This is a genomic window from Streptomyces sp. 4N124, from assembly GCF_052245395.1.
In the GTDB taxonomy this organism is placed as follows: Bacteria; Actinomycetota; Actinomycetes; order Streptomycetales; family Streptomycetaceae; genus Streptomyces.
In genome coordinates this window covers 1-55,280 of record NZ_JBQQBS010000059.1, presented here as the reverse complement: position 1 = coordinate 55,280, position 55,280 = coordinate 1, and the positions used below count along the sequence as shown (strand labels likewise).

Annotated in this window: 54 protein-coding genes and 6 pseudogenes (1 of these 60 running past the window's edge); 38 read left to right on the top strand and 22 right to left on the bottom strand. The window is 68.9% G+C overall.

From position 1 onward, the window contains the following. A pseudogene (locus ACTWQO_RS39435) lies at positions 1-26 on the top strand (transposase family protein); its annotated part reaches 471 nt to the left of the window's first position; the annotation flags it as partial. A gap of 159 nt (positions 27-185) precedes the next feature. Here the strand turns inward: ACTWQO_RS39435 and ACTWQO_RS39430 are convergent. Further along, positions 186-638 carry a hypothetical protein gene (locus ACTWQO_RS39430; protein WP_443242196.1) on the bottom strand — a complete coding sequence of 151 codons (453 nt, stop codon included), beginning with the start codon at positions 636-638 and terminating at the stop codon, positions 186-188. A 190-nt stretch (positions 639-828) separates the two neighbouring features. Here ACTWQO_RS39430 and lexA point away from each other — a divergent pair, with 190 nt between their 5' ends. Beyond that, on the top strand, positions 829-1,500 hold the full coding sequence (gene lexA, locus ACTWQO_RS39425; protein ID WP_443242195.1) for a transcriptional repressor LexA: 672 nt from the start codon (positions 829-831) through the stop codon (positions 1,498-1,500). Between the two features lie 258 nt (positions 1,501-1,758). Continuing rightward, on the top strand, positions 1,759-2,352 hold the full coding sequence (locus tag ACTWQO_RS39420) for a hypothetical protein (protein WP_443242194.1): 594 nt from the start codon (positions 1,759-1,761) through the stop codon (positions 2,350-2,352). On the opposite strand, the gene ACTWQO_RS39415 is transcribed toward ACTWQO_RS39420, so the two are convergent. Continuing rightward, complete coding sequence (locus ACTWQO_RS39415) at positions 2,280-2,699, bottom strand: DUF6207 family protein (RefSeq protein ID WP_443242193.1); 420 nt, start codon at positions 2,697-2,699, stop codon at positions 2,280-2,282. The genes ACTWQO_RS39420 and ACTWQO_RS39415 overlap by 73 nt on opposite strands. Positions 2,700-2,998: 299 nt before the next feature. Here ACTWQO_RS39415 and ACTWQO_RS39410 point away from each other — a divergent pair, with 299 nt between their 5' ends. Beyond that, positions 2,999-3,634 (top strand): DinB family protein, encoded by a 636-nt coding sequence (locus ACTWQO_RS39410; RefSeq protein WP_443242192.1) that lies wholly within the window; start codon positions 2,999-3,001, stop codon positions 3,632-3,634. A 296-nt stretch (positions 3,635-3,930) separates the two neighbouring features. Continuing rightward, on the top strand, positions 3,931-4,167 hold the full coding sequence (locus ACTWQO_RS39405; protein ID WP_443242191.1) for a hypothetical protein: 237 nt from the start codon (positions 3,931-3,933) through the stop codon (positions 4,165-4,167). A gap of 82 nt (positions 4,168-4,249) precedes the next feature. Here ACTWQO_RS39405 and ACTWQO_RS39400 read toward each other — a convergent pair whose 3' ends face one another. Next, complete coding sequence (locus ACTWQO_RS39400) at positions 4,250-5,005, bottom strand: class I SAM-dependent methyltransferase (RefSeq protein ID WP_443242209.1); 756 nt, start codon at positions 5,003-5,005, stop codon at positions 4,250-4,252. A gap of 232 nt (positions 5,006-5,237) precedes the next feature. Here ACTWQO_RS39400 and ACTWQO_RS39395 point away from each other — a divergent pair, with 232 nt between their 5' ends. Then, positions 5,238-5,414, top strand: coding sequence for a hypothetical protein (locus ACTWQO_RS39395; RefSeq protein WP_443242190.1), 177 nt, complete (start codon positions 5,238-5,240; stop codon positions 5,412-5,414). A 6-nt stretch (positions 5,415-5,420) separates the two neighbouring features. Here ACTWQO_RS39395 and ACTWQO_RS39390 read toward each other — a convergent pair whose 3' ends face one another. Beyond that, a complete protein-coding gene (locus ACTWQO_RS39390) occupies positions 5,421-5,939 on the bottom strand; it encodes a recombinase family protein (protein ID WP_443242189.1) in 519 nt (172 codons plus the stop codon). A 426-nt stretch (positions 5,940-6,365) separates the two neighbouring features. Between ACTWQO_RS39390 and ACTWQO_RS39385 the strand changes: the two genes are divergently transcribed. Then, positions 6,366-6,725: a peptidoglycan-binding domain-containing protein gene (locus tag ACTWQO_RS39385; RefSeq protein ID WP_443242188.1), complete on the top strand. Its 360-nt coding sequence runs from the start codon at positions 6,366-6,368 to the stop codon at positions 6,723-6,725. A 418-nt stretch (positions 6,726-7,143) separates the two neighbouring features. Beyond that, positions 7,144-8,400 (top strand): beta-ketoacyl-[acyl-carrier-protein] synthase family protein, encoded by a 1,257-nt coding sequence (locus tag ACTWQO_RS39380; protein ID WP_443242187.1) that lies wholly within the window; start codon positions 7,144-7,146, stop codon positions 8,398-8,400. Positions 8,401-9,066: 666 nt separating this feature from the next. Here ACTWQO_RS39380 and ACTWQO_RS39375 read toward each other — a convergent pair. Further along, positions 9,067-9,525 (bottom strand): annotated as a pseudogene (locus ACTWQO_RS39375) (Tn3 family transposase); the annotation flags it as partial. A gap of 66 nt (positions 9,526-9,591) precedes the next feature. Then, positions 9,592-10,272: a TetR/AcrR family transcriptional regulator gene (locus ACTWQO_RS39370; RefSeq protein ID WP_443242186.1), complete on the bottom strand. Its 681-nt coding sequence runs from the start codon at positions 10,270-10,272 to the stop codon at positions 9,592-9,594. A gap of 108 nt (positions 10,273-10,380) precedes the next feature. On the opposite strand from ACTWQO_RS39370, the gene ACTWQO_RS39365 reads away from it, so the two are divergent. Beyond that, on the top strand, positions 10,381-11,346 hold the full coding sequence (locus ACTWQO_RS39365; protein ID WP_443242185.1) for an NAD(P)-dependent alcohol dehydrogenase: 966 nt from the start codon (positions 10,381-10,383) through the stop codon (positions 11,344-11,346). A 21-nt stretch (positions 11,347-11,367) separates the two neighbouring features. Here the strand turns inward: ACTWQO_RS39365 and ACTWQO_RS39360 are convergent. Then, a protein-coding gene (locus ACTWQO_RS39360; protein WP_443242184.1) for an IS5 family transposase occupies positions 11,368-12,242 on the bottom strand; the annotation gives its coding sequence in 2 pieces (ribosomal slippage) (positions 11,368-11,876 and positions 11,876-12,242; 876 coding nt in all). 44 nt (positions 12,243-12,286) lie between these two features. Then, positions 12,287-13,174 (bottom strand): hypothetical protein, encoded by an 888-nt coding sequence (locus tag ACTWQO_RS39355; RefSeq protein WP_443242183.1) that lies wholly within the window; start codon positions 13,172-13,174, stop codon positions 12,287-12,289. A gap of 188 nt (positions 13,175-13,362) precedes the next feature. On the opposite strand from ACTWQO_RS39355, the gene ACTWQO_RS39350 reads away from it, so the two are divergent. Further along, positions 13,363-13,752: a VOC family protein gene (locus ACTWQO_RS39350; protein ID WP_443242182.1), complete on the top strand. Its 390-nt coding sequence runs from the start codon at positions 13,363-13,365 to the stop codon at positions 13,750-13,752. 57 nt (positions 13,753-13,809) lie between these two features. Next, a pseudogene (locus ACTWQO_RS39345) lies at positions 13,810-14,358 on the top strand (Ku protein); the annotation flags it as partial. Positions 14,359-14,455: 97 nt separating this feature from the next. Here ACTWQO_RS39345 and ACTWQO_RS39340 read toward each other — a convergent pair. After that, entirely contained in the window at positions 14,456-15,061 is a 606-nt protein-coding gene (locus tag ACTWQO_RS39340) for a dihydrofolate reductase family protein (RefSeq protein WP_443242181.1), read from the bottom strand. A gap of 577 nt (positions 15,062-15,638) precedes the next feature. Between ACTWQO_RS39340 and ACTWQO_RS39335 the strand changes: the two genes are divergently transcribed. Then, the gene (locus tag ACTWQO_RS39335; protein ID WP_443242180.1) at positions 15,639-16,799 is read left to right on the top strand and encodes a lipid II:glycine glycyltransferase FemX; all 1,161 of its coding nucleotides are present in this window, start codon (positions 15,639-15,641) and stop codon (positions 16,797-16,799) included. Beyond that, complete coding sequence (locus ACTWQO_RS39330; protein ID WP_443242179.1) at positions 16,796-17,251, top strand: GNAT family N-acetyltransferase; 456 nt, start codon at positions 16,796-16,798, stop codon at positions 17,249-17,251. Before ACTWQO_RS39335 ends, ACTWQO_RS39330 begins: the two co-directional genes overlap by 4 nt. Positions 17,252-17,286: 35 nt before the next feature. Here the strand turns inward: ACTWQO_RS39330 and ACTWQO_RS39325 are convergent, their stop codons facing one another. Beyond that, the gene (locus ACTWQO_RS39325) at positions 17,287-18,630 is read right to left on the bottom strand and encodes a UDP-N-acetylmuramoyl-tripeptide--D-alanyl-D-alanine ligase (RefSeq protein WP_443242178.1); all 1,344 of its coding nucleotides are present in this window, start codon (positions 18,628-18,630) and stop codon (positions 17,287-17,289) included. A 127-nt stretch (positions 18,631-18,757) separates the two neighbouring features. Here ACTWQO_RS39325 and ACTWQO_RS39320 point away from each other — a divergent pair, with 127 nt between their 5' ends. The 7 genes from ACTWQO_RS39320 (at position 18,758) to ACTWQO_RS39290 (ending at position 27,683) form a co-directional block, all read left to right on the top strand. Further along, the gene (locus ACTWQO_RS39320) at positions 18,758-19,747 is read left to right on the top strand and encodes a D-isomer specific 2-hydroxyacid dehydrogenase family protein (protein ID WP_443242177.1); all 990 of its coding nucleotides are present in this window, start codon (positions 18,758-18,760) and stop codon (positions 19,745-19,747) included. Further along, the gene (vanA-Sc, locus tag ACTWQO_RS39315; RefSeq protein ID WP_443242176.1) at positions 19,740-20,780 is read left to right on the top strand and encodes a D-alanine--(R)-lactate ligase VanA-Sc; all 1,041 of its coding nucleotides are present in this window, start codon (positions 19,740-19,742) and stop codon (positions 20,778-20,780) included. The genes ACTWQO_RS39320 and vanA-Sc overlap by 8 nt, the downstream gene beginning before the upstream one ends. Next, the gene (vanX, locus tag ACTWQO_RS39310) at positions 20,777-21,403 is read left to right on the top strand and encodes a D-Ala-D-Ala dipeptidase VanX (protein WP_443242175.1); all 627 of its coding nucleotides are present in this window, start codon (positions 20,777-20,779) and stop codon (positions 21,401-21,403) included. The genes vanA-Sc and vanX overlap by 4 nt, the downstream gene beginning before the upstream one ends. A gap of 699 nt (positions 21,404-22,102) precedes the next feature. Beyond that, positions 22,103-23,554 (top strand): amidase, encoded by a 1,452-nt coding sequence (locus tag ACTWQO_RS39305; RefSeq protein WP_443242174.1) that lies wholly within the window; start codon positions 22,103-22,105, stop codon positions 23,552-23,554. A gap of 102 nt (positions 23,555-23,656) precedes the next feature. Continuing rightward, positions 23,657-23,944 carry a hypothetical protein gene (locus ACTWQO_RS39300; protein ID WP_443242173.1) on the top strand — a complete coding sequence of 96 codons (288 nt, stop codon included), beginning with the start codon at positions 23,657-23,659 and terminating at the stop codon, positions 23,942-23,944. 703 nt (positions 23,945-24,647) lie between these two features. Next, positions 24,648-27,446 (top strand): AfsR/SARP family transcriptional regulator, encoded by a 2,799-nt coding sequence (locus ACTWQO_RS39295; RefSeq protein ID WP_443242172.1) that lies wholly within the window; start codon positions 24,648-24,650, stop codon positions 27,444-27,446. Between the two features lie 81 nt (positions 27,447-27,527). Continuing rightward, complete coding sequence (locus ACTWQO_RS39290; protein WP_443242171.1) at positions 27,528-27,683, top strand: hypothetical protein; 156 nt, start codon at positions 27,528-27,530, stop codon at positions 27,681-27,683. Positions 27,684-27,932: 249 nt separating this feature from the next. Here ACTWQO_RS39290 and ACTWQO_RS39285 read toward each other — a convergent pair whose 3' ends face one another. Then, the gene (locus tag ACTWQO_RS39285) at positions 27,933-28,142 is read right to left on the bottom strand and encodes a hypothetical protein (protein WP_443242170.1); all 210 of its coding nucleotides are present in this window, start codon (positions 28,140-28,142) and stop codon (positions 27,933-27,935) included. A gap of 240 nt (positions 28,143-28,382) precedes the next feature. Here ACTWQO_RS39285 and ACTWQO_RS39280 point away from each other — a divergent pair, with 240 nt between their 5' ends. The 4 genes and pseudogenes from ACTWQO_RS39280 to ACTWQO_RS39265 all read left to right on the top strand — a co-directional run bounded on the left by ACTWQO_RS39280 (position 28,383) and on the right by ACTWQO_RS39265 (position 31,378). After that, on the top strand, positions 28,383-29,198 hold the full coding sequence (locus tag ACTWQO_RS39280; protein WP_443242169.1) for a sulfite exporter TauE/SafE family protein: 816 nt from the start codon (positions 28,383-28,385) through the stop codon (positions 29,196-29,198). Between the two features lie 109 nt (positions 29,199-29,307). Next, the gene (locus ACTWQO_RS39275; RefSeq protein ID WP_443242168.1) at positions 29,308-30,090 is read left to right on the top strand and encodes a heavy metal-responsive transcriptional regulator; all 783 of its coding nucleotides are present in this window, start codon (positions 29,308-29,310) and stop codon (positions 30,088-30,090) included. Continuing rightward, positions 30,087-30,392, top strand: a complete 306-nt coding sequence (locus tag ACTWQO_RS39270; protein WP_443242167.1) for a hypothetical protein — start codon at positions 30,087-30,089, stop codon at positions 30,390-30,392. The genes ACTWQO_RS39275 and ACTWQO_RS39270 overlap by 4 nt, the downstream gene beginning before the upstream one ends. A gap of 128 nt (positions 30,393-30,520) precedes the next feature. Continuing rightward, a pseudogene (locus ACTWQO_RS39265) lies at positions 30,521-31,378 on the top strand (arsenic resistance protein). Positions 31,379-31,790: 412 nt separating this feature from the next. Here ACTWQO_RS39265 and ACTWQO_RS39260 read toward each other — a convergent pair. Next, the gene (locus tag ACTWQO_RS39260; protein ID WP_443242166.1) at positions 31,791-32,183 is read right to left on the bottom strand and encodes an ester cyclase; all 393 of its coding nucleotides are present in this window, start codon (positions 32,181-32,183) and stop codon (positions 31,791-31,793) included. 126 nt (positions 32,184-32,309) lie between these two features. Here ACTWQO_RS39260 and ACTWQO_RS39255 point away from each other — a divergent pair, with 126 nt between their 5' ends. The 3 genes from ACTWQO_RS39255 to ACTWQO_RS39245 all read left to right on the top strand — a co-directional run bounded on the left by ACTWQO_RS39255 (position 32,310) and on the right by ACTWQO_RS39245 (position 34,862). Then, positions 32,310-32,888, top strand: a complete 579-nt coding sequence (locus ACTWQO_RS39255; protein WP_443242165.1) for a PadR family transcriptional regulator — start codon at positions 32,310-32,312, stop codon at positions 32,886-32,888. Positions 32,889-32,908: 20 nt separating this feature from the next. Then, positions 32,909-33,892, top strand: coding sequence for an NADPH:quinone reductase (locus ACTWQO_RS39250; protein WP_443242164.1), 984 nt, complete (start codon positions 32,909-32,911; stop codon positions 33,890-33,892). A gap of 232 nt (positions 33,893-34,124) precedes the next feature. Next, positions 34,125-34,862 (top strand): dienelactone hydrolase family protein, encoded by a 738-nt coding sequence (locus ACTWQO_RS39245; RefSeq protein WP_443242163.1) that lies wholly within the window; start codon positions 34,125-34,127, stop codon positions 34,860-34,862. 198 nt (positions 34,863-35,060) lie between these two features. Here ACTWQO_RS39245 and ACTWQO_RS39240 read toward each other — a convergent pair whose 3' ends face one another. Both ACTWQO_RS39240 and ACTWQO_RS39235 read right to left on the bottom strand, forming a co-directional pair. Further along, a complete protein-coding gene (locus ACTWQO_RS39240) occupies positions 35,061-36,026 on the bottom strand; it encodes an ADP-ribosylglycohydrolase family protein (RefSeq protein WP_443242162.1) in 966 nt (321 codons plus the stop codon). Positions 36,027-36,479: 453 nt separating this feature from the next. Then, entirely contained in the window at positions 36,480-37,172 is a 693-nt protein-coding gene (locus ACTWQO_RS39235) for a DUF899 domain-containing protein (RefSeq protein ID WP_443242161.1), read from the bottom strand. A gap of 224 nt (positions 37,173-37,396) precedes the next feature. Here ACTWQO_RS39235 and ACTWQO_RS39230 point away from each other — a divergent pair. The 5 genes and pseudogenes from ACTWQO_RS39230 to ACTWQO_RS39210 all read left to right on the top strand — a co-directional run. Beyond that, positions 37,397-37,543: pseudogene (locus ACTWQO_RS39230) on the top strand (hypothetical protein); the annotation flags it as partial. A 45-nt stretch (positions 37,544-37,588) separates the two neighbouring features. Then, positions 37,589-37,807: pseudogene (locus tag ACTWQO_RS39225) on the top strand (Mu transposase domain-containing protein); the annotation flags it as partial. A 266-nt stretch (positions 37,808-38,073) separates the two neighbouring features. Beyond that, positions 38,074-38,538, top strand: coding sequence for an SRPBCC family protein (locus ACTWQO_RS39220; RefSeq protein ID WP_443242160.1), 465 nt, complete (start codon positions 38,074-38,076; stop codon positions 38,536-38,538). Next, positions 38,535-38,873 carry an ArsR/SmtB family transcription factor gene (locus ACTWQO_RS39215; RefSeq protein WP_210570713.1) on the top strand — a complete coding sequence of 113 codons (339 nt, stop codon included), beginning with the start codon at positions 38,535-38,537 and terminating at the stop codon, positions 38,871-38,873. The genes ACTWQO_RS39220 and ACTWQO_RS39215 overlap by 4 nt, the downstream gene beginning before the upstream one ends. An 89-nt stretch (positions 38,874-38,962) precedes the next feature. Continuing rightward, positions 38,963-39,403 carry an SRPBCC family protein gene (locus tag ACTWQO_RS39210; protein ID WP_443242159.1) on the top strand — a complete coding sequence of 147 codons (441 nt, stop codon included), beginning with the start codon at positions 38,963-38,965 and terminating at the stop codon, positions 39,401-39,403. 253 nt (positions 39,404-39,656) lie between these two features. Here the strand turns inward: ACTWQO_RS39210 and ACTWQO_RS39205 are convergent, their stop codons facing one another. The 4 genes from ACTWQO_RS39205 to ACTWQO_RS39190 all read right to left on the bottom strand — a co-directional run bounded on the left by ACTWQO_RS39205 (position 39,657) and on the right by ACTWQO_RS39190 (position 42,261). Beyond that, the gene (locus ACTWQO_RS39205) at positions 39,657-40,325 is read right to left on the bottom strand and encodes a dihydrofolate reductase family protein (protein ID WP_443242158.1); all 669 of its coding nucleotides are present in this window, start codon (positions 40,323-40,325) and stop codon (positions 39,657-39,659) included. Next, complete coding sequence (locus ACTWQO_RS39200) at positions 40,325-40,828, bottom strand: SRPBCC family protein (protein ID WP_443242157.1); 504 nt, start codon at positions 40,826-40,828, stop codon at positions 40,325-40,327. The genes ACTWQO_RS39205 and ACTWQO_RS39200 overlap by 1 nt, the downstream gene beginning before the upstream one ends. Positions 40,829-40,831: 3 nt before the next feature. Then, on the bottom strand, positions 40,832-41,173 hold the full coding sequence (locus tag ACTWQO_RS39195) for an ArsR/SmtB family transcription factor (protein WP_365973157.1): 342 nt from the start codon (positions 41,171-41,173) through the stop codon (positions 40,832-40,834). Between the two features lie 365 nt (positions 41,174-41,538). Further along, on the bottom strand, positions 41,539-42,261 hold the full coding sequence (locus ACTWQO_RS39190) for a TetR/AcrR family transcriptional regulator (protein ID WP_443242156.1): 723 nt from the start codon (positions 42,259-42,261) through the stop codon (positions 41,539-41,541). Positions 42,262-42,335: 74 nt separating this feature from the next. Here ACTWQO_RS39190 and ACTWQO_RS39185 point away from each other — a divergent pair, with 74 nt between their 5' ends. Beyond that, a complete protein-coding gene (locus tag ACTWQO_RS39185) occupies positions 42,336-43,898 on the top strand; it encodes an FAD-dependent monooxygenase (protein ID WP_443242208.1) in 1,563 nt (520 codons plus the stop codon). A gap of 441 nt (positions 43,899-44,339) precedes the next feature. On the opposite strand, the gene ACTWQO_RS39180 is transcribed toward ACTWQO_RS39185, so the two are convergent. Beyond that, on the bottom strand, positions 44,340-45,209 hold the full coding sequence (locus tag ACTWQO_RS39180; protein ID WP_443242155.1) for a LysR family transcriptional regulator: 870 nt from the start codon (positions 45,207-45,209) through the stop codon (positions 44,340-44,342). A gap of 83 nt (positions 45,210-45,292) precedes the next feature. Between ACTWQO_RS39180 and ACTWQO_RS39175 the strand changes: the two genes are divergently transcribed. Then, positions 45,293-46,018, top strand: a complete 726-nt coding sequence (locus ACTWQO_RS39175) for an SDR family oxidoreductase (protein WP_443242154.1) — start codon at positions 45,293-45,295, stop codon at positions 46,016-46,018. A gap of 300 nt (positions 46,019-46,318) precedes the next feature. On the opposite strand, the gene ACTWQO_RS39170 is transcribed toward ACTWQO_RS39175, so the two are convergent. Beyond that, positions 46,319-46,963: a MerR family transcriptional regulator gene (locus tag ACTWQO_RS39170; protein WP_443242153.1), complete on the bottom strand. Its 645-nt coding sequence runs from the start codon at positions 46,961-46,963 to the stop codon at positions 46,319-46,321. A 124-nt stretch (positions 46,964-47,087) separates the two neighbouring features. On the opposite strand from ACTWQO_RS39170, the gene ACTWQO_RS39165 reads away from it, so the two are divergent. Beyond that, a complete protein-coding gene (locus ACTWQO_RS39165) occupies positions 47,088-47,510 on the top strand; it encodes a DUF3291 domain-containing protein (RefSeq protein ID WP_443242152.1) in 423 nt (140 codons plus the stop codon). Positions 47,511-47,750: 240 nt separating this feature from the next. Here the strand turns inward: ACTWQO_RS39165 and ACTWQO_RS39160 are convergent, their stop codons facing one another. Further along, entirely contained in the window at positions 47,751-48,413 is a 663-nt protein-coding gene (locus ACTWQO_RS39160) for a class I SAM-dependent methyltransferase (protein ID WP_443242151.1), read from the bottom strand. Positions 48,414-48,794: 381 nt separating this feature from the next. Here ACTWQO_RS39160 and ACTWQO_RS39155 point away from each other — a divergent pair, with 381 nt between their 5' ends. Then, on the top strand, positions 48,795-49,790 hold the full coding sequence (locus ACTWQO_RS39155; protein ID WP_443242150.1) for a hypothetical protein: 996 nt from the start codon (positions 48,795-48,797) through the stop codon (positions 49,788-49,790). A gap of 333 nt (positions 49,791-50,123) precedes the next feature. Beyond that, positions 50,124-50,312, top strand: a complete 189-nt coding sequence (locus tag ACTWQO_RS39150; RefSeq protein WP_443242149.1) for a hypothetical protein — start codon at positions 50,124-50,126, stop codon at positions 50,310-50,312. A gap of 171 nt (positions 50,313-50,483) precedes the next feature. Here ACTWQO_RS39150 and ACTWQO_RS39145 read toward each other — a convergent pair whose 3' ends face one another. Then, positions 50,484-53,852 carry a S8 family peptidase gene (locus ACTWQO_RS39145; protein WP_443242148.1) on the bottom strand — a complete coding sequence of 1,123 codons (3,369 nt, stop codon included), beginning with the start codon at positions 53,850-53,852 and terminating at the stop codon, positions 50,484-50,486. Between the two features lie 970 nt (positions 53,853-54,822). Between ACTWQO_RS39145 and ACTWQO_RS39140 the strand changes: the two genes are divergently transcribed. Beyond that, entirely contained in the window at positions 54,823-55,020 is a 198-nt protein-coding gene (locus tag ACTWQO_RS39140; protein ID WP_443242147.1) for a hypothetical protein, read from the top strand. Positions 55,021-55,280: the final 260 nt, after the last annotated feature.

Sequence of the window (55,280 nt, the reverse complement as noted above, 5' to 3'; positions counted from 1 at the left end):
TGGAGCGGTGTGACTGGTCGAAATAGATGTCACCGATTCATCGGCCGACCTGGGCTTCAGTAGCTCGGTGGTCACGCTACTTGTCACCAGATGGTCGGCCTGGTTGTCACCTGCTCCGACATGGCAGCCCGGTTGTCACCCAAGCGGACGGCTGTTCCACTGCTCGAAGAGGTTCCACCGGACGGTCAGAAGCTCCAGCTGTGGAGGCCACCACCCGTGCTCACCGCCGACGCCGCGAGCCGGGCAACTCCCTGCAGGACCGCCAGTAGATCATCGTCGGTCATATCGTCCCCGTCGGCAGATCTGAGCCTGGTGGTCCAGCGACCTGCAAGCTCCTCCAACTCGGTGGAGCTGGCGTTGGCCAACGCCCGGGTCAACCGCTGCGGCAGAGCGAACACCTCAACGCCATCGTTCAAGGGGGCAGTGACCCACTCCGGCCACGACCACCCAAGGAGCTGCTCAAGCGGCGGGGCCTCTGCCGACGGCTCCTCGAAGTACATGTCCCACTCGGCGATGGCACTGTCTGGCTCAATGAAACGGCAAGTCACAGACTCAAAGGCCTCACCAGGTCCCCGCAGGCGCGTCGCAGCGGCAGTCTCGTCGTCGGGAGCGAGGAAGAACACTGTGTCGTGGGCCATCTCGGCATAATGGCAGCCCGCCTACTGGCGCCGGTGACAGGTATCGCGACCAGGTGACATCTATCTCGACCAGTCACAAGCGGCACCGCTGTCACTGACTCCCAGGCTTCACGTATTCGACAGGGTGTTCCATTTATGAAGGCTGGCGGGATAGGGTCGTTCCGAACGATCTTGTACGGAGGTGCCCCGGATGGAGAACGCCGCGCCCGCACGTCGGGGCCGCCCGCCGGGCCCCGGAACCGCCGAGGGAGAGCTGACGAGCCGCCAATCGGCCATCGTCCACTTCATCACGGATACGGTCCACCGGCAGGGCTACCCCCCGTCGATGCGGGAGATCGGCCAGGCCGTGGAGCTCGCCAGCACATCCTCGGTCGCCCACCAGCTGATGGCCCTCGAGCGCAAGGGCGTCCTCTACCGCGACCCTCACACCCCGCGGGCCTACCGGGTGCGCCCCTCGTGGTCGCCCGACCTTGTGGGAAGGAGCGAGGCGCCGGTCGAGGTGCCGCTCGTCGGCCGGATCGCCGCCGGCGCACCCCTGCTCGCCGACGAGATGGTCGAGGACGTCTACACCCTGCCCCGCCAAGTCGTGGGCGACGGCGACCTGTTCGCCCTCACGGTCTCCGGCGACTCCATGATCGACGCGGCGATCTGCGACGGCGACATCGTGACCGTCAAGCGGCAGGACAGCGCCGACCACGGCGACATCGTCGCGGCCCTCTTGGAGGACGAGGCCACCGTCAAGGTCCTGCGCAGGCAAGATGGCCGCGTATGGCTCATGCCCCGCAACCCGTCCTACCAGCCGATCCCGGGCGACGAGGCGCGGATCCTCGGCAAGGTCGTCGGTGTCCTGCGCTTGCTCTAGGTGCGCCGACGGAAGAGGTCGGATGCGTGGATGGTGGGCCGATAACCTGGGCCAGAGGCAGCCGAGTAGCAGCGGGAAGGGAGATCGTGCGTGGTGGGGGCCCGTGGCCCGACAGCCATCGAACGACTCGCGCGTCAGCTCGACCAAGCCCAGGCGGCCGACAGGCGCGTGGACGAGGCGAAGAGGGCTGAGAGCCCCACAAGGCCAAAGAGGGATGACCTCGAACCCGCCGAGTACCAGCGCCAGCTCCATGCCTACGTGCAGACACCCGAGTACGAGGCTTCGGACCGCGAGCTCCGAGTCGCCGCGGTCCTGAGCAAGGCACACGACGCCGCCCTGCTCCGCACGGCCCACAGACTGCTCGCCCGGCGCGGGGGCGGAAAGCGGTCGCCCCTTCACCTGCCACAGCCGCGCATCCTGCCCGGCGGTCACGTGCCCCAGTGGTGGATCAACGCCATCAACACCACCTACGCCGGCATCTGGCGAGCGATCCCGTCGCCCGGTCCCGAACTCAGGCTCGGCGCCCCGGACGACCCGCTGGCGCACGAAGTCGCCCAGCAAGCGCGACTCCTGCAGGCCAGCCGGGTGGGATACCGCAAACGCGACAGCCTCTACGAGGCCTACATCCCCGACGGCACACGCTTCGAGGGCCAATCGCTGCCACCGATCCGCGGCCTGAGCCCGCAGGCCAGCCGCCGCGCCAACCTGCTCCTCGGCCGCGGCGACGGCATGCGCGTCCAGCCCGGCCGGGACGAAGAGTTCGACCAGCCGCACACCGACTACTTCGCCGTCTGGGACCGATCCCGCGCGTACGGGGCCGCCGTCCTCGCGCTGCTGCGGGCCCGCGTGTAACTCGTCCGCCCGGACGAAGTCGCCTCGCTCAGCGGCGAGTTCACCCGGAGACCGCGGGCCTTGGGGATAGGTGTGGCCGCATGGCCTGGTCCGTTACTCCCCCGTGGTGGAGGGCCGGGCCTCCCGCTCGCGGCGTCGGGCTGGGGGAGGACCAGCCGCAGATCGGTGTTCAGACGCAGCCGTACTCCAGGTTCCCCCGGATCTCGGGTGGTCTTGACGGCGGTTGCCGTCTCCCAGACCTGGGCGATCGCGTCCTGAAAGGCGAACGCCCTGGCGTCGTCCGCGGCCGCTACTTCGACAACGAGCAGGCCGGGTTCGGCTACATGTGCTTCCCTGATGGGTTCCATGTGGCAGCAACGCGCCCGTGACCTCGCGGGGTTCTCAGGACGATCCGGGTTCACCCGACCGAGTCCGCCGCAGGCCTCGCAAAAGAATCTTGGTTCGGCAGGCAGCACTTCGGGGGTCTCGTTCGATCTGGTGGTGTGACGGTCGATTCGGGAAGTTGGACGGGATGGCTGGCTGTGTCACTTTCGCGGGGAGTCATTTGGATGGGCTTGGGAGTCGTTTCGCTGCGCCAGCCAAGATCAATGTCAGTGACTCTTGATGTCACTCCCGGTTGTCAGTGCGGCGTGGAAGACTGCCCGGCATGATCGAACCGAACCCGAAAGCGGACCTTCTCCGATATCTGCAAGAAGGGCGTGACGCCCTCTTATGGAAGCTAGATGGGCTCTCGGAATACGATATCCGCCGCCCGCTGACTCACACGGGCACGAACCTGCTGGGGCTGGTCAAACACATTGCCAGCGTGGAGCTGGGGTATCTCGGCGACACGTTCGGGCGGCCCTTCTTCAACGAGGAGGTGCCGTCCTGGTGGTATACGGAGGACGCAGAACCCAACTCGGACATGTGGGCCACTGCAGATCAGTCGCGCGAAGAGATCGTTGGGCTGTATCACCAGGCGTGGGAGCACTCCAACAGCACAATCGCGACGCTGCCGCTTGACGCGATGGGGCACGTCCCGTGGTGGCCGGAGGAACGCCGCGAGGTGACGCTGCACCACATCGTGGTGCGCGTGATTACCGATACCCAGCGCCATGCCGGCCACGCCGACATTGTGCGAGAGCTCATCGACGAGAGCGTCGGGTATTTGAAGGGCAATGACAACATGCCACCAGGCGATCACGCGTGGTGGGAGGAGCACCGGAGTCGGCTGGAGCGCGTGGCGCGGGAAGCCGGCACGGCTGATCTCGCCCTGCTCGCGCGCTCGCCGAACCGCTCGTAGGCTGGCAGAACAAGCTGTGGGATCTCACCGCCCGTTGCATGTGGCATGGCGGCCGACCAGGAGCGCTCCCGCTGTCTCAAGCCGAACCCGACGGCATGATCTTCGCCGGGGAGGACCCGGTGCGGGAAGTGCTGCGCCGCAGCAGAGGCCGGGATGGCTCTGTCGGTAGTTGGTGACGTCAGTTGTTCGTGAAAGCTGACGGCACCAGGTGATGACCCAGAAAGATGTTCGCGAACTCTGACGTCACCATCGGGGTCGCGGTGCCAAGCTGGATGTGCTCAGTAAAGGAGCCCCCGATGCCGCCTGGCCAGTCGAAGGTCGAGTTGTACGCCGCGCTGCGGCGCGACTCCCGCGATGGCATGTCGAACCGGGCGTTGCAGTGCAAGTACGGCGTCACCTGGAGCACGGTCAACAAGGCCCTGACCTCGGCTTGGCCGCAGCCACGCACGACAACCGCTTCGGCGCGGCCGTCGAAGCTGGATCCGTTCACGCTGCTGATCGACGAGCACTCCTCGTCCGAGGCGTTGCGTTGACCACTTGAACCCGCACCGATGAGAGGGCGCAAGCGTCCTGCGAGCAACCGCGCGGTCCGGCCAGGGACTGAGAGTCCGGTGTTTATACCTTGCTCGCGACCACCATGTAGTTCTCGGCCTCAAGATCGAACGTGCTCAGTTCCGTTTGGAGTCCGACCCGGTGCAGCTCGACTTCGAGTTCCTCGTACCGGTAGGGCCAGCAGGACAGCAGTTCCGAGCGGACAAGAACCAACCCGGTCGCATCAACTTGCGCGATCGCAATCTCGATGTGGTGCTCCTCCTCCCAATGCGGCGCAATCTCCCAGCGATAGACCACGACGGCATCGCGACCGTTCCGGCGGACGAGTCGGTCACTGATCTCCAGCCGGGAACCTCTGGCCCTCACGAGTTCCCAAGTGCGGGATGTGAGTACCAAGCGCCCGCCGGGGCGCAGAAGCCGTGACATCGACTCCAGAGCAGCACCCCTGCCTGTCGCGCCCGCGGCATGGTGAAGTGAGTTGCCAACGCAGAACACCATGTCGAACGTGTTGTTCTGGAAATGGTCGGGCAACTCTTCCCAGTTCGCCCGTACGGCCCGGACGGATGCCCCGAACTCCTCAGACAACTCTGCAGTCCGACGAACCATCGCCTCGCTGGCGTCAGTTGCGACAACCTGCATGCCACGACCGGCGAGGCCAACCGCCAACTGTCCGGTTCCGCACGAACAGTCGAGGACGTGAGCGTTCGACGGCAGGAGATGGAGGACGTCGTCGAACGACGCAGCGAACTCGGCTGGAGGCAACTTTGCATCCGAGATGAGCCATTCGTACACCTCGGCAAGCACGTCATAGCCTGTCACAACCACTGCCTCCGTCACGCGGCAGACTCACGGTAGGACGTCAGTCCATCAGCGGAGCAAGCCGGGCACCAATGGTTTTCGCAAGGATGGCTCTGACGGTGTTTGTGGGTTGTCAGTTGTCCGTCTGAGTGGATGTCACCGGCTGGTTAGCTGGGAAGTTGTTCGTGAGAAGTAGTGTCACTCGCGGGGTTGCGGTGGCAAGGCGAATGTGCTCAGTGAAGGAGCACCGCCGATGCCGCCTGGTCAGTCGAAGGTCGAGTTGTATGCCGCGCTGCGGCGTGACGCTCGCGAGGGCATGTCGAACCGGGCGCTGGAGCGCAAGTACCGGGTGGGCTGGGGGACTGTTCAGAAGGCGCTGAGTTCGGCGTGGCCCGGCCTTGGGGACCAGTGGAACAGCCAGTATCGGTGAGAACGATCATGGTCGTGTGCTGGGCGCCACGGCGTCCGCGCGTGGCCGGGGGACGTCCGCGTTCTGGAGTGTGTTGAAGTCGGCGCGGGCCTGCTCGATGGCCTCGGGGTACGCCTCGCGCTTGGCGTGCTCGGCGAGCGCTCGGTAGACGCTGGCTACCGAAGGGTTCTGCCCCTTGCGCTTGCCGGTGGGGATGATCAGGTCGGGCTGGATCTGCTCGACGGACTCGCCGCCCGCGCGGCGCCGCAGCACGGTGTGGAGCATGTCATCGGTGATGACGGGCGGCCGGCCGCCGTGCTTGCCCTTGCGGGCCGCGGTGTCGAGCCCTTCCAACGTCGACTCGCGGATGTTCTCCCGCTCTGTCTCCGCCATCGCGGCGAAGAAGCCGAACAAGAGCTTGCCCGACCCGGTGCGGTCGTAGATGCCGGGCAGGGGGCCTGCGAGCATCTCCAGCACCAGGCCGTGCTCGGTCAGGTGATCGGCGAGGGCCGTGAGCTCTGCGGCATCGCGTCCCAGCCTTTTCATCTCGTAGACCGTGAACAGGACCCGGCAGTGTGGCGAAGAGGCGGTCTAGTTCGCCGCCTTGCCCGTACTCCGGTGTTCGCGGCGGCCGTTCCCTTGTGGGTCAAACGACCGGCACACTCAGCGGCCGAGCCGGGCTACTGTGCCTGCCGTACGGGGCTGACAGCGGAACGCAGGTGTGGGCGGGTGTGTCGGTGCACTCGGCTTCGAATCTTCCACGTGAGGTCATGTATCACGACAAATGCACTCGCCTCTGTCAGTTACCTACGAACTGGAGAACCGTGAACAGAAACCGTTTCAAGGTCGGCGCCAGCCGCCACCCCCGAGTGCAACTGGGCCAGGATCACGACGGCCGCCCCGAACACCCCCAGCGGGCGGTATCTCTACCTGCCTACGTACAGCAGTAGCGGCTACAACTACCTCTGCTGGATGGCCTACGGAACCGCAAACGCCGGAGTCGCAGCGCTTCAAGGGGCGATCAACCTTTGCTACAACAGCATCCCTGATCTTGAGGTCGATCGCATCTACGGGAACGACACCCGGGCAGCGGTACGCGCTGTTCAGACGCAGCACCGAATCAAGGTAGACGGCGAGTACGGCCCCCGATACCTACTCCGCCATGAGGTTTCCGTTGTATCGGATCGTCGACAATGGGTTCTCCGGCGCCTGCATGTAGGAGCTGTACGGAATTCGTCAGCGTTGGGTGACGCAGGCCGGAACGTCGGTGGCGATCTGGCCTGGGTCACCCGATGTGGTCTTGGACTCCTCGCTGGTGGAGGGGTTGGCTAGGGCGACTTCTTCCGACCCCACCGAGGCGATTCCAGCAGGCCCCGAAATGTGAAGCCCGCTCCGAGGCGACCTGCACCGGCCCCGCCCGTGACCGGCTCGGAGGGCCAAGTAGGACTGTTTTCAAGCCGTCTTCGCTGGCGGCGATCTTCACAGATTGGGGCCGATTCGAGGCGCCTCGGTGGTCCCAAAACGCGTCGCCATAGCCAGCGCAAGGCGGGCGGTGACGGTTTTACCGCCCGGGAGCCATCGAACAACTGGAGCTGGAGGCCACGTTGCACACTCTGGCTACCCTGCTGGGCCCGCACCTCTACGACGCGGAAGACGACTGCGACCCAACTCCACCTGACAGCCCCCATTTTGCGACGTTCAGGTAGCTTTACACTCTTTTGGTCCAACAGATAACTGAATGAGGAAGATCGTGGTAGAGAAAGCTTCCGCCGGAGCGTCGGATGTCGTGGTCACCGGACTCGGAGCGGTCACGCCCCTGGGCGCCAACGTCCCCTCCAGCTGGCAGGGCATGCTGGAAGGCCGGTCAGGAGCCCGGGTTTTGAACGAACCGTGGGCCCATGAGTTGCCGGTGCGGATCGCCGCACCCGCGGCCGTGGACCCGGCGGCAGCCCTCCCGCCCGCGCAGGCGCGCCGGATGGACCGCGTCACGCAGCTGGCGCTGATGGCCGTACACGAAGCCTGGGCGGACGCCGGCCTCGATACCGCTACGGAGCTGGACACCGAGCGGCTCTCGGTCGCGGTCTCCTCCACCATCGGCGTAGAGACCATGCTCGCTGCGCATCAGACGCTCCAGACCAAGGGCTGGAAGCACATGTCGCCCTACGCGGTGCCCTCCCTGCTGCCCAACAGCTCGGCGGCGCAGATAGCCATCCAGTACGGCGCCCAGGGCAGTGCCCATGCGCCGGTGAGCGCCTGTGCCTCGGGGACCGAGGCCATCGGGCTGGCGGCGGACATGATTCGCTTGGGCCGGGCCGACGTCGTGATCGCCGGCGGCGCCGAGGCGCCGATCCACCCGTTCGGCCTGGGCGGGTTCGCCGCCATGCGTGCCCTTTCCCGACGTAACGACGACCCGCAGGGTGCCTCCCGCCCTTTCGCCAAGAGCCGGGACGGTTTCCTGCTAGGCGAGGGCGCGGGCATCGTGATCCTTGAGTCGCAGGCCCATGCCCGCGCCCGCGGTGCCCGGGTCTACGGCCGGATCCTCGGTATCGGAATGTCTGTCGACGGGCACCGCATCGCCCAGCCGCAGCCCGAGGGACTCGGTGCGGCCAAAGCCATCACCCGGGCGCTCGCCGACGCCGGCCTGTCGTTCACCGACATCGCCCATGTCAACGCCCACGCCACCTCCACACCGGCCGGAGACCTCGCCGAAGCCCGCGCCCTACATCGTGTGTGCGGCGCCCACACCGACCAGATCGCCGTCTCGGCTCCCAAGTCCATGATCGGACACCTGCAGAGCGGCTCCGGCCCCGTCGAGGCGATCACCACCCTGCTGGCCCTCTACCACCGCGTCGTGCCCCCGACCCTCAACGCAGAAGAGACCGACGACTCAATCGGCTTGGACATAGTGACCGGATCACCGCGCCAACTTCCTCAAGGACCACTGGCGGCCCTGAGCAACTCTTTCGGCTTCGGCGGCCATAACGCCACCTTGGTCCTCGCTTCCTGAACGGCCTCGCCCGCGGGTGATAGATCTGCCCATGACCAGCAGGTTCACTCCACTCCCACGCTGCCGCTTATGGTCAGGTCGGCTGGCAATCTCACCCACGGGAAGCCGACTGGCCCGCCCCGCCGCCCACACCCCCACCCTGAACCGCACCGGCGACGGCTGGGACCTGCGGCTCTCCCGGTAACGTTGTCGCTGCCGCTCACGCACATTGCCCGGAGCGCTTCAGCGTTCCCGGGCGATGTCGTCTCTGGGGCCGGATCAGCGCCTATCAACTTCTGTCAGCAACACCGGTTCCCTGATCCGTTCCTACCCTGACCCCCTACTCGGTGGCGCCGCTCAGTAGCGTCTGAAGGTCCTCGTCCGTCATTCCCAAGGCCACCAGGAGTGCGCGAATCTCGCTGACGTGTCCCTGGAGCAGGTCCCGCACATCTCGATCAGGGCGGGCGTCGAAGGGCAGGACTCTGCCCCATGCAGCTGCCTCCTCGCGGCGAGCAGGTGGAGCGTCGCCATCGCCAGCTCGTGGACCATCTCATGCGCCACGTTGCCGGTGGACTTCCTCGAACCGCACTTCGCCATGCTGTGCTCAACGGCCCGTCGCCGCCCAGGTGTCGGCCGCCCGCCGCGCCCGGCGCGGCGGCCTGTGGGTCATTCGTCGGTGCCGTCGTCGTCCTCGTCGCGGATCTCGTGGCCCTCGGTGTGGAGCTGGGCGACGGCGGCGTCGATGTACCTGGTTGTCCAGAGCACTACGGCGTTGAGGACCAGGCCGAGCGCGCCGAGCTGGTCCTCCATGCCGTCGCGGTATGCCTGGTGGATGGTGCCCTTCTTGCCGTGGCAGATGTCGCGGGCGAGTTTGTGGCGGGATTCCTGGACGGTGAGCTGCTTGTGCATCTGGCGCCGGTAGGTGTCGTCGACCGGGTCGACGACGGCGAGCAGGTGCAGGGTCTTGGTGATACGCCCGTACTCGGTGAACGCCTGCCCGAGCGGTGTGGGATGGCCCTCGCGGCCGAACATCCGCAGCAGGTCGTAGGCGCGGACCTGGTTGGTGACCAGGGAGCCGGCCACCCGCAGCATGTCCGGCCAGGCGGTGAGCACCTTCTTCACGTGGATCTTGTTGCGGGCCAGCGCTTAGGGCCTGTTGCGAAAGTGGCGTGGTCGCCCGAAGGGCGGCCACGCGGCAGGCGCCGCTTCGTATCAGGCTCCGGAGGACCGTTGTCCCTGGGAGCCGTGGGCCGCGAGCGGAAGACTGCGCAGCGACAGTGCGCTCGGCGCCGGCAGCGCTCCGTGGGCCGCCTCGGCGCGGAACGCCTGGAGCAAGTACGCCACCAGACGCCGGGACGCCGCACGGTCACCCGGCAACGCGGTGACCAGACCGCAGTGGGACAACAGGGCCACGGCAAAGTCGGAGGGGTGGAAGTCGGCCCGCAGCGCGCCCGCCGCCTGAGCCCTGCGGACCAGGGTCAGGAAGTCCCGCTCGGCCTGTTCCCGTACCCGCGCGTGTTCTCGCGTGCTGTCCGGAAAGGCCGCGACGAACGCGGCCGGGAAGCCCCGTTCCTCCCGTTGTAGTTCGCAGACCGTCTCGACCAGTCGCTGGAAGCCCTGCCACGGATCGGGGTCGGCCAGCGCCTCGGTGAGCGCCCGAGCACAGGTGTCCATCTGCTGCGCGAACGCGGCCCGCACCAGGGCGTCCCGCGTCGGGAAACGCCGGTACAGCGTCGCCACGCCGACCCCCGCCCGCCGGGCCACGGTCGCCATGGGCGCGTCGATGCCGTGCTCGGCGAAGACCACGCGGGCAGCCGAAAGGATGCGCCGCCGGTTGCGCCGGGCGTCCGCCCGCAGACTGTCCTGCCCCGCGATCCGAGAGGATTCCCCCACCGCTGTCTCTCACCTCCGGTCAAGTGGACGATCTCGTCCGCTTGCCAGCCTACGCTCGGCGCCACGATCCCCCGCAGGGCCACTGGTGGTGAAGGTGAGAACGCAACGATGGACGACCGCACGATGAAAGCCGTACTGTTCGACCGCTTCGGCGGCCCCGAGGTGCTGTATGTGGGTCGGGTGCCACGTCCCGGACCGGCACCCGGCGAGGTCCTCGTGCGCGTGCGCGCGTTCAGCGTGAACGGCGGCGAACTGGCGGCCCGTTCCGGTCGGGCCCGCCTCATCACCGGCCGGAAGTTCCCGCAGCGCATCGGGCTGGACTTCACTGGCGAGATCGCCGCAGTCGGCACCGGCTCGACCGGCGTAGCGGTCGGCGACAAGGTGTGGGGCGTCCTGGGCCGCAGCTCCGGATTCGGCAGCGCCGCCGAATACGTGACGGTACGGCCCGAGCGGCTCGGCCGGGTCCCGGACGGACTGGACCTCGTGGCCGCTCCCGCGCTGCCGGTGGCCACCACGGCCGTCACGGCCCTCCGCGACAAGGCCGCACTGCGCCCCGGCGAACGGCTGCTTGTACGGGGCGCGGCGGGCGGCGTCGGCAACGCCGCCGTCCAGCTGGGACAGGCGTACGGTGCCGAGGTCACGGCCCTGGCCCGCGCTGCCAACCTCGACTTCGTCCGTACGCTCGGTGCCCACCACGCCGTCGACCACCGGACCGTGTCCCCTGCGGAACTGGGACTGTTCGACGTGGTCCTCGACACGGCGGGCACCGACCTGCGTACCGTACGGCGGATGCTGAAGCCGGGCGGACGCATGGTCACCATCGCCTTCGACCTGACGCGGCCCGCCGCCTCGCTGGGCTACATCGCGGCCAGCGCCGTCCACGGACGCGGCCGGGTGCGCTTCTTCAGCGGCAACCCCGAACGTGCGCTCTTCGACGACCTCGCCCGCCAGGTGACAGAGGGGAAGCTGCGGCCGGCGGTGGACACGGTCTTCCCGCTGGAAGAGACAGCGGCCGCACACCGGGCGCTGGAGGCGGGCGGGGTGCGGGGCAAGTACGTGGTCAGGGTCGACTAGGGTTTGTTGGGAACGTGCTGGTCACAGCCACTCGTTGAGGACTGCGACCAACACGGTCGCCCCGTAGCGGACGGCGAGCTCGTCGTATCTCGTGGCCACGGCCCGGTGGCGCTTGAGGCGGTTGATCCCGCACTCGACGGCATGCCGCTCGCGGTAGTCGGTTTTGTCGAACTTCGGCGGCCGACCGCCTCGGGCACCGAGCTTCTGGCGGTTGCGGACGCGGTCGGCGGGGACCGGGATGGTCGCCTTGATCCCGCGTCTGCGCAGGTAGGCCCGGTTGCGGCGCGAGTCGTACGCTTTGTCGGCCCGCACCCGGTCCGGCCGCCTGCGGGGCCTGCCCGGACCAAGGCGAGGTACCCGGATGGCTTCCAGGACCGGCTCGAATTGCGGCGAGTCACCCCGCTGGCCGGCTGTGATCACGACGCTCAGCGGCTTCTGCCCCTGCTCGACGGCAAGGTGGATCTTGGTGGTCAGGCCGTCTCGGGAACGTCCGAGACCATGGTCGGCCGGCTCAACGGCAATGCCGCCGGGCGGTTCCTTTTGCAGATCCCCTTTTTCGAGGCCCCGGCGGCGTGCTGGTGGGCCCGGCAGATGGTGGAGTCGATATTCACGTCCCAGGTGATCAGGCCCTTCGCGTCCGCCTGAGCTTGGAGCTGAGTGACGAACCTGGCCCAGGTGCCATCGCGCTGCCAGCGCCGGAACAGGTCGTAGACCCGTTCCCAGGGCCCGTAGCGTTCCGGCACATCACGCCAGGGAGCACCGGTACGGGTCCGCCACCGGATGCCGTCTATCAGCTGCCGTCGCGTCCACACCGGCGGACGGCCCGGCTTTATGCCCTGCGGCAACAACGGCTCAAGCCGGGCCCACTGTCCATTCGTCAGATCACCACGCCCCACAGGGCGTGATCATCCACGACCAAGATCCACTTTCGCAACGGACCCTAGATGTGTGGGCCGAAGCCTCCTGGACTGAAATAGTTGCTGGAGGGCCCATAGAAGCGCTGAGATTCGCGCCGCTCCTCGGGTGGCCGGGGATCTGTGGCGACCAGTTCCCCGGTGAGCGCCTGCCAGGCCTTCTCCACTGTCCCGCTCCCGTGCCACTCCTCCAGCGCGCTCTTGGTGTCGGGCGCCCACTCGACGGTGGTAGAGCCGTGGCGTGAACGCTCCTCGGCGAGCGCGGACTGGACCTGCTCTGGAGTAAGTCCGGTCCTGGTGAGAATTGCCATTTGGAAGCCGTCGTGGGGGAGTATCTCCTGATCGACGGCTGGCAGCCGGATTCTGAAACAGCGATGTCCGGCGCGGGACGAGTACAGCATGTAACTCCACACAGGCTCGCCGGGGGCACTGGCCATCGCTGCACGCTTCTTTTGTTTGAGCTCCTCAGTCGCGCGATCCCAGCAGTCCCGGATCTCCCGGTCGCGCTGTTGATACTCGCGACTGGCGCGCATCTGAAGCATCCGGCTCTCTTGTGCGGCCTTAACAAGCCAGCTCAGGTCGTCGGCCTTCTCACGGTAGTCCCGGCAGGCGTTGTGGGCGTAGTCGCGCAGAGTGTCTTCGCTCGGGCGTAGCAGCCGGCGGCCTGACCGGCGCTGCACGGTCTTGATCGCGCGTATCAGGGCCTTGGTGGCGGCATGCCAGCGGCGGGAGTCGGCTGCGGGCGCGAGGACGAAGTTGGGGCGGTCCTTGTTGTACCGATCGGCCGTCTGGCGGTCAACGGCACAAGGGAGTCCGCGGACCCTGGCGACTTCGATGGCGAGGGATTCCATCTCCACCGGCACCAGGGCACCAACCCACGCGAAGTAAACCTTCACTTTCGCGTTCTTGCGCACGAGTGCACCTGCCCTCCGAGTTAGGCAACACCATCATTTCAAACCGCATGGTCGACTCCCGGCAAGGCCGCCGCAGGCTCCCGGTTACCTTCGAACCAGGGGTTTCGGAGGATGCCTGAGCCTGAGTTCTCGTCAGGTCCTGCAGAAAATGGATCGTCAAGGCGAGCCCAGCCTCCTACCGTTCCGCCATGCAGATCGTTGTGACGCTGGACTGTGTCGATATCGAACCCCAAGCGAACTTCTGGCTCGGCGCGCTCGCCCCGCTGGACTACTGCCGCGGTTTCCACGGACCTCCCTACCTGAGCCTGGTCGGGCCCGCTCCTGCACCAACCCTTCTCCTGCAGCACGTCCCCGAACCAAAGCAAGGCAAGAACCGCATGCATCTTGACCTCGACTTTGGCACCGCAGACCTGACGTCCGAGGTCAACCGCCTCGAACAGCTAGGCGCTGCGAGGCTCTCTGAAGAACTCAACGAACACGGCTTCCGCTGGATCGTCGTTGCCGACCCGGAGGGCAACGAGTTCTGCGTATTCAATCCCCCGAAATCGCTTCGTCACGGACGCCTACGCAACACATAACTCCAGGCCAGAACCAATACGGACACCTCGAGGCTCGGTAAACCGGACGGGCGGGTCGCGGCGAAGCCCTACAAACTGCTTCGGCAGGCCCTGGAGCGGTCGGCGAAGGTGGCCATCGCCAAGTACGCGTGGAGCGGCAGGGAGAGGCTGGGCCTGCTCCGGGTCCGCGAACAAGCGATCGTGCTCCACGCGATGCGCTGGCCAGACGAGATCCGCGACCCGTCCTCGCTCACGCCCGAGCCGGTGGAGCTGACCGAGGAGGAGATCGCCGAGGCCGAGCGGCTCATCGACAGCCTCACCCGAGACGCCCTCGAAGGTCCGGAGTTCCACGACGAGTACACAGACGCCCTCGCGCAGGTCATCGAGGCCAAGCGGGAGGACAGGGAGCCGCCCGCGATGCCCGAGCCGGAGGCCAAACCGGACAAGGTCGTCGACCTCATGGCCGCGTCGCAGGAGTCCGTGGCCAAGGCCTCCCGCGGTGAGGGCGAAGCCGACGTGCACGAGCTGCCGAAGAAGAAGGCCACCGCCAAGAAGACAGCGAAGAAGACGGCCGCGAAGAAGTCGACCAAGTCAGCGCCGCAGCGGAGGACGAAGCGGGGCGCTTGACAACCTCGTCATACGGCCCGAGCACTGTCCTTGATGACCGCGGTGAAAGCCGCCGGCGTCGGCCTGGCGGCCGTCCAGACCGGCGGACGGGGCGACGTCACGCAGGGACGCCGAGCGGCGGGTGCTTGAGCACGCGGGGCTTGTACTCGACCAGCTGGATGCGGCCGTCGAAAGTGCGGTGCTCGATCATCTCGAGGGCAACGTCCGGATAGCCGTCGTAGATGCGTTCTTCGCCCGTGGCCCCGGTGATCACCGGGAACATCACGACCCGGAAGCGGTCGACGAGTCCGGCTCGCAGCAGGGACCGGCTCAGGCTGAGGCTGCCGATCGTGCTGAGGAGCCCCGAGCCGCTCGACTTCATGGCGCGGACCGCCTCGACGGCGTCGTCGCGGACGAGCGTGGAGTTGGCCCACGTCAGTGGCTCCTTGAGTGAGGAGGAGAACACCACCTTGGACGCTTGCGTGAGTTCGTCGACGGACGCCTCTTCTTCGGGCCTGAACTCGTCTTGGCCGGTCGGGACCTCGCCTGCGGCGAAGCCCGACATCAGGCGGTAGGTGTTCGCCCCCATCAGGTAGGTGACCTCGGGCTGCTCGCCCAGCCATGCGAGGTACTCCGGGCCCTCGAGGCCCCAGAACCCGGGCCATCCCTCTCCCGATGCGTAGCCGTCGAGGGAGGTGATGAAGTCGACGAGAAGCTCCGACATGGCGGTGTCCTTTCCTAGGTGTCATGAGCTTGGACCGGCCGGGAGTCACAAACTCATCGGCCGCGCTGTGGAGTAACGAGAGAACACATGACGCTGCAGCCGATCAGGTCGGCGGAGCGGCACTGCTTCGGAGGGCCCGGAGGGCCGGTTCAAGGATGGGTTCTCACCCCGTCCGCGGCTGCGTCTGTATCCACGAGTCCTGTCCTGCCCTGTGGCGGCTGCTCGCGGCGCGAATCGCCGAGGCAGCCTGCCACCAGGCGGTCCAGACAGGCACGTCACAGCGGGGAAGTTAACGTCCGCATCTGGTCGACCAAGGCCGGCTGGGGGAGGGGCACGGTGCCGATCTCGGGGTGCGGCCGGCGGGTGATGTGTGGGTGGACCTGGTCGATGTGGGGCGGGTTGAGCACGGGGGCGGTGGAGCGGTCGCCGTACATGAAGGTCGGTTCGAAATGACCACCGGCCGGTGGCGGCCGGGATCAGCCGGTGAACGCCGCGTGAGCCGCAGGGTGGGGACATATCGTCGGCGTATCGAGATGTGCATACGCCCGGGCAACACTCCGCCGCCTTGACTGGTGGCATGTCCTACAGCGAATCAGTACGAGCAGCAGCCGGGAATCCGGTCGTCAGGCCGATCAGCGCCGCCGAGCATGTGGCGTTCGTGCGGGCCCAGCGGTCGGTCAGCTTTCTGCAGACCCCGGCGTGGGGCCGCGTCAAGACCGAGTGGCGCAGCGAGTCCCTCGGCTGGTTCGACGGCCGACGGCTGGTCGGTGCCGGGCTCGTCCTGCACCGCCCGGTGCCGCGGCTCGACCGCTTCACGCTGGCGTATCTGCCCGAGGGCCCGGTCATCGACTGGACCGGCGAGATCGGTGCGTGGCTCGACCCGCTGGCGGCGTATCTCAAGGAGCACGGGGCGTTCGCGATCCGGCTCGGCCCGCCGGTGGTAACGGACACCTGGAGCGCCGCCCAGGTCAAGGAGGGCATCGCCGGCCCGGACATCCGGCGGCTGACCGACCTGCCAGGACAGTGGGGCGACCCGGTCGGCGCCCAGGTGACCGGTCGGCTCAGCGGCGCCGGCTGGCTTCCGCAGAGTCCCGAGGACGGCTTCGGGGTCGGGCATCCGCAGTTCAAGTACGAGATTCCGCTGACAGGCAGGACCGAGGACGACGTACTCAGGGGCATGAACCAGCAGTGGCGCCGCAACATCAAGAAGGCGGCCAAGGCGGGGGTCGAGGTCACGGTCGGCGAGGTGACGCTCGGCGAGGACCTGAAGGCGTTCCACGACCTTTACGTCCACACCGCCGAGCGCGACCGCTTCACGCCCCGGCCGCTGCGCTACTTCGAGACCATGTTCGCGGAGATGCGGGCCGAGGATCCCGAGCGGATCAGGCTCTACCTGGCCCGCCACCAGGGCGATTTGGTGGCCGCTGCCGTCCTGATCCGCGTCGGCGTCCACGCGTGGTACTCCTACGGCGCCTCCGCCACCGAGAAGCGCGAGGTGCGCGGATCCAACGCCTGCCAGTGGGCGATGATCCGCGACTCGCTCGCGGCCGGCTGCGACGTCTATGACCTGCGCGGCATCACCCCTACCCTCGATGTGGACGACCCGCATGTCGGGCTGGTCCAGTTCAAGGTCGGCACCGGCGGTCGGGCGGTGCGGTACGTCGGCGAGTGGGACCTGCCGCTGCGGCCGATGATCTACCGGGCCTTCGACCTCTACATGAGGCGGCGCGCGCAATGAGCATGACGATCCGACCGGCACACCGCGCCGACGCCTCAGCCGTCAACGAGCTGCTGGACCAACTGGGCCATCCACAAGACGGCCGGGCAGCGACGGCGAACCGAATCCAGACCTGGGCCGACGATCCGTCCAGCGCGGCCTATGTGGCTGAGGCCGGCGACGACATCCTCGGGGTCATCGCCGTCCACGTCTGCCCGTTCTTCGAACGTGACGGCTCCTGGGGCCGGATCGTAGCCCTGGTGGTCTCCGGTCGAGCACGCGGCCGCGGCGTCCGCTCTCAACTCGTCGCGGCCGCGGAATCCTTCGCCGCCATCCGCGGATGCGTCCGCATGGAGGTCACGAGTGGGGATCGTCGGCAGGATGCGCATGAGTTCTACCGGCGCTGCGGATACATCGACCAAGCGGGGAAGGCGTCGCGGTTCCTGCGAGACCTGCCAACAGGCGGATCCTGACCACGTCGTCGAGCGTCCGCTCCCGCCCCGCAGAACTACCCGAGCGCGGCGGCGACCTCGTCGAGGCGCGCCCCGCGGGAGGCCTTGACGAGCACCACATCGCCGGCGGCGAGGCGGACGCGCAGCCAGTCGACGGCCGCGTCGTTGTCGGCCAGTGCCACCGCCCGCTCTCCCGCGCCGTCGGCGATCAGCCGGGCGGCCTCGCCGACCGCGACCACCACGTCGGCCCGGGAGGCGGCGTACTCCCCGACGGCGCGGTGCTCGGCCTCGCTCTCCTCGCCGAGCTCGAGCATCTCGCCGAGGACGGCGATACGGCGGCCGCCCTCGATCGCCGCCAGCGCATCCAGGGCGGCGCGGGTCGAGTCGAGGTTGGCGTTGTAGGAGTCGTTGAGCAGGGTCGCGCCGCCTGCGAGGGTGCGCAGCTCCATGCGCCATTTCGACAGCGAGGTGGTGGCCAGCGCCGCCGCGGCCAGGTCGAGGCATACGCCGGCCGCCAGCCCAGCCGCCGCCGCGGCCGAGGCGTTGAGCGCCTGGTGGGCGCCCACGAGCGGCAGCGCTACGGGGGCCGAGGCGCCGGCGGTACGTAGCGTGAAGGAAGGCCGGCCGAGCCGGTCCAGCTCCAGGTCGAGCGCCCGTACGTCGGCGTGGACCGCCTCGCCGAAGGTCAGCACCGGGCCGTCGGTGAGCGCGCGCATCGCGACCACCCGGGGGTCGTCGGCGTTGAGGACGGCGGTGCCGCCGGGCGCCAGCCCCTGCACCAACTCGCCTTTGCCCGTCGCAATGGCCGCGCGTGAGCCGAACTCGCCGAGGTGGGCCTGGCCGACATTGAGTACGACGGCGATGTCGGGTGTGACCAGCCCGGTGAGTTCGGCGATGTCGCCGACATGGCGGGCTCCCATCTCCAGGACGAGGAACCGGGTGGCCGCCTGGGCGCGCAGCATGGTGAGCGGCACGCCGAGCTCGTTGTTGAGCGAGCCGACCGTGGCGACCGTCGGCGCGGCGCCCGAAAGCACCGCCGCCAGCAGGTCCTTGGTGCCGGTCTTGCCCTGCGAGCCGGTCACCCCGACGACGGTCAGCCCGTCGCGCAGCCGGGCCACGACATGGGCGGCGAGCATCTGCAGCGCGGTCTGGGCGTCCTCGACGACGACGGTGGGCAGCGGCGTGTGCCGCGAGCCGAGCACGGCCACCGCACCGGCCCGCCCGGCCTGTTCCGCGTAGTCATGGCCGTCGGCGTGCTCACCGGCGATGGCGACGAAGAGGCCGCCCGGCTCAGCCTGCCGGCTGTCGAGCACGGCCGGCGCGGTCACGGTCACGGAGCTGTCGCCCTCGGCCTTTCCGCCGACGATTTCGGCGATCTCGCCGAGGCTGAGCGGAATCATGTCGATTCCCTGGACGTCATGCCCGGTGTTTGGTAAGTCATGCCGCCAGTCAAGGCAGTTGGACGTATCGCGGGCATATCAAAAACCACATACGTTCCGGCAACAGCACGCCGCCTTGACTGGAGGCATGACCCACAGCGAAACGACCCGCATCACCATGTACGGGTGCGGCCCGGACGAAGCCGTTCTGTTCCGCGAGCTGGCGCCCGGCCTCGGTGTGCAGCCGGCTATCACCGACGCACCAGTGTCCGAAGCCAATACTGAACTGGCCGTCGGCAGCCGATGCATCAGCGTCGGCCACAAGACGCCCATCACCCACGCCACTCTGCGTGCGCTCGGCCGGGCCGGCGTGGGCTATGTCTCCACGCGGAGCATCGGCTGCAACCACATCGATGTGGAATACGCGGACAGCATCGGCATCTTTGTCGAAAACGTCTCCTACTCGCCGGACAGCGTGGCCGACTACACGCTGATGCTCATGTTGATGGCGGTACGGGATGCGAAATCCACCATCCGGCGCACCGACATGCACGATTACCGACTGAGCGATGCGCGCGGGAAGGAATTGCGCGATCTGACTGTCGGGGTGATCGGGACGGGCCGTATCGGCGCGGCGGTCATCGACCGGCTGCTGGGTTTCGGCTGCCGCATCCTGGCCCACGACAACCGTCCCGTGGACCGCCCCGGTGCCGCTGTCGAGCTCATTCCGCTCGATGAATTGCTGCGGCGGAGCGACCTGGTCACGCTGCATGTGCCGCTCACCGCGCGGACGCACCATCTGCTGAATCGTCAGCGCCTGGCACAGCTGAAGAACGGCGCACTGATCGTCAACACCGCACGTGGTGCGCTCATCGACACCGAGGCGCTGGTGCAGCAATTGGAAAGCGGCAGGCTGAGTGGCGCGGCACTGGATGTCGTCGAAGGCGAGGAAGGCACCTTCTACGCCGACTGCCGGGACAAACCCATAGAAAACAAAGGGCTGTTGCGACTGCAGGAGCTGCCGAATGCGCTCATCAGTCCGCACACCGCCTACTACACGGACCACGCCCTGCGCGACACCGTGGAGAACTCCCTCACCAACTGTCTGACATTCGAAAGCAGGAATCAGCATGGCTAGGCTGAAGGTCGGCATCGTATTCGGGGGCCGTTCCGAGGAACACTCCGTCTCCGTCAAGTCGGCGCGTGAGGTGGCCCGGAACCTCGATCTCGAGAAGTACGAACCTTTCTACATCGGGATCACGAAGAGCGGTGCCTGGAAGCTCTGTGACGGGCCCGACGCGGAGTGGGAGAACGGCAACTGCCGTCCCGTCGTGCTGTCGCCGGACAGCGACGTGCACGGGCTGCTCATCCTGGGGCAGGGGAGCTACGAAACGATACGTCTGGACGTCGTACTTCCGGTACTGCACGGCACCCTCGGCGAGGACGGCGCGATGCAGGGTCTGCTGGAACTCTCCGGCATCCCCTACATCGGCTGCGACATCCAGAGTTCCGCCCTGTGCATGGACAAATCCCTTGCCCACGTCGTCGCCCGAAGCGCGGGAATCGCCACGCCGAACTTCTGGACCGTAACGGCGGACGAAACCATCGATCCCGCCCGGCTCACCTTTCCGGTCTTCGTGAAGCCGGCTCGATCCGGATCGTCCTTCGGCGTCACCAAGGTGTCCCGGGAAGAGGAACTTCCGAGTGCGGTGGAAACGGCACGACAGTACGACGCGAAGGTGCTGATCGAAGAGGCGGTCGTCGGCAGCGAGATCGGCTGCGCCATCCTGGGGAACGAGTCGGATCTGATCGCGGGCGAGGTGGACCGGATCGCGCTCTCGCACGGATTCTTCAGGATCCACCAGGAAGACGCCCCCGAGACCGGTTCCGAGAACTCCATGGCAATCGTTCCCGCCGACATTCCGGAAGAGTCACGGCTACTCGTGCAGGAGACGGCCAAGGCCGTGTACCGCGCCTTGGGATGTAGCGGTCTTTCGCGAGTGGACATGTTCCTCAAGGAGGACGGAAAAGTAGTCCTCAACGAGGTCAACACCTTCCCCGGCATGACCTCGTACAGCCGTTATCCGAGGATGATGGCCGCAGCGGGGCTGCTGCTTCCCGAAGTGATCGACCGGACGGTGTCCCTCGCCCTGACGGGAAAAATCCGATGAAGCCGGCGGAGTCGGCGAAGGGCGACTTTGTCTTTGTGGACGAGCTGGCTTCCGGAATACGCTGGGATGCCAAGTACGCCACGTGGGACAACTTCACCGGAAAGCCGGTGGACGGATATCTGGCCAATCGAGTCGTCGGTACGAGGGCTCTGTGCGCGGCCCTGGAACGGGCCAGAGAGAAGGCCGAAACGTTGGGATTCGGCCTGCTGCTCTGGGACGGCTATCGCCCGCAGCGCGCCGTCGACTGCTTTCTGCGCTGGTCGCAGCAGCCGGACGACGGCCGGACCAAGTCGCGGCACTATCCCCATATCGGCAGGGCCGAGATGTTCGAGAAGGGATATGTGGCCGCCAGGTCGGGCCACAGCCGGGGCAGCACCGTCGACCTCACCCTCTATGACTTGGCCACCGGTGAGCTCGTTCCCATGGGCGGCGATCATGACCTGATGGATTCCATCTCGCATCATGGCGCACAAGGGATCACACCTACCGAAGCACGGAACCGGCAGCACCTGCGTTCCCTCATGGAGACTTGCGGTTTCAGTGCGTACGAGTGCGAGTGGTGGCATTACACGCTCGACGGCGAGCCTTATCCGGACACCTATTTCGATTTCCCCATCACGTAGGACGCCGGGCTCGCGGTCGTGGAGCCGTGCGAGGCGCGGCGATGTCGATCGGGAGCAGAACCACGTCGTCGGCAACCAGGAGCGGGCGGGCCAGAGTTCGTCGCTCATGAGGCGATCGCGCTCCCGTCGAAACGACTTCTGACCGCCGGTGTGATGGTCATCGTGGGCCGTGCGCCACGAAGGGTACGGACCCAGCCGTCGGTTCCAGGCTCATCAGGGTGCCGAAGGCGGAGACGGTCAGGCGGCGCAGGGCGAGAACACGAGGGCGAAGGGCAGCACGGGGCTCAGGCGGCCACCATGTGGCGCCCGGCCCCCTGGCACGCGAGCCCAAACGCGGCAACCGGATATCGATGGCTACTGTCCCGGGGCCTCAAGCTGCGGCCGTCAGGCATCGCCGAGGAAATGACAGAGCGCTGAGACAGCAGCCGTATGAAGCGGCGCGAGACTGCGAAAGAACAACCAGGTCACAGCACTGAGGCAAGATGGCCATGACGTGGAGCGGGAAGGTTCGCGTGGCCAACTCCCTCCGGGACAGTGCGTCTCCGTCAGCGCGGAGGCGAAGCCGCCGCGCGGTGCCATTGCCAACGCTCGGGAAAATTCTCTGTGACCGGAAAGCCGCATCATGAGTGTGGGGACACCCAACCCGTTGTACGAAGCGGCATTTTCTGCCCTCGTCCAGGGGTCGATACGGTCCGATTCATGGAGCAGATTTTTCTGACGGCCGAGAAAATGACGGCTGCCTTGCGTGCCGGTGAAGTGACCTCGGCAGAACTGACCGACGAGGCGATCGCCCATATCGAGCGGGACGACAAGACGATCAACGCTATCTGTGTGCCGGACTTCGACCGTGCACGGGTCGCCGCGCGCCGCGCCGACCAGGCGCGTGCCCACGGTGAGGACAGGCCGCTGCTCGGCATTCCGGTAACGGTCAAAGAGTCCTACAACATCGCTGGCATGACCACGACTTGGGGCATGCCGCAACACCGGGACTATGTGCCGGCTGAGGACGCGGTACAGGTGTCGCGGCTCAAGGCCGCGGGCGCGGTGGTGCTCGGCAAGACCAACGTGCCCTTGGGGCTGCAAGATATCCAGAGCTTCAACGAGATCTACGGCACCACTAACAATCCGTGGGATCACGATCGCACGCCGGGCGGATCCTCCGGCGGATCAGCGGCGGCCCTGGCGTCCGGATTCTGCGCGCTGTCCATCGGCTCCGACCTCGCCGGTTCGCTGCGCACCCCCGCGCATTTCTGCGGCATCTATGCGCACAAGCCGACACTCGGACTGGCGGCAACCCGCGGCATGGTCGCGCCGCCGGCACCGCCATTGCCGGTCGACCTCGACCTCGCCGTCGTCGGTCCGATGGCGCGCAGTGCCCGCGATCTCACGCTCCTGCTCGACGTCATGGCCGGACCGGACCCGCTGACGCTCGGTGTGGCGCACGACTTGACGCTGCCGCCCGCGCGCCACGTGCGGCTCGGCGACTTCCGGGTCTTGGTCGTCGACGAGCATCCGTTCATTCCGACCGGGTCCGCTGTGCGGGCGGGCGTGAACCGGGTGGCCGACGCCCTTGTCGACGGCGGCGCCCGCGTCGAACGGCACAGTCCGCTGCTGCCCGATCTGACCGAAGCCGCGACGCTCTACACGCAGTTGCTGTTTTCGAGCTCCGTTGCGCGTTTTCCCGTCGAAGCGTACGAGCAGTTGCGGACGCGAGCCGCCGGACTGAGCGCAGACGACCAGAGTCTCGATGCGGCGCGGCTGCGCGGCATGGTGTTCAGCCACCGTGACTGGATCGAGGCGAACCACCGTCGCGAGCTCCACCGCCATGGCTGGCGGCAGTTCTTCGCGGAGTTCGACGCCGTGGTGTGTCCGATCACGCCCACTCCGGCGTTCCCGCACGACCACAACCCTGATCCAAGAGAACGCCGGATCGACATCGACGGCGTCGAGTACCCGTACTTCGACCAGCTCGTCTGGGCCGGTGTGGCCACCATGCCCGGCCTACCCGCCACCGCCATACCTGCGGGCCGGACCCCCGAGGGTCTGCCGGTGGGAGTGCAGCTCATCGGCCCGATGTCCGAGGACCGCACCCCACTTCGGCTAGCCGAACTGCTCGAGCACAAGATCGGCGGCTTCCAGGCGCCGAAGTAGGGCGTACTGCCTGGGTATCCGCCGAGGCGGCCTGGTGAACCACAGCCCGTACGGTGCTGCCCCGGTTGATCACGATCACGGGGATGCGTGGTGCCGTACTGGGTGGAGCTCATTCCCCAGGTGGAAGAGGCGCTGGCTCGGCTTCCGGAGGATGGCCGCCGCGTGCTGATGGAGCTGATCGCGGCGGCCCTGGTCCGGCCGGAAGTGTGGCCACCTTCGACCGTGGTGGACCGGGCGAGAGAGATCGTCCAGGGATACGCCCCGCTCAAGGTCACCCTGCGGCAGGCGATGTACCGGCTCGCCTCCGAGGGCGCCTGCCGCACACGCGGCCGGCTCGCAGCGTTGCCGTACACATGGCGAGGCATCGGCGCGACGGGCCTTTCCGGGTAAGCAGCCGGTTCAAGATCTTGCGGTCAGCGCCGAGGCAGTGCCTACGGCCACTACGCCACTTTGCGGCGTAGTGGCCCCTTGATTACACCGGGCATGGAGCTGTGAGCCACCACGGGCATGTCCAGTAGACGTACGCGAACGCCGCACCTGTCGAAGTGTTGTAGTAACAGGAGTACGCGGAAATCCTGCCGTTCGCGCGCTGGACCCTTGCCGAATCGTCGCATTTGGCACATGCGGTTGCCTGGCTACCGCCGAATGAACCCCATGGCACGGAACCGGATACAGGGCGGGACGAAGTGCAATAGGCCTGCACTCCCACATCACCGCTGCCGCTAGCCGCGGTTTGAGGGGTGGCAGACGCTGTCGGTGAAGCGATGAGGCCGGCGAGGACAATGCCGACGGACGCGGCGGCCGTGGCGAGAGTGCGCCGCGTGATGGGGCGGAGGCCGGCCGCCAGGCAGCGCCGTACGGGGTTTTCCATGGATGTTTTCCCTTCGTGGTCGTACCCGCTGATCCGCGCGGGTCGGCTCGGCTCGTGCTGGAAGCCCGTGGCGGCGGTTTGTTGGCCGGGGCGGACGGGCCGTGGTGTGTGCCACTGTGCTGCGGCGGCCATGGGGAAACCTGGGGAAAGTCTTGAATCGGGCTTGGAACCCCTGGTCTGCGGCGATAGACCGGAGTGATGTGATCACGACCACGGGGGCGGATGACGGTGCAGTTCGGGGTTCTGGGCATCGTTGAAGCGTGGCGGGGTGATGCCGTAGTCGATGTGGGGCACGCCCGGCAGCGGCGGGTGTTGGCGGCCCTGCTCGTCGACGCAGGCCACGTGGTGTCGGCGAGTGCGCTCGAGGAGCGGGTGTGGGGGGAACGTGTTCCGCGGCGGGGCCGAGAGACGCTGTATGCGTATGTGTCGCGGCTCCGGCAGGCGCTGACGCCCTGGGGACCGGACCTCGTGCGGGAGCAGGGCGGTTACCGGCTCGCGGTGGGAATGGAGGCGGTGGACCTGCACCGGTTCCGTGACCTGGTGGCTCGGGCCCGGTCGGTAGGTGCGGATGAGCGTGCGGTGGCGTTGTGGGAGGAGGCGCTGGGGCTGTGGCGGGGGGAGGCGTTCGCCGGGGCGGATACCCCATGGTTCAACACTCAGCGCGACGTTGTGGAGACAGAACGGCTGGCTGCCCAGATCGATCTGGTGGACGTGCGGCTGCGGCTGGGGCAGCACGCGCGGGTGCTGGCCGAATGCTCATCGCGGGCGGAGACGTATCCGCTGGATGAGCGGGTGGCGGGGCAACTGATGCTGGCCCTGTTCGGGTGCGGACGGCAGGCCGAGGCACTGGCCTGCTACACCGCTTTGTACAAGCGGCTGGCCGAGGAACTGGGCACGGAACCGGGCGTCGAGGTGCAGCACGTGCATCAGGCGTTGCTGCGCGGAGAGTCGGCCCGGCCCGTGGCCCGCGGCCCGCTGCCGCCTCCCGGGGAGACCGGTCCCGGTCGGGCAGTTCCGGCGCAGTTGCCGTTGGAGGCACGAGGGTTCACCGGCCGGGTGGAGGAGCGGGCCCGGCTGGACGGGATTCTGGCCACCGTGGTGGAGCGGCCGGCTGCGGTGGTGGTCTCGGCGGTGTCGGGGACGGCGGGGGTGGGCAAGACGGCGCTGGCGGTGCACTGGGCCCACCGGGTGGCAGACCGTTTCCCGGACGGCCAGCTGTATGTGAACCTGCGCGGCTTCGACCCGTCCGGGACTGTGGTGACGCACGATCAGGCGGTGCGGGGCTTCCTGGACGCGCTGGGCGTGCCGGCCCAGCAGGTCCCGGTGGATCTTCAGGCGCGGGTGGGCTTGTACCGGAGCCTGCTGGCCGGGCGGCGGGTGCTGGTGGTGCTGGACAACGCCCGCGATGCCGACCAGGTCCGCCCGCTGCTGCCCGGCTCCCCGGGCTGTCTGGCCGTGGTGACCAGCCGCAACCGGCTCGCGGGCCTGGTCGCTGCCGAGGGCGCCCACCCCCTCGCCCTGGACCTGCTCTCCCCGGCCGAGGCCCGCGACCTGCTGGCCCACCGCCTCGGGGAAGAACGGGTGGCGGCCGAACCGGACGCGGTGCAGGAGATCATCACCCGGTGCGCCCGGCTCCCGCTGGCCCTGGCCATCGCCACCGCCCGCGCCGCCATGCGCCCCTCCCAGCCCCTCGGCCGGCTGGCCGACGACCTGCGCGCCGCCCACGGCAGCCTGACGGCATTCACCGGCGACGGCGACGACCCGATGACGGATGCGCGCACGGTGTTCTCCTGGTCCCACCACGCTCTCACTCCCGGTGCGGCCCGGCTGTTCGCCCTGCTGGGCCTGCACCCCGGCCCCGACATCTCCGCCCCGGCCGCCGCCAGCCTCACCGGCCTCACCCCTCACCAGGTCCAGACCCAGCTGGCCGAACTGGCCCGCGCGCACCTGATCACCGAACACGTCCCCCGCCGCTACACCCTCCACGACCTGCTGCGTGCCTACGCCACCGAACAGGCCCACACCCTCGACCCGGCGACCGAGCAACGGCCGGCCGTGCACCGCATGCTCGACCACTACCTGTCCACCGCCCACGCCGCCGACCACCTGCTCGACCCGTACCGCGCCCTCATCACCCTGGCCCGGCCCGGCCCCGGGGTGCGCCCCGAGCAGATCATCGACCACGCACAAGCACTCGCCTGGTTCAGCGCCGAGCACCCCGTCCTGCTCGCAGTCCTGCGCCAGGCCGCCGACGCCGAACGGGACACCCACGCCTGGCAGTTGGCCCGGGCCCTGGCCACCTACCTCCAGCGGCGAGGCCACTGGCACGACCTCCGAACCAGCCAGCGCACCGGCCTGCACGCTGCACGACGGCTGCCCGACAAGGGCGGGCAGGCCCACACCCACCTCGGCCTCGCCCTCGCGCACATCCGGCTGCTCCACTTCGACGACGCCCACCGCCACCTCGACCAGGCTCTCGATCTCTTCGGCCGCATCGACGATCGGGTCGGACAGGGCCACACGCGCACCACAATCGCCATGGCGTACGGCCAGGAGAACCGCTACGACACCGAACACCACCTCATCCAGGCACTTGAGGACTTCAGGGCCGCCGGCCACCCGGCCGGGCAGGCCAAGGTCCTCAACAACCTCGGCTGGTACCACGCCACACTCCGCGACCGCATGGCCCTCGCCTACTGCCAACAGGCCCTGGACCTGCTCAAGACCACCACCGACGGCATGGTCAAGGCCGCCACCTGGGACACCTACGGCTACGCCCACCACCAACTCGGCCAGCATCACCAGGCCGCCGACTGCTACCACCAGGCCCTGGAGCTCTACCAGGACCTCGGCGAACGCTTCGGCGAAGCCGAAACCCTCACCCACCTCGGCGACACCCACCACGCCGCCGGCGAAACTGCTACCGCCCGCGACACCTGGCAGCGCGCCCTGGCCATCCTCGACGATCTCGGCCACCCCGACGCCGCGCAGGTCCGCAGCAAGCTGACCGGGTTGACGTGATCACCGCTCGGCGAACAACTCCCGAAAAAATGGCGATGCCCGGCAGGCTGCGACATCGGGGAAACGAGGAGGACTACAGCGATGCCGCGCAGAGAGCGACCGCTGGACGGTCATTTCCTGGAGCACTCCAGCGGGCTCCGACAACCGCGCCAGAACGCCCACTTGTTCGTGGCGCTGGCGGCTGTGCTCGCGGTAGCACCGCTTGCCAGCGCCGACCAGCCCCAAACCGTCGCCTGAATGCTCTGCTGGCCTCTTGCTCGTACCCTGAGGCGTACCGAGTGTCCCGCAGGCCAGTGGGGTCAACCCTCGGGGATTGCGCGGAGGCTCCCGGTCTGGAAAGTCGCGCAATTTCCCCCCAGGCGACGTCGGTCGACTGTTCTTGAGTCCGCTCGGCGGCCGCGCCACCGACCCTGTGAAGCCGACGACCTTCGCGTCATCCGTCTCCGCGTGCCGGACCTTCTTCTACGACGAGGAGCGCTCCGGCCGTTACGGCGATCCGCCGAGCTTCGCGACAACGCCCTCGACGCCCGTGTCCTGAAGCGAGTCGTACCAAGCCTGCGCCACCGACGGCTCGTCCGTCGCCGACACTGCCTGAATCCGCGACGGCAGCGGCAGCCCGGCGAGCACACCGAGCATCATCGCGCGCTGCTCGACGTACGGCCGCCCGCGAACATCCCCCGACGGCAGGGCAAGCACGTCCCACACGGAAGCGCGCCGGTTCGCGGAATCTGGGAGCGGCCTGGCGGGGAACCCGTCCACCTGGCTGGCGTTTCCGGTGTTGGGTGAGTGGGTTCGGGCCGGGCAGGCCGTGTGCGCCGGATCGGGCGCGGGATAGTCGGGGGTCCGAACGAATCTTGAGGGAGAGCCTGGGTCCCTCGCCTGAAGGTGGGGCTGGGCTGTAGCAGGCTCGGGGTGTAACCAGCGAAGATGCCCGGCGTGACTACGGACCAGAACCTCGCTCCCCTCCGCTCAAGCCATTCACCTCTCGTGGTGTTCGGCGCCGGGGCCGCGATCGGGGTTCTGGGCGGGATGATCGGGCTGGGCGGTGCGGAGTTCCGCCTCCCGCTGCTGATGGGGCTGTTCGGGTTCGCCGCGCTGTCGGCCGTCATCCTGAACAAGGCGATGAGCCTGGTCGTCGTCTTGGTCGCGCTACCGGCCCGGCTGGCGGCGGTCCCGGCCGCCGAGGTGGCCGCGCGCTGGCCGGTCGCGATTAACCTGCTGGCTGGCAGCCTGCTCGGCGCCTGGGCCGGAGCATCCTGGGCGGTGCGCATGCGCTCGGCGTCCCTGTACAAGGTGCTGGCTGCCTTGATGGTGCTGATGGCGGCCGCGCTGCTGGTCACGCACACCACGACCCTGGGCACCCTCGACCTGCCACTGTGGGCACAGGTGCCCTGCGGGGTCGTGGCCGGCTTCGGCATCGGGGTGGTCGCGGCGATCATGGGCGTGGCCGGCGGCGAGCTTCTGATCCCGACGATCGTGCTGCTCTTCGGAGAGGGCATCAAGACCGCCGGAAGTCTTTCCCTGCTGGTGTCGCTGCCGACCATGCTCGTTGCCTTCGCCCGCTACAGCCGTGACGGCAGCTTCGCCGTCCTCGGCGCGAGCGTTCGTTTCACCGTGATCATGGCTGCGGGCTCCGTGGGCGGCGCCGTGCTGGGCGGCCTGCTCCTCGACGTCTTCCCAGACGTGGTCCTGATCCCCGTACTGGCTGTGATCCTGCTCGCCTCCGCGGTCAAGCTCGCCCGTCACAACTGAGCGCGGACACCCGCCCGGCCCGCGCAGGGCCCCGCACACCGGATCCCCCGCTGGAACCAACACGGGACGCTTGACCTTCGAGTCGGATCGAAGGTTTAGCGTCGGTGGTGTGACGACCTACCGCATCTCGCAGCTGGCCGAGCGCTCCGGCGTACCGGCCACGACGCTGCGCTTCTACGAGGACGCTGGTCTGCTGCCCGCCGAGCGCACGCCGTCCGGGTACCGGCTTTACGGCGAGGAAGCGGTGGAGCGGCTCGCGTTCATCTCCTCGGCCAAGCTGTTGGGTCTGGCGCTGGAGGAGATCCGCGAGCTCCCGGAGGTGCGCGAGGAAGGCGTGTGCGCCTCGGTGCGGGCCCGGATGCTGCCCCTCGTCGCCGACCGGATCACGGACACCGATGGCCGGATCGCTGAGCTGCGGGCGTTCTCCGACCGTCTCGCCAGCGTCCACGCCGACCTGTCTGGCCCCGCCCCGGTCGGTTCCTGCGGGCCGGACTGCGGCTGCACCACCACGACGACGACTACGGCTCCCGGGCCGGTCCAGGTGGCGCTGTCACCCACCCGCATGGCGCCCGAGCAGGATTCTGAAGCATGGCGACAGGCCCCGGTGGCGTGCACGCTGGGCGGTGCCGAGCTCGGCGAGCGGACCGAGCAGTGGCGCACGCTGGTCGGCAAGGCGGAGCGGCGCGAAGACGTCCCGGACGGACTCCGCCTCGTCTTCCCAGCCGGTGCCGGTCTCGCGGCTGAGGTCGCGGCCCTTGCGGCGGCGGAACAGGGCTGCTGCGCGTTCTTCGACTTCACCCTGCACCTGACCTCCGACGCCCTTTTCCTGGATGTCCGCGCGCCCGAGCGCGCCGCCGGCATGCTGGCCGACCTGTTTGGAGCGGCCGCGTGACCGCCTCTTCTCCTCGTCCGTCCCGTCCGTGGGGCGCCTTCGGCGCCGGAGCGTTCGCGGTCGCAGCCTGCGCCGTGTGTTGCGCGGGCCCGCTCCTGGCTGTCCTCGGCGGCATCGGTGTCACCTCTGCGATCGGGGCGCTGTGGGTGCCCGTCCTCGCGGTGCTGGCCGTAGCCGCCGGGCTCGGCGTCCTTCTGCTGCGACGGCGACGCCGGACGGCGGCCTGCCGCATCGTCCCGGCGGTGGCAGACCTCGGCATGCCCACCGTCGGTCCCCGCCAGGAGACGAAGGCCCAGCGCTGAGTCGCAGCCGTGGTCAGGCCGAGTGCGGCGGCCTGTGAGGGATGGACGCACGGCCGCTGCGCGGTGGCCCGCGCGAGCAAAGAGGAGCGAAGGTGCCGCAGCAGGGACCGAAGGGCCTGGTCGAGCGGATGGAAGACCACCAGGTCGCGATCTACCTTGCGGCGATGGCGGCCGGCGCGCTCCTCGGCTGGGCGGCGCCCGGCGTAGGGCCGGGGCTGGAGCACGCGATCACCCCGGTGCTCGGCGCGCTGCCGTTCGTCACCTTCCTCCAGGTCCCGGCCGCGGAGCTGGTCCACTCACTGCGTGACGGCCGGTTCCTGTCCGCCGCGCTGGTGGTGAACCTCGTGGTGGTGCCGCTGGTGGTCGCCGTGCTGTTCGCGTTCCTGCCCGCAGACCAGGCCGCACGGCTCGGGGTGCTGCTCGTGCTGCTGCCGGTCTTCCTGTATCTGTTCGTGGGCTCGGAGCTGGCCGACATCGTCGAGGTCGGGCCCTTCCTTGAGGCGTTCGCCTTCCTGACCGCCATCCCGCTGGCCCTGGCCTGGGCCCTGCAGGCGTGCGCCGCGCGCCGCCCGGCCGGGCAGAAGGTCTCCGGCGCGGCGACCACCACGATGGTGCCGCTGATGGTCGCCACCTTGCTGGTGGTGGTCGCCTCCCAGGTCCCCAAGCTCGGCGACAGCCTCGCCGACGTCGCCGCCGTCGTCCCGTTCTACGTCGCCTTCCTGCTCGTCATGGCATTCGCAGGGAAGGCCGTTGCGCGTCTCTTCCGCATGGACGCGCCCGCAGGCCGGGCGATCGTCTTCACCGACGCGACCCGCAAGTCCCTCGTCGTGCTGCCGCTCGCCCTGGCGCTGCCCGATGAACTTGCCGTCGCCGCGGTGGTCGTGGTCACTTAGACCCTGGTCGAGGTCATTGGCATGGTCACCTACGTCCGGCTCGTTCCCGGGCTCCTGCCGGCCGAAGACACGCATAGTGCCGTACCCGTGTGACGCGGCGAATCAGCGGGCGGGTGGTCGGCGTTCAGCAGGCCGGGAACCCTCGATGAGGGCCAGGATCATCGAGATGGGCCGAGCGGTGCGGTCGTCCCGGTTCGGTCCTGGCCGCGCTCGCCGAACCGGGGGATCTCGGCGGGCATCAGGTCGTTGCGCACGCGCATGAGCCGGACCGGGTGTGTGCCGGTGACCGCGCCGATCACGGCCTCGGTGCTGTGCCGGGAGCACTGGTGGAGTGTCGGTGTTCGAGGGTTGCAGTATTCGCCCGCAGGGCGGCGAGCACTCCCACACCCGGCCCGGTCACGTCAGCGATGACAAGACACCCCATGCAGCTATCACCGCAACGGGCGCTGTCTGCGCGAAGACGCCGGATCAAGGAGAAGACCGACCTCATGCGGCGCTACGAGGTTCACGACGCCGGCAGGGCACCGATCTGCTGCATCACCCCGAGGAGGTCGGGCTGGCCCCGTTCGCCGACGATCCGGCCGTCGGCCAGGTAGTAGAAGTTCATGGCCTGCACCGAGATCCTGTTGCCGCTCGCCGGGATCCCGAAGAATTCACCGTCGTGGGTTCCCCGCATGGTGAACCGCGCGGCCACGGTGTCGCCTTCGGTGACCGTCTCCTCCAGCGTCCACTCCACATCCGAGAAGCCGCCGCGCATCATCCCGAGGACTTCCATGTACCCATCGGGCCCCCGCAGTGGTTCCGGGTGACTGGGTGCGTGGAACACCGCGTCCGGAGAAATGACCTCGCGGGCGAGATCCTCGTTGCCCGTGTTGATGAACTCGACGAAGCGGTTCATCACTGACTCGGTGGACTGCGACGGCATCTTGCTGTGCCTCTCCAGAGACGTTTGGGCGGGTACCTGCGAGCGTAACATCGAAACGATGTTCACATCGATTCGATGTTCGCGTGCGAAGATGGACTCATGCTGGAACTCGCGATTCTCGGCTTCCTCGCCGAGGGACCCCTGCCTGGACACGAGCTGCGCCGCCGCGTCTCACAGCTGACCGGCTACACGCGGCCGGTCAGTGACGGCAGCCTGTATCCGGCGATCAACCGTCTGACCAGGGCGGGCTTGATCGAGCGGCGCGCCGACCCAGCCGCGGGGGCGGCCCGGTACGTGCTCAGCCTGACCGCGGCCGGACGGGCCGACATGCTTCAGCGCCTGCGCAAGCCCGCCGACCACGAGATCACCGACTTCACCCGGTTCTACGTCGTCCTGGCATTCCTCTCCCACCTGCCCGACGTGGCCGAACGGCACGCGGTGCTGCGCAGACGGCTGGAGTTCCTGGAAGAACCGGCGAGCTTCTTCTACGACAACGAGCGGCCCCTGCGTGCCGAGGAGATCGCCGACCCCTACCGGCGGGGCATGCTGCTCACCGCCCGCGCCACCAGCCGCGCCGAACGGACCTGGCTGCGCGAGACCCTCGGGGAGAAGCCGCCCGCATTCGACACCGCATGCACCGACAGCGATCCACATGCGTCCGCCGCTCCCGCGAGCTGACGGCCCACGGAGGTACCCCCATGCTTGCTTCCTGGTACGACGACCAGGGCCCCGCCGCCGATGTCCTGCACGTCGGCGAACTCCCTGATCCCGTCCCCGGCCCCGGCGAGGTCCGCGTCCGCGTCACCGTCTCGGGCGTCAACCCCGGCGACACCAAGAAGCGGCGCGGCTGGCTCGGCTCGTCCATGCCCTACCCGCGAGTGATCCCGCACAGCGACGCCGCCGGAGTCATCGACGCCGTGGGCGCCCAAGTCGACGCCCACCGCGTCGGACAACGGGTCTGGGTATACGGCGCCCAGTCCTACCGCCCCTTCGGCACCGCCGCCCAGTACACCGTCGTACCCGACCACCAGGCCGCACCCCTGCCCGACCACCTCAGTGACGAGCTGGGCGCGAGCCTCGGTATCCCCGGCATCACCGCCCACCGCACCGTCTTCGCCGACGGCCCGGTCGACGGCCAACTGGTCCTGGTCCACGGAGTTCTCGGCGGCGTCGGCTCCCTGGCCGCCCAACTCGCCCACTGGGCCGGCGCCACTGTGATCGCCACCGTCCGCCGAACCGCGGACCTCGACCGCGTCGACCCGGCCGTCGTCTCCCACGCCTTCGCCCTCGACACCGGCGACCCCGCCGCGGCCATCCGCTCGTACGCGCCGCGGGGCGTCGACCGGATCATCGAGGTCGCGCTGTCCGACAACGCCGACCTCGACAACGCCGTCGCCGCCAACAACGCCGTCATCGCCGCCTACGCCACCCGCACGGACCGCACCGAGATCCCCTTCTGGCCCCTGCTATTCAACAACGTCACCCTGCGGCTGCTCGGCAGCGACGACTTCCCCGCCGAGGCCAAGCGCCAGGCCGCCCGCGACCTCACCTCCGCCGCCGCCGTCGGCGCCCTTACCGTCGCCGTCGGCGACCGTTACCCGCTGGACGACATCGCCAAGGCCCACGACCACGTCGACGCCGGCGGTGGCCACGGCCGAATCCTGGTCACCATCCCCCAATAGCGCGGACTCGGAGCACTGCCCTGCTCAACTGCCTGAGAACCCATCTTCAAACCGGTGAGAGGCCTGACAGAGATACGGGTCAAAGGGGCAACGGGATGGATGGCTGCCGTAGGGACGAGGTTTGTGACGGTTCTTGTGAGCCCTCGCCGTATTTCAGGGGGATGTCCGCGCTGCTCTGCCAGCGGCAGAACAGCCGCCGGACCGGGCTCGACGATCACTACAGTCCAGCCTCATGACGACGATTACGACGCGTACGGTCGAGTACCCGGCCGACGGTCTGACGATGATCGGGCACCTCGCGCTCCCGGCCGGTGTCGACCGCCGGCCCGCGGTGCTGCTCGGACCAGAGGGCACGGGGCTCAGCGACGTCGAGCGCCGCCGGGCCGATGCTCTCGCCGAGCTGGGATACATAGCGCTGGCCTTCGACCTTCACGGCGGGCGCTATTTGAGCGACCCCGAGGAGATGCTGGACCGTTGCATGCCACTGCTCGCTGATCCGGACCGGATGCGGAGCATCGGCCATGCAGCGCTCGACGTGTTGCGCACCGAACCGCGGACCGACCCCGACCGGATCGCCGCCGTCGGCTACGGCACCGGGGGCGCCATCGGGCTGGAACTCGGGCGCGACGGCGTCAACCTGCGCGCGATCGGCACAGTCAACGCACTGACCACGGGCCGACCGGGCGAGGCGGCGCGCATTCGCTGCCCGGTGTGGGCCGGGGTCGGGTCGGAAGACCCGATCATGCCGCCCGCGCAACGGAACGCGTTCACCGCCGAGATGCAGGCCGCGGGCGTCGACTGGCGCCTCGCGGTCTACGGCGGCGCCTTGCACGCCTTCCACCATCCGCCGGTCGACCACCCCACGGTCCCCGGCGTCGGCTACCACCCACAGCACGCGCAGCGAGCCTGGCGCAACGTCGTCGCCCTGCTCGCCGAGTGCCTGCCCGTGACGGAGGATCTGGGGACATGACTTCGCCCGATCGTGCCTCTGGTCCCGACTCAGGAACCCGTGCGTACTCCAGCTACGAACAGGGCGGGGTGCACCTCCGCCGGTTGCCGTGCCGTCGTCGGCGTCGGCAAGGCTCGGGACTGTGCCGCTTCGAAGCTGATCCACCCGTCGACGACGACCACGGCCTCACCGTTTGTGCGGGCTATCACGCCTGTCTCATCAACAGCCCTTATCCGTCGGCAGATCACCGGCGTGAGTGGTTTCGAGGCGGTGTGCAAGGTGGAGCAGATCTGCCAGGTGCAGCACCCGTCCATCGAATCCTGGGAGGGGGACATGGAGCGGCTGGGGCCAGTGGGCGGGGATTGCATCCAGCCCGTAGTACGCCCCCGCGAGGCCTCCGGTCACCGCGGCGACGGTGTCCGTGTCACCGCCGAGGTCGATCGCCGCGCGTATCGCGTCTTCGAAGCTGGTGGTGGTGCGTAGGGCCCAGACGGCGGAGCCCAGGCAGGGCCAGACGGCACCGTTGAACTCGGTCGCCTGATCGGGGTGCCAGTCGGGCGCGAGGACTGTGGCGTAGCGGCCGCGGTGGTCGGGGTGGACAAGAGCCAGGATGTCCGGAAGTGCGGTGAGGGGGTCGGTGTCCTCGAGCGTGACGCGGATGAGCTCGTGGAAGATCGCGGTGCCTTCCCAGGCCGCGCGGTCACCATGGGTGAGAGCAGCGATGCGGCGGGCCGCGTCCATGGTTGCCTCTTGGCCGGCGGCCGCGAAGTGGACCGCGGAGGTCGATGCCCGCATCAAGGAGCCGTTTCCCGCTGCTCGCTGGTTGACCTGGAAATGAATCGCCGCGGCGAGGTCCCAGGGCATGCCGTTGGTCAGGACGTCTTCGGTCTGCAAGCCGATGTCCTTCGGTTCTGATGCTGCCCACCGCTGGAAGCGGGCGAAGATGTCCGGCAGATCCAGTCCGCCCCGTTCCAGCAGCGACTCCGCGACCAGGACGGCCATCTGCGTGTCGTCAGTGGCTTCGCCGGGGTCCCAGCCACCGCCTCCGCACATTTCCCCGCCGGCACCAGGCGCGGGAAACCGCGCGGAGAACGCTCCCGGGGGACCGAACTCGAAGGGGCCGCCCAGGGCGTCACCCACCGCTGAGCCGACGACCGTGCCAGCGGCGCGCTGAATCCGCTTCATTCGCGCAGGTTATCTGTGCCGCGCCGGCGGCCCCGCGGCTCTATTCCTTCTTCGGCTCTCCGAACCATCGGCGGCGAAGGCGTCTCGTCCTAAGGAAGTGCGCCGCCTGAGACACCCTGGGACTGAGACACCCATGCAGGTCACATAACACCGTCCAGGATCACGCCGGGCAGCAACTCCATCCGAGGAAGCGCGATGTCCATCCAGTCCACGGTCACATCCCGACCCGAACGCGCCTGAAGCCGCACACCGTCGGCCTCGATTACAGGGTGGCGGGTGCGCTACACCCGCCGGGAGCTCGCGTGGCTACGTGAACAGACCCCGAGGAGGCCCGGCCGAGCAGCGCGTAAGCAACGTGTCCCGGCAGTTGCGGGGACGCCGAGCGATGGTCAACCCGTCGCGCACCAGCAGCATCACCGAGTTCACCCGCTCACCGGCCGTGATGCAGGTCGTTCAGCCGCCGGAGCCCGGGCCATAGAGCGCAGCGATGTCTTTGGACGTCGCCCACCGGCTGTAGGTGGGCGACTGAGGCCAGCCCTCGGGCGAGTCCTGCCATTCCTCCTGCCGGCCGTACGGCAGGACGTCGATCAGCGGGAAGGTGTGACTGAGCTGTTCCGTGCCCCGGCCGTTGGTGTGCCAGGTGCGATAGACGGTGTCGCCGTCGCGCAGGAACACGTTGACCGCGAATCCCGCGTCGGGCGGTGCACCGACGTCGGCCCCGAAGGAGCTGTTGGCAGTCGAGTACCACGTCATCTGGTTGCCGACCCGCTGCCGGTAGGCGAGTGCCTCTTTGATCGGGCCCTGGGTGACGATGACGAATCGCGCATCGTAGTTGTCCAGGAACTCCAGGCGGGTGTACTGCGAGGTGAACCCCGTGCAGCCCGGGCACTGCCATTCCTTGCCGGCGAACCACATGTGGTTGTAGACGATCAGTTGCCTCTTGCCTTCGAAGACGTCCGCCAGCCGAACGGGGCCGTCCTCGCCCTCCAGGGTGTAGTCGGGCATCTCGACCATCGGCAGGCGACGACGCTCGGCGGCGATGGCGTCAAGCTCACGCGTCGCAGCCTTCTCCCGGGCACGCAGCGCCTCGAGTTGGCGCTCCCACGTTGCGGCGTCGACGACGGGTGGTAGTGCGTGGGTGGTCATGGTCCCCTCACAGAACTCGTGTGCAGCTTTCGCTCGTGCAGAGGTAGACCCCACCAGGCCCCGGAACTCATCGGCCCGAGCCGCCCCATCGCCGCTCGCACGACGACGAACCCTGTCCATAAATTGATCTCGTACCATCATCCGGGCGTGGTCGGCAGCGTGGGAACCAGCGCGGCCAGCGCGACCTCGACGGGAAATGTGAGACCACTTCCACCGGATGAAGTGTGGCCCTCCTGGGCGGCCTGACTCGTTGGGTCAGGCCGGGAGGATGGGCGGTCGGCGTGGAGGGCTGGGCGGAGATCCGCCGGTTGCATCGGGCCGAGCGGATGCCGATCCCGGCGATCGCACGGAAGGTGGGGATCTCTCGGACCACGGTGCGACGGGCGGTGGCCGGCGACCGGCCGCACCACGGCACCCTGCAGGCCCGCCCTGCCGACCGGATCGAGGCGGACAAGGCCCGCATGCCGGCCCTGCCGCCGGTCGATCCGCCGGGCTGGTGGCGGACCAGCCTGCGGCTGCCGCGTGATTACTACGTCCGCATCGACACCAACGACCACTCAGTCCACCCACTCGCGATCGGCCGTCGCATCGAGGTCAACGCCGACCTGGACCAGGTCCTGGCGTTCTGTGAGGGCACCGAGGCGACCAACATCAGCTGAGAACACGCAGGCCCGGACGCCGCCGGGACGAGCGAGCGCGGTGCATGCGCAGCAGGTGGGTGGCGCGCTCTCGACCGGATACGGGCGGGCAGCCAAGCTGCGCCCAGCGAGCTGTCGTTGCGGCTCTGGTGCTCGGCGCGACAGGCATCCGCGAACCTTAAGAGCAACCAGAGGTTGCGCATGCCGGGAGAAAGGCCTACAGTTATGTGCAACCAAAGGTTGCGAGATGGTGGGAGAATGCGATGGAGTACGGCAGCATCGAGCGGGCGATCCACATCGAAGCCACGCCCGAGGTGGTCTACGAGGTCATCAGCAAGCCCGAACATCTGCGGGAGTGGTGGCCGGACGAGGCAGAGCTCGAGCCGGTGCCCGGCGCCACCGGGGTCATCTCGTTCGGCGACAGGTCCACGCCGGAGGCGAAGGTCGTACCGATCACCGTGGTGGAGGCCGACCCGCCCCGGCGGTTCTCCTTCCGGTGGGTGTACGACGAGGGTGAGGCCGCGACGTCGGACGACTCGCTCCTGGTGACGTTCGAGCTGGTCCCGTCGGGTGCGGGGACACTCCTGCGCTTCACCGAGGAGGGGTTCAGGGAGAAGGGCTGGGAGGCGGCCGTGCTCGAGGAGCAGTACCGCGAACACGTCACCGGCTGGGACCACTTCCTGCCCCGCCTCGTCTCGTACGTCGCCCGGCTGGTGTCGACGCCATGAGCGTCACCATCGACGACGAGCTCTGGTCGGCGGTGGGGGACCCGACCCGGCGGCGGATGCTCGACCTGCTGTTGACCGACGGCGGCGGGACGGCAACCACGCTGAGTGAGCAGCTGCCGGTCACGCGGCAGGCGGTCGCCAAGCATCTCGGCGTACTCGACCGGGTCGGGCTGGTGCACGTCACGCCGTCCGGACGCGAGCGCGTCTACCAGGTCGATGAGGCCCAACTCGCCCGCGCGGTCGCGCAGTTGTCGTCGGTCGGGGCCGCCTGGGATGCCCGGCTGCAACGCATCAAGCGGATCGCTGAAGCAATCCAGCGCGGCCAGAAGGGCTGACCCCGCACGAACGAGCGCCGCCTCATCCGGGGTGGCGCTGATGAACCGCGCCCACATGCGGGCGCCTACCCGAGGAACGAGGCATCGAGATGGTGGACATCCTGCACAGGATCGGAGTCGAGTCGTCTCCCGACGACGTCTACGCCGCCTTGACCACGGTCGACGGTCTGGCGGGCTGGTGGACGGAGGACACGGACGGCGACTCCGACGTCGGGGGAGTGATCCGGTTCCGCTTCGAGCCCGGCGGGTTCGACATGAAGGTACTGGAGGCCCGGCCCGCCGAGCGCGTGCTCTGGGAGGTCGTCGACGGTCCCGCGGAGTGGATCGGCACGCACATCCGCTTCGAGCTCAAGCAGGAGGACGGCTTCACGATCGTGCTGTTCCAGCACGAAGGCTGGAAGGAGCCGGTGGAGTTCATGCATCACTGCAGCACCAAGTGGGCGACCTTCCTGATGAGCCTCAAGAGGCTGGTCGAAACCGGCAAGGGCGAGCCCGCACCGCACGACGTCAAGATCAGCAACTGGCACTAGACCTTGCCTGCCACGTCCTGCGCGTGCGTGAGGTGGGTCGGCTGAGCCGCTCGGGCCGCTGTACGCCGATCGAAGGCCCGAACGGCCGGCATCCGCGTGTCCTCAGTAGGGGTGGCCCATGGAGTGGCATGGTCCTTGACGCTGCCGCGAGGTCTGAGGTCGCCACACTCAGGCCCTCGCGGCGGAGGTCGGAGTGACGTCGTTCACGCGTGCGCCGTGGGCGCTCGGGTCGCTTGGGGGAGTGGTGGCGCGGCTACCGTGGGCGCACCGCGTAGGTCAGGTGCGTCACCCGCGACGACGGCTCCGAACGGACCGGCTCCAGCGCGACCTTGGACGCGTCCACGCCGTCGAACAGGCGGGTGCCGGCGCCGAAGAACACCGGTGACAGCGTGATCGAGAACTCGTCGACCAGGCCGGCGTTGAGGTGCTCCAGGATCGTCGCACCGCCGCCGGCGATGCGGACGTCGCGGTCGCCGGCGGCCTCGCGGGCCTGGTCGAGGGCGTGCTCGATGCCGTCGTTGACGAAGTGGAACGTGGTGCCGCCGGGCCGCTCCCACGGGTCACGCTTGGTGTGCGTCACGACGAAGACCGGGGTGTGGAACGGCGCCCCCTCCGGCCATGACTGCTCGCCGAGGTCGAACATGCGCTTGCCCATGACGCTCGCGCCGGTGCGCTCGAACGTCTCCCGGGCAATGTCGTTGTCGAGGCCCTCCTCGCCGCCCTCGCCCAGCTTCAGGTTCTCCCGGAAGAACCGCAGCGGGAAGGCCCACTGCTGCAGCTCCATCCACTGCGCCATCCAGCGCTGGACGTCCGGGTCGTCCTGCTTGTCTGGAGCGAACAGGAAGTCCTCATCGGGCACGGACTCGGGCGCGATGAAGCCGTCCAGCGACATCGACACGCTGAAGAACACCTTTCCGGCCATCAGCCCTCCGCCCCCTTCCGAACGATCTCGGTGACGTAGGCCGCCAGGCTGTTCAGGGTCTGCCGGCCGCCCTCGATGGCGTGGTACTTCTCGACCGCCTCGTCGCGCTGTTCCTTGGTGCGGAACACCGTGCGCATCAGGATCAGGGTCGCCGCGCCGTCCGGCGTGAAGGTCAGGACCGACTCGAAGGCGTTCGGGTCGTCGCGGGACTCACCGTGCAGCAGCACGATCAGCTCCGGCGGAGCGATCCGCAGCCAGCGGATCCACTCGGAGTAGTCGGTCCCGTCCGGCCCGTGCAGCACGAAGTCCCACTCCCCGCCCTCGCGGAACTCGAAGGACCGCGTGGTGGTGGTGAACCCCTCCGGACCCCACCACCGTGACAGGTGCCGGACCTCGGTGAACGCCTCGAACACCAACTCCCGCGGGGCGTCGATGACCCGGGAGATCACGATCTCCCGGTCGGCCGTCGCCGGCTCCGCCCGTTCTTGCCTTGTCCCTGCCATGGGTCACTCCTCCTGCCGTGTCTGCTTGAGGTCCTGCACGTAGGTGTCCAGCCGGTCGAAACTCTCGTTCCAGAACCGCTCGAATCCGCCGACCCACTCGTGGACAGGCCGCAGCCCGCGGGCGTCCAGGCCGTAGAGGCGCTGCTTGCCCGCCCCGCGGACCCGCACCAGCCCCACTTCCCGGAGCACCCGCAGGTGCTTGGACGCCCGCGGCTGGCTCATCCCCAGCTCCTGGGCCAGGTCGGTCACCGGCCGCTCACCCGCCTGCAGCAGCGCAAGGATGTCCCGGCGCTGCGGCTCGGCGATCGCGTTGAACGCGTCAGACGTCGTCGCTGCTCGTGCCATGGCAGCGATCATATGCCCATATCGGAATACGTCAACCGCGGCCCCGCGCCGCTGGACGCCCGGGGTTGGTCGAGTGGGCGATCGACAGGCTCAAGGAACGTCCGTGCACCTCGACACGTGGGCCAACCTGTGGCTTCGAGAGTCGGGATGCGCGCAGGCAGCGGCGCCTGCGCGTGCTGCGGTGATGGGCATGGCCGTCTGGGCAGTGCGAAGCCGGCGTGCATCGGCGATGTGCTCGCGGTCGGGCCTCGTGGTCGTCAACTGCGCTCTCCTGGACGGTGATCCAGCCGCGGGTACGACAGTGGCGCCGATGAGGCCGGCGTCGGGCCGCTGCGCCCGGCCGCAGGAAGATCCGCCGGACACGCCTAGCGGTGGGTGAGGCCGTCGATGATCAGGGTGAGGGTGAAGTCGAACCGGTCGTGGCTTTCGCCGGCGGTGAGTTCGGCGGCGTGGCGGGTGGTGTGGGGGAAGGTCTCGGCGGGCAGGGCGGCGAGCCGGCGCAGCAGTTCGTCCCGGTCGTGGACCCAGATGGTGTCGTCGTGTGCTGCTCGCTGGCGGGCGATGGATGCTTCGAGGCAGTGGGCGGCCACGTACAGCAGGAGGGTGTCGGTGGCCCAGGCGGCGGCCTGCGGGGGAACTCCGCCGGCGAGCAGGATCGCCAGCATTCCTTCGCTGACGCGCAAGGTGTCAAGGTCGGTGGGGGCCATGGCGAGCGCGGCGCGGGAGATGCCGGGGTAGGCCAGGTACTGGTCGCGCAGCTGGGTGCAGACGCCGCGGATCTGCTCCCGCCAGGCCGCGGGGTCGGGCTCGGGCAGGGCGAGTCGGGCGCACAGCCGGCCGATGAGCAGTTCGTCGAGGTCGGCCTTGTTGACCACGTGGGCGTAGAGCGAGGCAGGACCGGTATCGAGGGCGCCGGCCAGCCGGCGCATGGTCAGTGCCTCATAGCCCTCGGTGGCGATGACGTCCAGTGCGGTGTCGATGACCTGTTCCACGGTGATCGGGGCCTTGCGGCGCCGCGGCCTGGGGCCGGCTTCGGCCTCGGGGTTGGGCGGCTGGTGGCGCGCCGCGCGTCGCTCTCTGGGGTTCACCAGGCCACTATAACTTGACACGAACACCGTTCGTTCGTAGAACATTGTTCGTGACGGTGAACTTGGATCAGGATGTGGACGTGACCGTGGTCGGAGCCGGGCCGGTGGGCCTCGTACTCGCCGCGGAACTGGCGCTCTGCGGGGCGACAGTGCAGATACTCGAGCGGCGGGCCGAGCCGGACACGGCCATGAAGGCGCAGTCGATCAACCTGCCGACGGCCGAGGCCCTCGACCGCCGCGGCCTGCTGCCGGCCGCCGAGGCGGTGCAGCGCGAACTGCTCGAACGCGTGGGATCGTTCGCCCGCACGGCCGACGACCCACCACCCGGCGGCGGCCGCGCGCCCGAGGCACGGTTCACCGGGCACTTCGCGGGGATGATCCTCGACGCCGACCTCGTGGACTGGTCGGATCCCGACCTCGCCGCGCACACCGCGGCCGGCGGAGCGAGGATGGTGCCGCAGCGCGAGCTGGAGGAACTGCTCGCCGGGCACGTTGCGCGACTCGGCGTACCGGTGCGCCGCGGGGTGGAGGTCACCGCGCTGGACGACACCGGCGACGGCGTACTCGTCGGCACGAGTGCCGGCACGGTGCGCACCGGGTGGCTGGTCGGGTGCGACGGCGGGCACAGCACCGTGCGCCGCCTCGCGGGCATCGGCTTCTCCGGCACCGACCCCGAACTCACCGGCTACCAGGCCGTCGTCGACATCGCCGACCCTTCGATGCTCGGACACGGCTGGACGTGGACGCCCAAGGGGGCCTACCGCTACGGGCCCCAGCCCGGCCGCGTGGCCACCGTCGAGTTCGACGGCGCTCCCACCGACCTCCCTCACGCTCGGCTTCGCCCGCGCGGGACCCCCATGGCGCCGGTCACCCTTGAGGAGGTGCAGACCAGCCTGCGCCGGGTCTCCGGCACCGGCGTCACGCTGACCGCACTGCGCGCCACCCCGACCCGCTGGACCGACAACGCCCGCCAGGCCGACACCTACCGGTCGGGACGGGTGCTGCTGGCCGGCGACGCCGCACACGTGCACCCGCCGTTCGGCGGTCAGGGGCTCAACCTCGGGGTCGGCGACGCGATGAACCTCGGTTGGAAACTCGGTGCCGTGACCGCCGGTTGGGCACCCGAAGAACTCCTCGACACCTACGACGCCGAGCGCCGCCCCCTCGGCGCCTGGGTGCTGGACTGGACGCGGGCCCAGACCGGGGTGATGCGCCCGGACCCCAAGTCGGCCGCGCTGCGCCAGGTCCTCGCCGATCTCCTGGGCACCCGGGCGGGCACGACGTACGCGGTCAAGAAGATCTCCGGCGTCACGCAGACCATCGACCTGCCCGGCGACCACCCGCTCATCGGCCGCTACGTCCCCGACCTGTGGCTGAACGACGGCTCCCGCCTGGCCGACCACAGCCACGGTGGCGGCTTCGTGCTCCTCGACCGCACCACGGACGGCAGGTTCGCCCGCCTCGCCGCGGCCTGGGCCGGGCGCGTGAGCTGCGTCACCGACGACCACGCAACTCCGACCGCAGTGCTCGTACGCCCGGACGGGGTGGTCGCCTGGGCCTCCGACACCACCGGCATCGCCGCCACCACCGACCTCGAAACCGCCCTGCACCGATGGGCCGGCACGCCGTCGTCCTAGCCACGACGGTCATCGATGGCGTCCCCGTCAGCCACCTCGACGCCTGCGCCGCCGCCTCCACGACCGCTACGGCACCCATCACCACGGCGTGGTGGGCTGACTGCGGGAATTTGCACCGTCCCGGCGGGCCAGGCTCTCCTGCTCGCCGCGGCCAACCTGCGCCACCTGACCCCACGCGGCACCGGCACGACGGACGGGCCACTCTGACGCACGGGCCCGTGCCGAGCAATTCGGCCACCGTTGTCCGCTCCCATACGGCCGCCGGCGTACGGGGGACGCTCATGATGTACGGAAATTGGTACCCGGCCGCGGGGCCGGTCGTCGCTGGGGACGCGACGACGGAACCGAATTCCATGCCCACCGGGTGTCGAAACCTCGGGCGACGACAGCACGGCCAACCCGACAGCGAGCAGACGCCCGGGCTGTGTCCGAGGTTTGTGGTCACGCAGACAGCGGGGTGCTGCGGAGCCTGGCCGCTGAGCGGACGAGTGAGGCGACCGCCTGGGAGCGACTGCTCGGCGGCCAGGCGATCACCGTGGTGACGTCCGGCGCGTCGACGACGGGCACGGCGACGTGTTCGGGCCACTGCCAGGCACGGCTGGAGGCGGGGATGACGAGCAGCGTCTTGCCGAGCGCCACGAGTTGAGCGAGCTTCGACTGGGTGCGGACCTCCGGTCCGGGCCCGTCCGGGTAGGACCCGTCGAGCCGGGGCCACCGGGCGATCGGCAGGTCCGGCACGTCGCGGACCTCCGCCAGCGTGAGCTGATCGCGTGACGCGAGCGGATGCCCCGCGGGAAGGATCGCGACCTGGCCTTCGACGCAGAGGTCTTCGGTGTCGAACCCGGCGAGGTCGTCGTACGGGTGATGCATGAGTGCCACGTCGGCGTGCCCGTCGCGGAGCAGCCGTGCCTGCTCGCCGACCTCGCACAGGAGGACTTCGACCGGTGCCGCACCGGGTTCGCCCGCGTGCGTGTCGAGGAGCCGTCGCAGCAGTTCGTGGGACGCCCCGGCCTTCGTCGCGAGCACCAGCTGCCGCTTCGAATCCCCGGCGCGCCGCGTCCGACGCGCAGCGGCCGCGACCGCATCGAGGGCCCCTCTGGCCTCGCGGAGCAGCACCCTGCCGGCATCGGTGAGCGCCACGCCACGACGGTCCCGGTCAAGGAGCTGGACGCCGAGCCGCCGCTCCAGCTGCCGGATCGCGCGCGAGAGCGGCGGTTGTGCGATTCCGAGCCGACCGGCGGCACGTCCGAAGTGCAACTCCTCGGCGACAGCTACGAAGTACCGGAGCTCGCGGGTCTCGAGATCGTCCACGTGAACAGCCTATCGACTGATACCTGGTGAGTATCACAGCGGACTGATCCGGTATTGGACGGCGAATGCGCGGCTCGCCGAGCATGGATCGAGTGAACGACATGAAGACCGCGCTGGTCACCGGCGCGAACAAGGGAATCGGTCTTGCCATCACACAGGGCCTCGGGGCGATCGGCTTCAGGGTCGCGGTGGGGGCTCGCGACGATGCCAGGCGCGAAGAGGCCGTCGAGCAACTGCGCGCCGACGGCGTCGACGCGTTCGGGGTCGCCCTCGACGTCACCTCCAATGACAGCGTCACCGCGGCGGCAGCGGCGATCGAGCAGACGGCCGGGCGGCTCGACGTGCTCGTCAACAACGCCGGCATTCCGGGCCGGACCGACGGCGGCGCGCAGGATCCGACGACGCTCGACCTCGACGTGGTCCGCACCGTCCTCGACACAAACGTGTTCGGGGTCGTTCGGGTGACGAACGCGATGCTCCCGCTGCTCCGCCGCGCGAACTCGCCGCGCATCGTCAACATGTCGAGCAACATGGGCTCGCTGACGCTGCAGACCGGCCCGATCATGGCCGCGTACGCACCGTCGAAGTCGATGCTCAACAGCGTCACGGCACAGTACGCCCGCCAACTCTCCGGCACGAACGTCATCGTGAACGCCTGCTGCCCCGGCTACGTCGCGACCGACTTCACCGGCTTCAACGCGCCACGGACACCCGAGCAAGGCGCCGCGATCGCCATCCGGCTCGCCACCCTGCCCGATGACGGACCGCGCGGCGGCTTCTTCGACGACGAGGGCGTCGTCCCCTGGTGATTGCCGGGGAGGTTGCGGTGCACGCACCGGAGAGCGGGTCGGCCTTCGCGTGGTGGTTCCAGACGCCCGTTGGACGGGCGCCGCACTGAGCTTGTTCGGCCCGATCTTCCTGTCCCAGGGCCGCCGCAGACCACAGCCGGACCGACTGGTTCATGCCGCCGCCGCGCAACTTCTCGACCGTGAGTCGGATGGCGGTTCCCCTCGATGATCGGCAAGTCCGTGGTGGCTCAGCCAGGCTGCCCGCCGGTCAGCTGATCCGGATGGGGGAGGGGTGCCCGGTTCCCCGGAGCGCGCTCACCGTCATCCACCGTACCGCCGCCGCGAGTGGTGTTCCTGCGCAAGCCGCCTGAGCGCGAGCAGCGCGGGCTCCAGCAGGACGGTCAGCAGGACGGCGCGCTCGGCCTGCTCCAGCGGATCGCCCGCGACCTGGAGCTGGTCGAGATCCAACGCGGCGGTGCGGTCGGCGAGTTCGGCATACGGCAGCAAGGACCGCCAGTCGAAGTCCACTCCGAGTACGCGCAGCGTCTCGAGTGTCTCGGCGAGGACGAGGGCCGCGGGCGGGTGCGGGGAGGTCTTCCAGCCCAACTCCGCGGTCAGCGCCGCGACTTCGGACAGCCCGGCGGTGTCGGCGCGTCCCGAGTCATCCGGCTCGTCCGGCGTGCCGGGGTGCTCGGCGGGCACGACACCCAGCACAAGCCCGAGCAGCACATGCACATCCCCCAGATGCTCGTCCACGGCGGCCAGTACGTCCTTGGTGGCACTGACCGACAGTCCGCGCACCCCGATCAGCGAGCGGATCAGACGCAGTCGGCGCAGATGACTCTCGTCGTAGTCGGCCTGATTGGCGGCCGTGGCCCGGCCGGGCGGCAGCAGCCCGTCCCGCAGGTAGTACTTGATCGTGGGGATGGAGACACCGCTGCGACGGCTCAGCTCGGAGACCCTCATCAGGCACCGCCCCTTCCCTGTCCCACTGGTGATTCCACGGGTTCCTGAATCCCTCTGGCTAATGGATAGTGTCGCTGCCTACTATGGATAGTGTCACTCACCACTCTCTGAAGGCGAGGCCACCGTGCCGACACTGCCCTGGACCATCCCGAATCCGCCCCCGTCGCACGGCACCGTGTTCGTCATGGCATCCCGCTTCGAAGTCCGGTCGGCCACAGACGTTCCCCGCTTCTTCCTGCGCTCCCTGGCCGCCTGGAGTCAGGTGCGCAGCGCCCCGGGCGCATACGGCGCCTCGCTCATCGCCCGCCCGCTCAAACGCGAGTTCTGCACGCTGTCTGCCTGGGAAGACCGCGATGCCCTGTACACATACGCCAGAACCGAACCGCACCGCGGCATCATGACGTCCCTGCGCCCGACGATGCGCACCTCCACCTTCACCTTCTGGGAGGTCGACGCCGGTCAACTGCCCATCACTTGGGCCGAGGCCGAACAGCGCCTGACCGAGCAGGCCCGCAACGACGCGGCGGGCAGTGGTGCGGTCGGTTGATCAACCGGCCCCCGGCTCTGGGGTCCCACCCCAGGGCACCGCCGACGCCGCGCGCCTTTCGCGCCGTACTGACCACCGGCTGCAGCTGTCGAGGGTCCGCGGCATCGTCCTGCGCTTGCCCGCAGCCACACGGCTCCCCGCGCGCCGCCCGTGAGCACTCTCCCGGGCGGCGGCGCACGTGCGCACCTTCCGGGCGGCCTGCTCGAACTGGCCCGCAGCTACCCCGACTTCGCCGCCGTATCAGCTCCCGTCATCGGGTCTTTGGGCCAGGAAGCTGGCGACCGTTCTGTTCGCACCGTGGCCGGGTGCCTGTACGAGCCGCGCGGTGACGACGAGCCCGGCCTGCTCGAGCAGTTCGGCAAGCTGGTCCGCGGGCTGTAGATACGACGTGAACGACACCGGATGACCGCCGTATGCCGTCTCCGGCCGCACCCGCTCACCGTCTCCCGCGTATCCGGCCATGAACAGCCGGCCCCCGGGCGCGAGGGTGCGGTGGAACTCGGCGAACACGGTCGGCAGCAGTTCCGGCGGCGTGTGATGGGTGGAGTAGTAGGCGAGGATCCCCCCAAGCCCACCGTCCTCGATCTCGAGCGCGGTCATCGACCCCACCAGAAAGCGGAGCTCCGGATAGGCCTCACGGGCCACTTCGACCATCCTCGGCGACACATCGACACCGAACGCCGGTACGCCCAGCCCGGCCAGATACGCCGTCACCTTCCCGGGCCCGCACCCCAGATCCGCGACCGGTCCCCGCCCGCCGCCCCGCATCAACTCGGCGAAGACGCCCAACATCGCCCTCGACAACGGATCCAACTCACGCGGGTCCGGGACGCGTTCGGTATAGGCGGCGGCGACGGTGTCGTACGACTCACGGACGGCAGCGAGGTAGGTCGGCTCAGTCATGAGGCGAAACTAGGGGACAGCACTGACACCGGCCCGCCGACCTGACCGGCGATGAAGACCGGCTTCGACCCGGTCGCGAGCGACACCTGCCGGTAGGCGTCGACCTTCGGCAGTCACGGCATGCTGCCCAGCGGGCTCGGTGCGCCGGTCGGCTTCCCGGGTGGGCGGGCCGGAAGACGAACCGACAGGTGGATGGCTCCCCTTCGCGCTCGGAAAGCTGGCAATCTGTCGAGGCGAGGAGGCCGGCGGAGACACTGTCGGTGTGCGGTCGGGAGGGGACGCGTGGGGGAGTGGGAGCTGCGGCGCTCGTTGCCGAGACTGGCGAGGGAGGCCGGGCTCGGTGAGGTACGGCGGGTGCATCACGAGCGTCTGCACGTTCTGGTGCTGGCGATCGGCAAGCTCGGTCTCGACTGGGTGACCGTGTTGTTCCTGATAGAGGCCCTGTCCCGACTGGACGTAGACCCGGGCGCCAGGCCCTTCGCGGTATTCATCTGGCTGGTGGGTTCGTGGGGCGGCCTGATGTATTGGCTGCTGGTCCGCGGCGGGAGACGGTGGTTCGCGGTAGGCGATGGCGGTCTCTTGGTGGGGACGGGAGGAACGGAGACGATCGCCGTCCCATGGGGCGCCGTGGAGGAGGTCGCCCCGGTGCAGGGTGGCGGGGCCCGGTATGGGTCGTGGCGGCTGTGCTGGCTCGACGGTGGCAAGCAGCGATACGTGACGTTCCGTACTGTGACCGCCCGTGCGGCCCTGGTCGAGGCCATCGAGCTCCGGGAGCCGAAGCCGACGCCGCCGGCTCAGCGGCTTCTCACCGGTGCGGGACTTGGGGCAGTGGCCTGCGTTGTGGCGTGGGCACTCGCGCTGTCGCCCCTTGGCGACATCGTCATGGCCAGTCGGCCTTACTATCTGCGGGATTTCGAGCGCCTGTGCGGCAACTCCGGCGCCTCGTACGCCAAGGCAGCCCCCTACAGCGCGCGCGATCCGCATCCGACGGTGCTGTTCGATGAGGAACACGGGTCAGACCCGGTGGTCACGTCCGCGGGCAAGGCCTCGGGTGAGCCCGACCCGGATGATGTCCAACTGGTGGCGTGCAGCCGACTCGTCCGACGCCAGCTCGACTTGATCTGTACCTACGAAGGGGGTGACTCGTCGCTGACCTTCTACCGGGCCCGCTACCGCATCGACGTATATGAAGCGCGTACGGGCCGCAAGGTCAGCGGGCAGACCGTGGACGCCGACGACACCCTCACCTGTCCGATCTGGGTGAGCACGGGGAAACGCGGCCGCGAAGAGGACGTATCTGCTCCGGCCCCTGAGGAATACCAGCAGATCATCGACGACGTGTCCTTGACGTCGGAGTCTGCGCGGGCGGGCCGGTGAGCGTCCGCAGCCTCGACCGTAGGGGCGTCCGCGCAGTGCCGCCATCACCGCCCAGACCGTGATCATGGCCACCGGGGTCTCCTACCGCGGCGCGCGGCGCAGAGGCTGGAGGCGCTGACCGGCTGCGGTGTCTTCTACGGCTCCGCCAGGGACCGCCGTTCCGCTTCGCGTTCGGCAACGCGCTGTCGGAGGAGGAGTTGACGCAGCTCTACGAGAGGTGGACGATCCCTGCGCCCGGCAAGCCGCTGTTCGAGGCGGCGTCCGCCAACTTCAAACGCGCACTCGCCCGCCAGGGTCGCCACCGGCAACCAGGGGCGCGGACCGCTGCCGCTGATGGCCGGCGGCAAGGACCACACGGTGCCGGAGGTCGTCGTGCGGGCCGCTCACAAGCAGTACCGGCACTCCGAGGCGATCTCCGACATCGTTGGCTTCCCCGACCGCGGCCATTCCCTGACCATCGACGGCGGCTGGCGCGAGGTCGCCGACACCGCGCTGGCCTGGCTGCGGCGGCAGTCCCTGTGAACCGCCGCCCACTGATTCACCCCACCCCTCCGGGAGCCGACATGGACCTCCTGCTGACCGTCCGGACCGCTGTCGCCACCGGCGCGAGCCGGGGCATCGGTTCCGGGGCTGCGGGCAGTCGAAGGGCCCGCCCGGAGCGATGGCGCCGGCGGGCCGTGCTGTGCGCGTCGACTACTTGCCGAAGTACGCGTCGTAGACCGACACCGACGACCTGTTGGCCTGCTTGTCGGTGAGGTCGGCGCGGAAGGAGACCGACCTGTTCTCGGCAGGGTTCCTGATCGTGATGCGGCCGTCGTTCACCGGGGTCCTCTGCCAGGTCGCGCCCTGGTCGTAGGAGACGTACACGGCCAGTGACTTGAGGTTGCCGTCCGCCGCCGCGCCCTGGACGGTCACCGGGACCGAGGTCGTCCGGCCGGCGGGGGCGTGGCCCGTCAGGTCTGTCTTCGCGCCGAAGCGGGCCGTGGAGACGGGGAGTCGAGTGCGGTCGGCGGTCTTCTCCGAGCGGAACGTCCAGCTCGCGTCGATCCGGGTGGAGGTGCCGCCGATGGCGGGCGCCCGGCGGACGGAGGTGGTCAGGCGGTAGTCGGCGGCGGCGTCGGACGGGATGGTGAAGCCGTCGCCGTTGCCGTCGAGGGGATCGGAGCTCTCCACCAGCTTGGCGCCGTTGCGGTAGAGGATCGTCGTGACCGAGGCGTACGTGCTGCGGCCCGCGTGGCCGTCGCCGTCCGCGTGCAGCGGTAGGTCGCCGGTGATCGTGTCGCCGTCGCGGAAGATGCCGTCGGCGGCGGCCAGGCGCGGACCGAGCACGCCCGTGTTGAAGCGCACCTCGTACGTTTCGCCGCCCTTGAAGGCACGCGGCTCGTCGAAGCCGTAGCGCGATTCGGTGGGCCGGGTGCCTTCCTCGTCCGGAGTGCCGTACTGCTCGAAGTCCAGCTCCCACTTGGCGTTGTCCAGCGCGGACAGGTGCAGCGTGCGGGTGCGCGGGAGGTTCTGTGGGGTGGGGATCGGGGCGAGGCCGCCGAGCTCGGGGAAGTAGCCCGCCGCGCCGAGACCGCCCTGTTTGCCCGCCGCCGACGCGCCCATGCCGACCTTCACCGTGGCGAGATCGGCGGGCTTGAGGTGCTTGCGGTAGCCGGTCGCCAGTTTCCTGGTGTTGCCGCCCAGCATGACGTCGTACTCGGTGTCGGCGCCCTTCTTCCACACGCCGAGCCACTGCTGGTTCAACAAGCCGGTGGTGACCTCCGGACCGAGGTGGGCGGTGCGCAGACCGTCGAACGAGTCGACGTCCACGCCCGTCTCGATGTTGTAGCCCTCACCCGCGTACCAGTACCGAGGCGCCACCCACGCCGGCTTCGCCGCGCTGTCCGGCACCGTGATGTCGACGGGCCGTGCGGTGCGCGCGTCGGCGGTCACCGTCATGTCGCGGTCGACCTCCAGCTTCGGCTGGACCAGCCAGTCGGTGCCCGCACGGGAGTCCGCGGGGTCCTGGGAGATGGTGGTGTCCAGGAGGTAGGTGCCCTTTGGCAGGCGGACCTTGACGGTGCCGGAGGCGTCGTACGGCTCACGGTGGCCGTTGCCGTCGGGGACCGCGATGCCCTGCAGCAGGGACCAGTAGTTGGCAGTGGGCCGCCCGTCCCGGCCGATGAACCTCAGCGTCACGTCGTACGCCTCGGCCTCCCGCCCCACCACTGCCGCCGTGCGCGCGCTCTGACCGCCACCGGTTGCGGTCACGTACGCGGAGTACGTGCCGTCCAGGGTGCCGCCGAGCTTCGTGTCCGCGGTCAGAGCCACGGAAGCCCTGCCACCGGCGGGCACGGTCAGCGTGTTCGCGCCGAGCGTGAAGAAGCCGGCGGGTGCCTCGGCACCGTTCGGATCCCTGGCCGTGACCGACAGGTCGAGGGTGACGTCCTGGGCGCCGAGGTTGCGGTACGTGATCTCCTTGGTGACCGGGGTGTCGTCGGTGTGCGGCCACTGCTGCACGCCGAAGTTCACCGACACCGGGTCCGCGACCACCGTCTGTTCTAGGGCCCGGTCCACGGCGACCCGGCCCGAACCCTGCTGGTACGGCGTGTAGTCGGCGCCGCCGGCCGTCGAGGCGGTCAGCGCGCCCTTGAGTTCGGCGGACGTCCACTGCGGGTGCCGCCGCTTCAGGATCGCGGCGGCGCCCGCCACGTGCGGGGTCGCCATCGACGTACCGGGGATCGTCAGATAGCCGTCGGGCTGCTGGCCGACCTCCTGCTCGATGACGCTGCCCGGCGCCGCGGCCGCCGTGATGTCCACACCGGGCGCGGTCACATCCGGCTTGATCCCGCCGTCGCCCAGGCGCGGGCCCCGGCCGGAGAAGTCGGCGAGCCTGTCGTCGCCGTCCACCGCGCCGACGGTGAGCGCGGCCTGCGCGCTGCCGGGGGAGTCGATGCTCTGCTCGCGGTCGCCGGAGTTGCCCGCCGCCACGGCGAAGAGGACGCCCTTCTCCGCGGAGAACGTGTTGACGGCCGCTTCCAACGGGTCCACCCCGGGAGTGTCACCGCCGCCCAGGCTGAGGTTCACGATGTCGGCGCCCTGTCCCACAGCCCACTCGATGCCCGCGAGGACGCCGGAGTCGTCGCCGTACCCCTCGTCGTCGAGCACCTTGCCGTCGAGGAGCGCGGCACCGGGTGCGACGCCCTTGTACGCGCCCGCCGACTTGGCGCCCGTCCCGGCGGCGATGGACGCGACATGCGTGCCGTGGCCCAAGCGGTCGGCCGCGTCGGGGGACGGTGTGAAGTTCCTGGCGGCAACCACCTGGTCCCTGAGGTCCGGATGGGTCGCGTCGATGCCCGAGTCCAGTACGGCGATCCTGACGCCCTTGCCGTCGTAGCCGGACGCCCACGCCCTGTCCGCGCCGATCTGCGCAACGGATGTGTCGAGGCTCGCCCTGCGGACTCCGTCGAGCCAGATGCGGGCGATCCCGGAGGCGGTCCGCGCTGTGCCGCCAGGTGTGTCGGTGACCGCGGCCCACAGGCCGGCGGGGTCCCGGGTGCTGACCGCTTCGGCGTTCAGGGACGTCAGCCTCCGGCGGACCTCGGTACCGTCCGTGCCACGCACGACGGCCTTCGCCGCCCCGGCCGCACCCTGGTAGCCGACGATCACCTTCAGACCCTGCCCGTGCGAGTCGCGGACCGCCTTCCTGCTCAGCTCCGTGACGTCGAAGAGCCGCCGGTCGAGCTTGCCGGCCGCGATCAGGCGCTGTGCGTCGGCGGGGACGACGAGCGTGTGACCGCCCTCCCTGACAGTACGGATCACGATGTGCTCGCGCCCCTCTGCACGCTCGACACCGATGACGCGGCCCTTCGCGTCCACGGCGACACGGTCACCGGTGATGAGCGTGACGCGGTGCGCGACCGGGGGCCTGGAGGCGGCCATTCCCGTACCCGTACCCGTGTCCTTGCCCTGCTCGGTGGAGGTCCTCGCCGTCACCGGCCCGGACATGCCCGCCGCCAGCGCCACCGCGGCCACCGCGGCGAGGGCGGTGGCGTACGCCCTCTTCACTTGTCTCTTCACGTCTCCCCCTGGAGATGACAGCTTCCGCCGAACACGGGTCGCCGGTAAGGAAGTTGGTACCTCTGGAGGGACGTGAGTGACCGGCAGGAGAGTTGAGGTCCAGGGGAAAGGTCCGTCGCGGGTACTGGTCGGTCCCGGCCCGAGGTACGCGAGGGGGAGCAGTTGGCGGGCCCGGTCCATCGCACGACGGATGACCGGAAGGACGACCCCAACCTCCCGGCGCACGTGGGCAAGTTGCGCCAGACTGGGATCCGGGCTCGGCCGGAGTGACGAGGCGGCGTACGGGTGGCGCAGGCACGGCCGTCGATGCAGGACCCGATCAAGGACCGCAGAGGGCGCGGCTTTCCCGGCCAGGGTGCCGAACGTGCCGCGTTCCGGGTGAACTTCGACCTGCCAACAGAGGACGAACGGCACCGGTTCATGTCTTAGGGCACGGGAACGCCGGGTGTCGGAAAGACCTTCCACGTCAGAGAGACGTCAGAGAGTTGGAGCAGACCGCGCGGGAGCGCGGAGCCCTGATACCGAAGCCGGCCGCGATCTGCATGAGGTAGATCCGTCAGGCGGCGGTGGCAGGGCGTGATGTGCCCGCGCCTTTGGCCGGGTGCCGAAGATCCGGTAAACCTGCACACCTTCACTGACAGGTCGTATGGAACCTGAACAGTAGTCACGACTGTGCCGGACTACGGCTGCCTCGGCACGGGAGTGTCCGCCTGGGAATCCGTGGCAACCGTCGTGCGTGCAGCCAAGCGGCAGACCGCGTGAAGGAGTTGGTGGGTGCGGTCACCGCGCTGTCACACCGGTGAAGTCGCCTTGCGCGGAGCGTCCTGGTTGAGCCTCGGGCGGCTGGCCGCCCATTTATCTGCGTGCTTTGATCCTGCGCGTGGCACAGGTCGCCGGGAAGGGTTCCCAGTTTCGGGGATCGGGCGAACTCTGCCATTCCGAAGTACCTATTCGAAGGGAACCGTGCATTATGAACTTTGCCTCCCAGGTTGAAGCAGCCGAGATCTCCGACACCGACCTGGACAAGGTCTCCGGCGGCCTTGCGGCCGGCGGCTCCGGCGGTCTCTTCTTGGAGACGCCGATCGGAGACGTCATTGCCGGTCTCACGGCTGTCGCTTCGACCGAGGGTCTCGCGGCGGGAGTTGGCGTCCACACTGCCGCTCTGTGACGACACGGGTATCCACACGAGGGGCCCCGGATCAGGTGATCCGGGGCCCCTCGTGTGGATACCCCGCGTCGAAACGGTGTTGACCAGCCAATCCGTCCGTCGCCCAAAATTCGGTTGACCGGGGCGCTGTGGTGCGGGCTAGTACTGCAACGGTGCTTGTTCTGATTGCTGGGCAGTTTTCAGGGGCTGTGTCCGCGTCGTTTGTAGTGGCTGATACGGGCTTGGTGTTGGCGTCGTCGGCGCCATGTCGACCAGTGCAG

Excerpts from the sequence above, each read along its gene's own strand:
- ACTWQO_RS39430 (WP_443242196.1), bottom strand. The coding sequence starts at position 638 with ATGGCCCACGACACAGTGTTCTTCCTCGCTCCCGACGACGAGACTGCC.
- lexA (WP_443242195.1), top strand. The coding sequence starts at position 829 with ATGGAGAACGCCGCGCCCGCACGTCGGGGCCGCCCGCCGGGCCCCGGA.
- ACTWQO_RS39415 (WP_443242193.1), bottom strand. The coding sequence starts at position 2,699 with ATGGAACCCATCAGGGAAGCACATGTAGCCGAACCCGGCCTGCTCGTT.
- ACTWQO_RS39410 (WP_443242192.1), top strand. The coding sequence starts at position 2,999 with ATGATCGAACCGAACCCGAAAGCGGACCTTCTCCGATATCTGCAAGAA.
- ACTWQO_RS39405 (WP_443242191.1), top strand. The coding sequence starts at position 3,931 with ATGCCGCCTGGCCAGTCGAAGGTCGAGTTGTACGCCGCGCTGCGGCGC.
- ACTWQO_RS39395 (WP_443242190.1), top strand. The coding sequence starts at position 5,238 with ATGCCGCCTGGTCAGTCGAAGGTCGAGTTGTATGCCGCGCTGCGGCGT.
- ACTWQO_RS39390 (WP_443242189.1), bottom strand. The coding sequence starts at position 5,939 with ATGAAAAGGCTGGGACGCGATGCCGCAGAGCTCACGGCCCTCGCCGAT.
- ACTWQO_RS39385 (WP_443242188.1), top strand. The coding sequence starts at position 6,366 with ATGGCCTACGGAACCGCAAACGCCGGAGTCGCAGCGCTTCAAGGGGCG.
- ACTWQO_RS39365 (WP_443242185.1), top strand. The coding sequence starts at position 10,381 with ATGGACGACCGCACGATGAAAGCCGTACTGTTCGACCGCTTCGGCGGC.
- ACTWQO_RS39350 (WP_443242182.1), top strand. The coding sequence starts at position 13,363 with ATGCAGATCGTTGTGACGCTGGACTGTGTCGATATCGAACCCCAAGCG.
- ACTWQO_RS39340 (WP_443242181.1), bottom strand. The coding sequence starts at position 15,061 with ATGTCGGAGCTTCTCGTCGACTTCATCACCTCCCTCGACGGCTACGCA.
- ACTWQO_RS39335 (WP_443242180.1), top strand. The coding sequence starts at position 15,639 with ATGTCCTACAGCGAATCAGTACGAGCAGCAGCCGGGAATCCGGTCGTC.
- ACTWQO_RS39330 (WP_443242179.1), top strand. The coding sequence starts at position 16,796 with ATGAGCATGACGATCCGACCGGCACACCGCGCCGACGCCTCAGCCGTC.
- ACTWQO_RS39325 (WP_443242178.1), bottom strand. The coding sequence starts at position 18,630 with ATGATTCCGCTCAGCCTCGGCGAGATCGCCGAAATCGTCGGCGGAAAG.
- ACTWQO_RS39320 (WP_443242177.1), top strand. The coding sequence starts at position 18,758 with ATGACCCACAGCGAAACGACCCGCATCACCATGTACGGGTGCGGCCCG.
- vanA-Sc (WP_443242176.1), top strand. The coding sequence starts at position 19,740 with ATGGCTAGGCTGAAGGTCGGCATCGTATTCGGGGGCCGTTCCGAGGAA.
- vanX (WP_443242175.1), top strand. The coding sequence starts at position 20,777 with ATGAAGCCGGCGGAGTCGGCGAAGGGCGACTTTGTCTTTGTGGACGAG.
- ACTWQO_RS39305 (WP_443242174.1), top strand. The coding sequence starts at position 22,103 with ATGGAGCAGATTTTTCTGACGGCCGAGAAAATGACGGCTGCCTTGCGT.
- ACTWQO_RS39295 (WP_443242172.1), top strand. The coding sequence starts at position 24,648 with ATGACGGTGCAGTTCGGGGTTCTGGGCATCGTTGAAGCGTGGCGGGGT.
- ACTWQO_RS39290 (WP_443242171.1), top strand. The coding sequence starts at position 27,528 with ATGCCGCGCAGAGAGCGACCGCTGGACGGTCATTTCCTGGAGCACTCC.
- ACTWQO_RS39260 (WP_443242166.1), bottom strand. The coding sequence starts at position 32,183 with ATGAACCGCTTCGTCGAGTTCATCAACACGGGCAACGAGGATCTCGCC.
- ACTWQO_RS39255 (WP_443242165.1), top strand. The coding sequence starts at position 32,310 with ATGCTGGAACTCGCGATTCTCGGCTTCCTCGCCGAGGGACCCCTGCCT.
- ACTWQO_RS39250 (WP_443242164.1), top strand. The coding sequence starts at position 32,909 with ATGCTTGCTTCCTGGTACGACGACCAGGGCCCCGCCGCCGATGTCCTG.
- ACTWQO_RS39245 (WP_443242163.1), top strand. The coding sequence starts at position 34,125 with ATGACGACGATTACGACGCGTACGGTCGAGTACCCGGCCGACGGTCTG.
- ACTWQO_RS39240 (WP_443242162.1), bottom strand. The coding sequence starts at position 36,026 with ATGAAGCGGATTCAGCGCGCCGCTGGCACGGTCGTCGGCTCAGCGGTG.
- ACTWQO_RS39235 (WP_443242161.1), bottom strand. The coding sequence starts at position 37,172 with ATGACCACCCACGCACTACCACCCGTCGTCGACGCCGCAACGTGGGAG.
- ACTWQO_RS39220 (WP_443242160.1), top strand. The coding sequence starts at position 38,074 with ATGGAGTACGGCAGCATCGAGCGGGCGATCCACATCGAAGCCACGCCC.
- ACTWQO_RS39215 (WP_210570713.1), top strand. The coding sequence starts at position 38,535 with ATGAGCGTCACCATCGACGACGAGCTCTGGTCGGCGGTGGGGGACCCG.
- ACTWQO_RS39210 (WP_443242159.1), top strand. The coding sequence starts at position 38,963 with ATGGTGGACATCCTGCACAGGATCGGAGTCGAGTCGTCTCCCGACGAC.
- ACTWQO_RS39205 (WP_443242158.1), bottom strand. The coding sequence starts at position 40,325 with ATGGCCGGAAAGGTGTTCTTCAGCGTGTCGATGTCGCTGGACGGCTTC.
- ACTWQO_RS39200 (WP_443242157.1), bottom strand. The coding sequence starts at position 40,828 with ATGGCAGGGACAAGGCAAGAACGGGCGGAGCCGGCGACGGCCGACCGG.
- ACTWQO_RS39195 (WP_365973157.1), bottom strand. The coding sequence starts at position 41,173 with ATGGCACGAGCAGCGACGACGTCTGACGCGTTCAACGCGATCGCCGAG.
- ACTWQO_RS39175 (WP_443242154.1), top strand. The coding sequence starts at position 45,293 with ATGGATCGAGTGAACGACATGAAGACCGCGCTGGTCACCGGCGCGAAC.
- ACTWQO_RS39170 (WP_443242153.1), bottom strand. The coding sequence starts at position 46,963 with ATGAGGGTCTCCGAGCTGAGCCGTCGCAGCGGTGTCTCCATCCCCACG.
- ACTWQO_RS39160 (WP_443242151.1), bottom strand. The coding sequence starts at position 48,413 with ATGACTGAGCCGACCTACCTCGCTGCCGTCCGTGAGTCGTACGACACC.
- ACTWQO_RS39150 (WP_443242149.1), top strand. The coding sequence starts at position 50,124 with ATGGCCGGCGGCAAGGACCACACGGTGCCGGAGGTCGTCGTGCGGGCC.
- ACTWQO_RS39140 (WP_443242147.1), top strand. The coding sequence starts at position 54,823 with ATGAACTTTGCCTCCCAGGTTGAAGCAGCCGAGATCTCCGACACCGAC.